52 protein-coding genes and 1 riboswitch (1 of these 53 cut by a window edge) are annotated in these 56,659 nt (G+C 69.5%); of the genes, 24 read left to right on the top strand and 28 right to left on the bottom strand.

Going from position 1 to position 56,659, the window contains the following annotated elements:
• Positions 1–169 precede the first annotated feature (169 nt).
• Positions 170–559 (top strand): PASTA domain-containing protein, encoded by a 390-nt coding sequence (locus ACLJRL_RS37720; RefSeq protein ID WP_410661180.1) that lies wholly within the window; start codon positions 170–172, stop codon positions 557–559.
• Positions 560–569: 10 nt separating this feature from the next.
• Here the strand turns inward: ACLJRL_RS37720 and ACLJRL_RS37715 are convergent, their stop codons facing one another.
• From ACLJRL_RS37715 to ACLJRL_RS37705, 3 genes are all read right to left on the bottom strand, one after another.
• The gene (locus ACLJRL_RS37715; protein ID WP_410661179.1) at positions 570–914 is read right to left on the bottom strand and encodes an ArsR/SmtB family transcription factor; all 345 of its coding nucleotides are present in this window, start codon (positions 912–914) and stop codon (positions 570–572) included.
• On the bottom strand, positions 911–1,357 hold the full coding sequence (locus ACLJRL_RS37710) for an SRPBCC domain-containing protein (protein ID WP_410661178.1): 447 nt from the start codon (positions 1,355–1,357) through the stop codon (positions 911–913). Before ACLJRL_RS37710 ends, ACLJRL_RS37715 begins: the two co-directional genes overlap by 4 nt.
• 81 nt (positions 1,358–1,438) lie before the next feature.
• Positions 1,439–1,825, bottom strand: coding sequence for a MarR family winged helix-turn-helix transcriptional regulator (locus tag ACLJRL_RS37705; RefSeq protein ID WP_410661177.1), 387 nt, complete (start codon positions 1,823–1,825; stop codon positions 1,439–1,441).
• Positions 1,826–1,911: 86 nt separating this feature from the next.
• Between ACLJRL_RS37705 and ACLJRL_RS37700 the strand changes: the two genes are divergently transcribed.
• Positions 1,912–3,369 carry an MFS transporter gene (locus tag ACLJRL_RS37700; RefSeq protein ID WP_410661176.1) on the top strand — a complete coding sequence of 486 codons (1,458 nt, stop codon included), beginning with the start codon at positions 1,912–1,914 and terminating at the stop codon, positions 3,367–3,369.
• Positions 3,370–3,402: 33 nt separating this feature from the next.
• Here the strand turns inward: ACLJRL_RS37700 and ACLJRL_RS37695 are convergent, their stop codons facing one another.
• Positions 3,403–4,695: a cytochrome P450 gene (locus tag ACLJRL_RS37695; RefSeq protein ID WP_410661175.1), complete on the bottom strand. Its 1,293-nt coding sequence runs from the start codon at positions 4,693–4,695 to the stop codon at positions 3,403–3,405.
• 49 nt (positions 4,696–4,744) lie between these two features.
• Between ACLJRL_RS37695 and ACLJRL_RS37690 the strand changes: the two genes are divergently transcribed.
• A complete protein-coding gene (locus tag ACLJRL_RS37690; protein ID WP_410661174.1) occupies positions 4,745–5,473 on the top strand; it encodes an alpha/beta fold hydrolase in 729 nt (242 codons plus the stop codon).
• A 54-nt stretch (positions 5,474–5,527) separates the two neighbouring features.
• On the opposite strand, the gene ACLJRL_RS37685 is transcribed toward ACLJRL_RS37690, so the two are convergent.
• From ACLJRL_RS37685 to ACLJRL_RS37675, 3 genes are all read right to left on the bottom strand, one after another.
• Positions 5,528–6,964, bottom strand: a complete 1,437-nt coding sequence (locus ACLJRL_RS37685) for a PLP-dependent aminotransferase family protein (protein WP_410661173.1) — start codon at positions 6,962–6,964, stop codon at positions 5,528–5,530.
• Positions 6,965–6,976: 12 nt separating this feature from the next.
• Entirely contained in the window at positions 6,977–10,585 is a 3,609-nt protein-coding gene (gene metH / locus ACLJRL_RS37680; RefSeq protein ID WP_410661172.1) for a methionine synthase, read from the bottom strand.
• A 17-nt stretch (positions 10,586–10,602) separates the two neighbouring features.
• Positions 10,603–10,681, bottom strand: a riboswitch (S-adenosyl-L-homocysteine riboswitch).
• 119 nt (positions 10,682–10,800) lie between these two features.
• Positions 10,801–11,499: a peptidylprolyl isomerase gene (locus ACLJRL_RS37675; protein WP_410661171.1), complete on the bottom strand. Its 699-nt coding sequence runs from the start codon at positions 11,497–11,499 to the stop codon at positions 10,801–10,803.
• Between the two features lie 117 nt (positions 11,500–11,616).
• Here ACLJRL_RS37675 and ACLJRL_RS37670 point away from each other — a divergent pair, with 117 nt between their 5' ends.
• The gene (locus ACLJRL_RS37670) at positions 11,617–12,207 is read left to right on the top strand and encodes a hypothetical protein (RefSeq protein ID WP_410661170.1); all 591 of its coding nucleotides are present in this window, start codon (positions 11,617–11,619) and stop codon (positions 12,205–12,207) included.
• A 13-nt stretch (positions 12,208–12,220) separates the two neighbouring features.
• On the opposite strand, the gene ACLJRL_RS37665 is transcribed toward ACLJRL_RS37670, so the two are convergent.
• The gene (locus ACLJRL_RS37665) at positions 12,221–12,490 is read right to left on the bottom strand and encodes a DUF2631 domain-containing protein (protein WP_410661169.1); all 270 of its coding nucleotides are present in this window, start codon (positions 12,488–12,490) and stop codon (positions 12,221–12,223) included.
• Between the two features lie 95 nt (positions 12,491–12,585).
• Between ACLJRL_RS37665 and dxr the strand changes: the two genes are divergently transcribed.
• The 6 genes from dxr to map all read left to right on the top strand — a co-directional run bounded on the left by dxr (position 12,586) and on the right by map (position 20,063).
• Positions 12,586–13,791 (top strand): 1-deoxy-D-xylulose-5-phosphate reductoisomerase, encoded by a 1,206-nt coding sequence (gene dxr / locus ACLJRL_RS37660; protein ID WP_410661168.1) that lies wholly within the window; start codon positions 12,586–12,588, stop codon positions 13,789–13,791.
• A 3-nt stretch (positions 13,792–13,794) separates the two neighbouring features.
• A complete protein-coding gene (locus ACLJRL_RS37655) occupies positions 13,795–15,036 on the top strand; it encodes a M50 family metallopeptidase (protein WP_410661167.1) in 1,242 nt (413 codons plus the stop codon).
• Between the two features lie 117 nt (positions 15,037–15,153).
• Positions 15,154–16,305, top strand: coding sequence for a flavodoxin-dependent (E)-4-hydroxy-3-methylbut-2-enyl-diphosphate synthase (ispG, locus tag ACLJRL_RS37650; RefSeq protein ID WP_410661166.1), 1,152 nt, complete (start codon positions 15,154–15,156; stop codon positions 16,303–16,305).
• Positions 16,306–16,459: 154 nt separating this feature from the next.
• Positions 16,460–17,314 (top strand): GNAT family N-acetyltransferase, encoded by an 855-nt coding sequence (locus ACLJRL_RS37645; protein ID WP_410661165.1) that lies wholly within the window; start codon positions 16,460–16,462, stop codon positions 17,312–17,314.
• A gap of 62 nt (positions 17,315–17,376) precedes the next feature.
• Complete coding sequence (locus ACLJRL_RS37640; protein WP_410661164.1) at positions 17,377–19,182, top strand: penicillin-binding transpeptidase domain-containing protein; 1,806 nt, start codon at positions 17,377–17,379, stop codon at positions 19,180–19,182.
• A 23-nt stretch (positions 19,183–19,205) separates the two neighbouring features.
• Positions 19,206–20,063: a type I methionyl aminopeptidase gene (gene map / locus ACLJRL_RS37635; protein ID WP_410661163.1), complete on the top strand. Its 858-nt coding sequence runs from the start codon at positions 19,206–19,208 to the stop codon at positions 20,061–20,063.
• 59 nt (positions 20,064–20,122) lie between these two features.
• On the opposite strand, the gene ACLJRL_RS37630 is transcribed toward map, so the two are convergent.
• A complete protein-coding gene (locus ACLJRL_RS37630) occupies positions 20,123–20,815 on the bottom strand; it encodes a FadR/GntR family transcriptional regulator (protein WP_410661162.1) in 693 nt (230 codons plus the stop codon).
• Between the two features lie 48 nt (positions 20,816–20,863).
• On the opposite strand from ACLJRL_RS37630, the gene ACLJRL_RS37625 reads away from it, so the two are divergent.
• Both ACLJRL_RS37625 and ACLJRL_RS37620 read left to right on the top strand, forming a co-directional pair.
• On the top strand, positions 20,864–22,111 hold the full coding sequence (locus ACLJRL_RS37625; RefSeq protein ID WP_410661221.1) for a CynX/NimT family MFS transporter: 1,248 nt from the start codon (positions 20,864–20,866) through the stop codon (positions 22,109–22,111).
• A gap of 55 nt (positions 22,112–22,166) precedes the next feature.
• Complete coding sequence (locus ACLJRL_RS37620; protein ID WP_410661161.1) at positions 22,167–22,679, top strand: hypothetical protein; 513 nt, start codon at positions 22,167–22,169, stop codon at positions 22,677–22,679.
• An 86-nt stretch (positions 22,680–22,765) separates the two neighbouring features.
• Here ACLJRL_RS37620 and ACLJRL_RS37615 read toward each other — a convergent pair whose 3' ends face one another.
• Together ACLJRL_RS37615 and ACLJRL_RS37610 are read right to left on the bottom strand one after the other, a co-directional pair.
• Positions 22,766–24,160, bottom strand: coding sequence for a mycothione reductase (locus tag ACLJRL_RS37615; RefSeq protein ID WP_410661160.1), 1,395 nt, complete (start codon positions 24,158–24,160; stop codon positions 22,766–22,768).
• Positions 24,161–24,235: 75 nt separating this feature from the next.
• Entirely contained in the window at positions 24,236–24,652 is a 417-nt protein-coding gene (locus ACLJRL_RS37610) for a M15 family metallopeptidase (RefSeq protein WP_410661159.1), read from the bottom strand.
• A gap of 15 nt (positions 24,653–24,667) precedes the next feature.
• Here ACLJRL_RS37610 and ACLJRL_RS37605 point away from each other — a divergent pair, with 15 nt between their 5' ends.
• From ACLJRL_RS37605 to ACLJRL_RS37595, 3 genes are all read left to right on the top strand, one after another.
• Positions 24,668–25,048, top strand: coding sequence for a hypothetical protein (locus ACLJRL_RS37605; RefSeq protein WP_410661158.1), 381 nt, complete (start codon positions 24,668–24,670; stop codon positions 25,046–25,048).
• Positions 25,049–25,183: 135 nt separating this feature from the next.
• Positions 25,184–26,017, top strand: coding sequence for a S1 family peptidase (locus tag ACLJRL_RS37600; RefSeq protein ID WP_410661157.1), 834 nt, complete (start codon positions 25,184–25,186; stop codon positions 26,015–26,017).
• 33 nt (positions 26,018–26,050) lie between these two features.
• Positions 26,051–26,539, top strand: a complete 489-nt coding sequence (locus tag ACLJRL_RS37595; protein ID WP_410661156.1) for a GNAT family N-acetyltransferase — start codon at positions 26,051–26,053, stop codon at positions 26,537–26,539.
• On the opposite strand, the gene ACLJRL_RS37590 is transcribed toward ACLJRL_RS37595, so the two are convergent.
• From ACLJRL_RS37590 to ACLJRL_RS37570, 5 genes are all read right to left on the bottom strand, one after another.
• Entirely contained in the window at positions 26,505–27,692 is a 1,188-nt protein-coding gene (locus tag ACLJRL_RS37590) for an 8-amino-7-oxononanoate synthase (protein WP_410661155.1), read from the bottom strand. The genes ACLJRL_RS37595 and ACLJRL_RS37590 overlap by 35 nt on opposite strands.
• A gap of 159 nt (positions 27,693–27,851) precedes the next feature.
• Entirely contained in the window at positions 27,852–29,357 is a 1,506-nt protein-coding gene (locus tag ACLJRL_RS37585) for a DEAD/DEAH box helicase (RefSeq protein ID WP_410661154.1), read from the bottom strand.
• Between the two features lie 368 nt (positions 29,358–29,725).
• A complete protein-coding gene (locus ACLJRL_RS37580; protein WP_410661153.1) occupies positions 29,726–30,784 on the bottom strand; it encodes a lytic polysaccharide monooxygenase in 1,059 nt (352 codons plus the stop codon).
• 192 nt (positions 30,785–30,976) lie between these two features.
• Positions 30,977–31,915, bottom strand: coding sequence for a serine protein kinase RIO (locus tag ACLJRL_RS37575; protein WP_410661152.1), 939 nt, complete (start codon positions 31,913–31,915; stop codon positions 30,977–30,979).
• Positions 31,916–32,110: 195 nt separating this feature from the next.
• Entirely contained in the window at positions 32,111–34,975 is a 2,865-nt protein-coding gene (locus tag ACLJRL_RS37570) for an ATP-binding protein (RefSeq protein WP_410661151.1), read from the bottom strand.
• Between the two features lie 258 nt (positions 34,976–35,233).
• On the opposite strand from ACLJRL_RS37570, the gene ACLJRL_RS37565 reads away from it, so the two are divergent.
• From ACLJRL_RS37565 to ACLJRL_RS37555, 3 genes are all read left to right on the top strand, one after another.
• Entirely contained in the window at positions 35,234–36,397 is a 1,164-nt protein-coding gene (locus tag ACLJRL_RS37565; protein WP_410661150.1) for a S8 family peptidase, read from the top strand.
• Positions 36,397–37,944: a S8 family serine peptidase gene (locus ACLJRL_RS37560; protein ID WP_410661149.1), complete on the top strand. Its 1,548-nt coding sequence runs from the start codon at positions 36,397–36,399 to the stop codon at positions 37,942–37,944. The genes ACLJRL_RS37565 and ACLJRL_RS37560 overlap by 1 nt, the downstream gene beginning before the upstream one ends.
• A gap of 71 nt (positions 37,945–38,015) precedes the next feature.
• Positions 38,016–39,551, top strand: coding sequence for a phytoene desaturase family protein (locus ACLJRL_RS37555; protein ID WP_410661148.1), 1,536 nt, complete (start codon positions 38,016–38,018; stop codon positions 39,549–39,551).
• A 59-nt stretch (positions 39,552–39,610) separates the two neighbouring features.
• Here the strand turns inward: ACLJRL_RS37555 and ACLJRL_RS37550 are convergent, their stop codons facing one another.
• The 3 genes from ACLJRL_RS37550 to yaaA form a co-directional block, all read right to left on the bottom strand.
• Entirely contained in the window at positions 39,611–41,062 is a 1,452-nt protein-coding gene (locus ACLJRL_RS37550) for a trypsin-like serine protease (RefSeq protein ID WP_410661147.1), read from the bottom strand.
• Between the two features lie 93 nt (positions 41,063–41,155).
• Entirely contained in the window at positions 41,156–41,806 is a 651-nt protein-coding gene (locus ACLJRL_RS37545) for a hypothetical protein (RefSeq protein ID WP_410661146.1), read from the bottom strand.
• 67 nt (positions 41,807–41,873) lie between these two features.
• Positions 41,874–42,620, bottom strand: a complete 747-nt coding sequence (gene yaaA / locus ACLJRL_RS37540) for a peroxide stress protein YaaA (RefSeq protein ID WP_410661145.1) — start codon at positions 42,618–42,620, stop codon at positions 41,874–41,876.
• Between the two features lie 59 nt (positions 42,621–42,679).
• Here yaaA and ACLJRL_RS37535 point away from each other — a divergent pair, with 59 nt between their 5' ends.
• Both ACLJRL_RS37535 and ACLJRL_RS37530 read left to right on the top strand, forming a co-directional pair.
• Positions 42,680–43,648 carry a GNAT family N-acetyltransferase gene (locus tag ACLJRL_RS37535; RefSeq protein WP_410661144.1) on the top strand — a complete coding sequence of 323 codons (969 nt, stop codon included), beginning with the start codon at positions 42,680–42,682 and terminating at the stop codon, positions 43,646–43,648.
• 73 nt (positions 43,649–43,721) lie between these two features.
• Positions 43,722–44,657 carry an aminoglycoside phosphotransferase gene (locus ACLJRL_RS37530; protein ID WP_410661143.1) on the top strand — a complete coding sequence of 312 codons (936 nt, stop codon included), beginning with the start codon at positions 43,722–43,724 and terminating at the stop codon, positions 44,655–44,657.
• A 40-nt stretch (positions 44,658–44,697) separates the two neighbouring features.
• On the opposite strand, the gene ACLJRL_RS37525 is transcribed toward ACLJRL_RS37530, so the two are convergent.
• Together ACLJRL_RS37525 and ACLJRL_RS37520 are read right to left on the bottom strand one after the other, a co-directional pair.
• Positions 44,698–45,612 (bottom strand): 2-hydroxyacid dehydrogenase, encoded by a 915-nt coding sequence (locus ACLJRL_RS37525; protein ID WP_410661142.1) that lies wholly within the window; start codon positions 45,610–45,612, stop codon positions 44,698–44,700.
• Between the two features lie 28 nt (positions 45,613–45,640).
• Positions 45,641–45,997: a VOC family protein gene (locus ACLJRL_RS37520; RefSeq protein ID WP_410661141.1), complete on the bottom strand. Its 357-nt coding sequence runs from the start codon at positions 45,995–45,997 to the stop codon at positions 45,641–45,643.
• Between the two features lie 126 nt (positions 45,998–46,123).
• Between ACLJRL_RS37520 and ACLJRL_RS37515 the strand changes: the two genes are divergently transcribed.
• Both ACLJRL_RS37515 and ACLJRL_RS37510 read left to right on the top strand, forming a co-directional pair.
• Positions 46,124–47,872, top strand: a complete 1,749-nt coding sequence (locus ACLJRL_RS37515; RefSeq protein ID WP_410661140.1) for a proline--tRNA ligase — start codon at positions 46,124–46,126, stop codon at positions 47,870–47,872.
• Positions 47,872–48,825, top strand: coding sequence for a hypothetical protein (locus ACLJRL_RS37510; protein WP_410661139.1), 954 nt, complete (start codon positions 47,872–47,874; stop codon positions 48,823–48,825). The genes ACLJRL_RS37515 and ACLJRL_RS37510 overlap by 1 nt, the downstream gene beginning before the upstream one ends.
• Here ACLJRL_RS37510 and ACLJRL_RS37505 read toward each other — a convergent pair.
• The 4 genes from ACLJRL_RS37505 to ACLJRL_RS37490 all read right to left on the bottom strand — a co-directional run bounded on the left by ACLJRL_RS37505 (position 48,762) and on the right by ACLJRL_RS37490 (position 53,559).
• Positions 48,762–50,981 (bottom strand): bifunctional lysylphosphatidylglycerol flippase/synthetase MprF, encoded by a 2,220-nt coding sequence (locus ACLJRL_RS37505; protein WP_410661138.1) that lies wholly within the window; start codon positions 50,979–50,981, stop codon positions 48,762–48,764. The genes ACLJRL_RS37510 and ACLJRL_RS37505 overlap by 64 nt on opposite strands.
• A 71-nt stretch (positions 50,982–51,052) precedes the next feature.
• Entirely contained in the window at positions 51,053–51,928 is an 876-nt protein-coding gene (locus tag ACLJRL_RS37500; protein ID WP_410661137.1) for a hypothetical protein, read from the bottom strand.
• Positions 51,925–52,863, bottom strand: a complete 939-nt coding sequence (locus tag ACLJRL_RS37495) for a hypothetical protein (protein WP_410661136.1) — start codon at positions 52,861–52,863, stop codon at positions 51,925–51,927. Before ACLJRL_RS37495 ends, ACLJRL_RS37500 begins: the two co-directional genes overlap by 4 nt.
• A gap of 9 nt (positions 52,864–52,872) precedes the next feature.
• Positions 52,873–53,559 carry an HAD hydrolase-like protein gene (locus ACLJRL_RS37490; protein ID WP_410661220.1) on the bottom strand — a complete coding sequence of 229 codons (687 nt, stop codon included), beginning with the start codon at positions 53,557–53,559 and terminating at the stop codon, positions 52,873–52,875.
• Between the two features lie 130 nt (positions 53,560–53,689).
• On the opposite strand from ACLJRL_RS37490, the gene ACLJRL_RS37485 reads away from it, so the two are divergent.
• On the top strand, positions 53,690–54,694 hold the full coding sequence (locus ACLJRL_RS37485; RefSeq protein ID WP_410661135.1) for an ABC transporter permease: 1,005 nt from the start codon (positions 53,690–53,692) through the stop codon (positions 54,692–54,694).
• Here ACLJRL_RS37485 and ACLJRL_RS37480 read toward each other — a convergent pair.
• Together ACLJRL_RS37480 and ACLJRL_RS37475 are read right to left on the bottom strand one after the other, a co-directional pair.
• On the bottom strand, positions 54,632–55,042 hold the full coding sequence (locus tag ACLJRL_RS37480; protein ID WP_410661134.1) for a secondary thiamine-phosphate synthase enzyme YjbQ: 411 nt from the start codon (positions 55,040–55,042) through the stop codon (positions 54,632–54,634). The two genes, ACLJRL_RS37485 and ACLJRL_RS37480, sit on opposite strands and share 63 nt — an antisense overlap.
• 18 nt (positions 55,043–55,060) lie before the next feature.
• Complete coding sequence (locus tag ACLJRL_RS37475) at positions 55,061–55,624, bottom strand: helix-turn-helix domain-containing protein (RefSeq protein ID WP_410661133.1); 564 nt, start codon at positions 55,622–55,624, stop codon at positions 55,061–55,063.
• 31 nt (positions 55,625–55,655) lie between these two features.
• Here ACLJRL_RS37475 and ACLJRL_RS37470 point away from each other — a divergent pair, with 31 nt between their 5' ends.
• Positions 55,656–56,186 carry a GNAT family N-acetyltransferase gene (locus ACLJRL_RS37470; protein ID WP_410661219.1) on the top strand — a complete coding sequence of 177 codons (531 nt, stop codon included), beginning with the start codon at positions 55,656–55,658 and terminating at the stop codon, positions 56,184–56,186.
• A gap of 85 nt (positions 56,187–56,271) precedes the next feature.
• Here the strand turns inward: ACLJRL_RS37470 and ACLJRL_RS37465 are convergent, their stop codons facing one another.
• A protein-coding gene (locus ACLJRL_RS37465; RefSeq protein ID WP_410661132.1) for an alpha/beta hydrolase crosses the window boundary here: on the bottom strand, positions 56,272–56,659 show its end. The gene runs 1,169 nt beyond the window's last position; the window shows 388 of its 1,557 coding nt (coding positions 1,170–1,557); its start codon lies beyond the right edge, outside the window; the stop codon is at positions 56,272–56,274.

Raw genomic sequence — 56,659 nt, 5'->3', positions numbered from 1 at the left:
AGCACGCGCAGAAGTCCGTGAAGGCCCCCTTGAGGGACTCAGAGTCCCTCAAGGGGGCCTTCACGGACTGGTCAACGAAGGATCCGGGTACGTCACCCGGTCGGTGGTAACGAGTCGCTGTCCGGGGGCGACCTTCTTCGGTCTCACTTCTTCAGACTGGAGCCCGGGAATGACGAAAACCGCAGGCCGGATCACCCTGCTCCTCGCTGTCGGCGCCCTCGGCTTCGCCGGATGCGGCGCCCCGAACTCGCGGCCAGGGGCGCCGGCCACCGTCACCGAGACTTCGGTGAGCGTTCAGCCGCCCGCGGCGACCAGTGCCCCCGCGGCGGCTGGTCTCGTCACCGTTCCCGACGTGTCCGGGATGAATCATCAGGACGCGCAGGACGCGATGCAGGCGGCAGGTCTGTACAACCTGCGCGAGGTCGACGGGACGGGCAAGGGTCGGATGCTCGTCATGGACCGGAACTGGGTCCAGACCGGTCAGGATCCCGCGCCGGGCAAGAAAGTGGCCGCCGACGCGGTGATCACCCTGACCGCCGTCAAGGTCGGCGAGAAGTGAGATCGGGCTTTCAGCGTGCTTCTCGTTCCGCCGCTTCGGCGAGCCGTTTGATGCGCGCCAGGCGCCGGTCCCAGTCGGCGGCGAGCCCGGCCATCCAGCGCGCCGTCGCGTCGAGGGCGGCCGGGCGGACCTCGTAGCGCATCTCGCGGCCGACTTTGCCACCGGCGACGAGGCCGGCGGCTTCGAGGACGACGAGGTGTTTGACCACCGCCTGCCGCGAAACGGGTAGCCACCCGGAGAGCGTCGTGGCGGTGGCCTCGCCCGCCTCGGCGAGGAGGTCGAGCAGCCTGCGCCGGGTCGGGTCGGACAGTGCGGTGAGGACGCCGTCGACCGTGTCTCGGGGTTGTTCCGTCACGCCGTCGATTTTTCCGCACGCGTCTTGAACGCGTCGAGCACCTCCGGCCAGCCCGCGGTGTTGTCCTCCAGAGCCTTGGTGCGGACGTCGCCGGACGCCACCAAGGCGGCGAACCCGCTTTCGACCACGCAGAGGCGGGTCTTGCCGCCTTCCGGGGTGAGGGTGAATTCGACGAGGGTGCTGTTGCGCTCGGACAGCTCTTCGCCGGGGAAGGCGCTGGCCCAGCGGTAGGCCACGTAGTTCGGCGGGTCGGCCTTCACCACGCGCACCGGGTAATCGCCCCACTCCGCGCTCTTGGCCACCACCGAATCCCCTTCCTGGCCGGGGATTCCGGTGAGGTTGACTTCGTCGGCGACCCAGAAACCGGGCTCGGCCACCAAGGGCCAGACCCGCTCCGGGGCCGCGTCGATCAGGGTTTCGCGTTCGATCCGATCCTTGTTCATGGAACTCCTCCAGGTTTGATGTGCAACTCGATAGTTGCACATCAGGCCAGGGGAGTGCAACCCAAGGGTTGCACAAGGGGATCAGGCGTCGACGACGAGGGTTTCTTCAAGTGCCGCCCGATGGGTCGGCTTCGCTTCTTCGTAGCGACGGCGGCCTTCGTCGGTCACGACGACGAAGATCCCGCGCCGGTCCGATTCGCAGAGCGCGCGCTGTACGAGCCCTTCGCGCTCAAGGCGGGCGACGAGGCGTGAGGTGGCGCTCTGGCTCAGGTGGACGACGTCGGTCAGGTCGGCCGCGCGGCACTTGCCGATCTCGCAGCCCGCCAGTCGCTCGAGCGCTTCGAACTCGGTGACGCCGAGGCCGTGACGCTCCTGGAGCCGGCATTCGAGTATGCCGAAAACGGCCGCGTGCCGGGCCGACAGGTCGTGCCACTTCTGCAGCAGGTCTTGCTCAGCGACGTCGCTCACGTCGCCCAAGGTAGCATGCACGTGAATTTAATGCAAAGTCATTAAATGCTCTTGCATTAGATGCGTGTGCATGTAATGTACCGATCATGAGTTCTTCCGTGCAGCTGTCCACCAGCTCGACAAGGTGGGACGCGCGCCTCTGGGGTGTCCTGCTCACCGTGTCCGTCGTCGTAGGCCTCGACGCGCTCGACGTGTCGATGGTCGCCGTCGCCCTCCCGTCCATCCAGGCCGAACTCGGCCTCTCCACCAGTGCCCTGCAGTGGATCATCAGCGCTTACGTTCTCGGCTACGGCGGCCTGCTGCTCCTCGGCGGACGCACCGCCGACCTGCTCGGCAGGCGCAGGGTCTTCCTCGTCGCCGTCGCGGTCTTCGCGTTCGCATCGCTGCTCGGCGGCCTCGTCGACGACGGCGCGCTGCTGATCGCCAGCCGCTTCATCAAGGGCCTCGCCGCCGCGTTCACCGCGCCCGCCGCGCTGTCCATCATCACCACGACCTTCCACGAAGGTCCCGCCCGCAACCGGGCGATCAGCATCTTCGCCGTGTTCGGTGCCAGCGGGTACTCGGCGGGCCTCGTCTTCTCCGGTCTGCTGACCGAGGTCGGCTGGCGCTGGACCTTCCTGCTGCCGGTGCCGATCGCGATCGCCGCGTTCGTGGCCGCGGTCAAGCTGATCCCGACGTACGTGCCGGAGACCGGCAAGGGATACGACTTCCCCGGCGCGATCACCGGTGCCGCGGGTTCGCTGCTCCTGGTCTTCGCCGTGGTCGAGGCACCTGAAATCGGCTGGGCCGCGCCGCGAACGCTGATCTCGTTCGCCCTCGCGCTCGCCCTGCTGGCCACCTTCGTGATCATCGAGAAGCGCAGCAAGCACCCGCTGCTCCGTCTCGGCATCCTCCGCTCGGGCCCGCTCGCCCGCGCCAACCTCGGCGGCGCGACGTTCTTCGGCGCCTACATCGGATTCCAGTTCGTCGTCATGCTGTACCTGCAGACCGTGCTGGGCTGGTCCGCGCTGCAGACCGCGCTCGGATTCCTGCCGGCCGCGGTGATCGTGGCCTTCGGTTCGCCGAGGATCGAGCCGTTGATCGACCGGCTCGGCACCCCGCGCACCATCCTCGCGGGTGTCGTCGCCCACGTCATCGGGTACGCGCTGTTCCTGCGGATCGACGAGAGCTCCAGCTACGCCGGTTCGGTGCTGCCGAGCATGATCCTGCTGGGTGTCGGCTTCATGCTGGCGTTCTCTTCGCTGAACATCCAGGCGACCAACGGGATCTCGGACAACGAGCAGGGTCTCGCCGGTGGTCTCCTGAACACCTCGATCCAGGTCGGCGGCGCGATCGGCCTCGCCGTGGTGACCGCGGTCCTGACCGGGAACGCCGGTGGCGCCACCGGCCCCGCCGCGTTGCTGAACGGACTGGTCCCCGCGCTCACGGTCGTCACCGGTATCGCCGTGATCAGCGTCCTGGTGGCGCTGTCCGGTGTGGTCGGCCTGCGCAAGGCCGAGGCACGGACCCCCGTCGCCGAACCGGAGTACGCGGCGGCCGAATAACCCGGGAGTGAATCGGCGGGCGAAGGCCCCTTCCTACCGTCGGGGGTGGGAAGGGGCCTTCGCCTGCCAGCGGATCGGCAGGGATTTCAGCCCGTTCTGGAAGTTCGACCGCAACCGCACCGGATCACCGGCGAGTTCGACCTCGCCGGGCAGGTCCAGGACGGCCTCGAACATCGCGCGCAGCTGGACCCGGGCCAGCTGCGCGCCGAGGCAGAAGTGCGGGCCGTGGCCGAAGGTCAGGTGGTCGTTGGGAGTACGGCCGATGTCGAAGCGGTCCGGATCCTCGAAGGCGCTCTCGTCGCGATTCGCCGCGGAGAACCAGACAACGACCTTGTCGCCCGCCCGGATGTCCACATCGGACAGACGAAGATCCTCGGTCGCGGTCCGGCGGAAGTGCATCACCGGTGTCCACCACCGCAGCATCTCCTCGACCGCCCCTGGCAGCAGCGAACGGTCGGCCAGCAGCCGCCGGTACTGCTCGGGATGCGAAAGCAGGGCCAGCAGGCCACCGGGGATGCCGTTGCGCAGGGTTTCGTTGCCCGCCACCGAGAACAGCCAGAAGAGATTCTCGAACTCGGCGATCGACACGCGCCCGCCGTCGTCGTCGACATGGCCCATCAGGTTGCTCATCACGTCGTCGCCGGGGTCCCGCCGTTTGACCTCGCCGAGCGCGGTGGCGTAGGCGTAGAGGTCCGGCATCCCGGCCCGCGTGCGCGGATCGGGCATCGCGCCGTCCGGGCCGGGAACGGGACGGACGGCCAGCGCCGCCCGCGCGAGATCGGTGACCTCACCGGCCTTGACGGTCGCGCTCACCGCGTAGTCGGCGTCCTGATAGCCGATCACGCGGTTGCTCCAGTCGTACATCAGCCGCCGGTCCTGCTCGGGAATCCCGAAGACCTCGGCGAGCGTCAGCAGCGGGAGGTCGGCCGCGACGGAGGCGAAGTCGCATCCGCCGTCTCCGGCGGCTCTGGTGACTTCGGTGACCAGAGCCCTCGCCCAGCCGTGGATCCGCTCGGTCAGCCTGCCGACGGCGCGGGGAGTGAACGCCTTGGTGAGCAGTCCGCGCAGCCGGGCGTGCTCGGGCGGATCCATGTTCAGCATCATCCGGCGGACGTAGCCGAGGTCCTGTTCGGTCGCCGGATCCCGGATCTGCGTCCCGCCGAGCTGCGAGGAGAACAGCTTCGGGTTGCGCAACACGTATTTGACGTCGGAATGCCCCAGAACGGCCCAGAAATCGTCCACCCGCACGACCGGTGACTCCCGGCGCAGCGCGGCGAGGTGCTCGTACGGGACACCCCGGGTGTAGGTGTCCGGATCGGTGATCACGGCTCCGAAGACTAGCCCGCGGGCAGGGCACTGGGGAAAGATCCGTCCGGTGGAAACGCTGAAGATGCGCACCGCCGGAACCGACGGCCCCGCCGTATTGCTGCTGCACGGTCTCGGCGCGACGGGCGCGGTCTGGGACGGCCTCATGGAACAGCCCGGCTACCGGTGGCTGGCGCCTGACCTGCCCGGTCACGGAGGCTCGCCCCGGCTGCCGCGCTACTCCTTCGGCGGGCTCGCCTCGGCCATCGATCACGCGCTCCCGGACCGCGGCCCGCTGCTGGTGATCGGCCATTCGCTGGGTGGCGTGGCCGGGCTCGCCCTGGCCAGTGGCTGGTTCGGGGTCGAGGTCTCCGGGCTGCTGGCGGTCGGGGTCAAGGTCGAATGGAGCGAAGACGACCTCGCGAGGGCAGCTGCCATGGCGGCCAAGCCGCCGAGGGTCTTCCCGACCCGTGAAGACGCCGAGCGTGGCTTCCTCAAGATCGCCGGGCTGGCCGGCCTGGCGGACGCCGACCCCGCCGGGGTGGTGGAGGCGGAGGGCGGGTGGCGGCTCGCTCTGGACCCGGCGGCGTTCGCCGTCGGCGCGCCCGACATGCTCGGCCTGCTCGGTGCGGCGCGTTGCCCGGTCGTCCTCGCCGCCGGCGAGAACGACCCGATGAGCCGTCCCGACCAGCTTCGCGCGCTCGACCCGGCCGCCGTCGAACTCCCCGGCCTGGGGCACAACGCCCACGTCGAGTACCCGACCGCTCTCTTGCCGCTTCTCTCGCAATTCGTCCTCTAGTTGCGGTAGTTCGCCGTCGAACCACCGCAACCAGAGGACGAAACGCGGAGGTGGCTAGCGCCGGATGCGACCCAGGACGGCGATGCCTTCGGCGATGTCGGTCGCCGGGCTGGAGCCGTAGCCGAGGACGAGTCCCGGGTTCATCGGCCGCTGGCAGTGCCACGACAGCGGCTGCACCTTTACGCCCTGCTCCAGCGCGGCGGCGGCGAAGTCGAGGTCCGAGAACTCGGCCTCGAAGGTGATCGTCAGGTGCAGCCCGGCCGCCGCGCCGTGCACGACGGCGTCCGGAAGATGGACGCGGAGCGCGTCGATCATCGCGTCACGCCGCCGTCGGTGCCGCTTGCGCACGAACCGCAGCTGCCGCTCCATCTCACCGGATTCCATCAGATGCGCCAGGACCAGCTGGGGCAGCACGGCGTTGCCCAGGTCGGCGAACCGTTTGGCCGCGACCACCTCGGCCCGGTACCTCGACGGCACCAGCATCCAGCCGACCCGCAGCGCGGGCGCGAGCCACTTTGACACACTGCCCGCGTAACAGACCTGCTCGGCGAGCATCGAACGCAGCGCGGGGACCGGCGGGCGGTCGTAGCGGTGTTCGGCGTCGTAGTCGTCCTCGATGATCAGCCCGCCGTCGGCGGCCCAGCGCATGAGTTCGCGCCGTCGTTCCCCGCCGAGGACGACACCGGTCGGGAACTGGTGCGCGGGCGTGAGCAGGACGGCGGGCGCACCGCCGCGGACCAGTTCCCCGACGTCGATCCCCTCGTCGTCGACGCGGATCGGTGGCGTGCCCAGCCGCCGGTCGTGCAGGTGCTGCCGCGCGCCCAGCGAACTCGGGTCCTCGACGGCGATCTCCGAGATCCCGTTGTCGCACAGGACTTGCGCCAGCAAGCCGAGCCCTTGCGCGACACCGGCCACGATCAGGACGTCGTCGGCGTCGACGGTGATGCCCCGCGTGCGGGCGATCCAGTGCGCGATGGCCAGCCGCAGCGCCGGGGCGCCGCGCGGGTCGCCGTAGCCGAACGACGCCGCCGAAAGGTCGTTGAGCACGATGCGTTCCGCGCGGAGCCAAGCCGTCCTCGGGAAGGCCGTCAGATCCGGGACGCCGGGGGACAGGTCGATCCTCGCCGGGATCGACCGCAACGAGTCGAAGACACCGATCCCGGGTGCCGGACGGAAGACCGTGCCGACCGGCGGCGGCCCGGGGACAGGCGGTTCTTTCGTCCGGGCGGGTGCGGCGACGACCACCGTGCCCGCGCGGCCGCGCCCGGCGACGTGGCCGTCTTCGACCAGCCGCTGGTAGGCCTCGGTGACCACGCCGCGCGAGACCTGCAGATCCGCGGCCAGGGCCCTGGTCGCGGGCAGCCTGCTGCCGACCGGCAGGCGCCCGTCGGAGATGGCGTGGCGCAACCGCGACGCCAGCCAGTCCGACCGGCGCCCCGGCGGCGCGTCCCCGATGTTCAGCTGCAGGAAATCCGAGCCCTCGGCAGTCACCTGATCATTGTGTCATTCGGGCTCGTAGGCGAGGTTCGGGCGCAGCCACTGCTCCACAGTGGACAGATCGACGCCCCGGCGGACGGCGTAGTCCTCGACCTGGTCCTTGCCCAGCCGTCCGACGGTGAAGTACTTCGCGTCGGGGTGGGCGAAGATCAGCCCGGACACGCTCGCCGCCGGCATCATCGCGTAGGACTCGGTCAGCGCCATCCCGAGCCGGTCGGCGTCGAGCAGGTCGAACAGTTCCTGCTTCTCGCTGTGGTCCGGGCTGGCCGGGTAGCCGAGCGCGGGGCGGATGCCGCGGAAGCGTTCGGCGTGCAGGTCTTCCAGCACCGGCTCGGCGTCCGGCTCGAACCAGTCGCGCCGCGCCTGGAGGTGGATGTACTCGGCGAAGGCCTCGGCGAGGCGGTCCGCGAGCGCCTTCACCATGATGGCGCGGTAGTCGTCCTGCTGCGCCTCGAACTCGGCCGAGAAGGCCTCGGCCCCGAGGATCGCGACCGCGAAGCCGCCGAGGTGATCGCCCGCACCGGCCGGCGCGATGTAGTCGGACAGGCAGCGGTTCGGCCGCTCCAGCGGTTTCTTGGTCTGCTGGCGCAGCATCGGGAAGTTCGGGCCCGACTCTAGGATGATGTCGTCGCCTTCGGAATGCGCCGGCCAGAACGCGTAGGCGCCCTTGGCCTGGAACCGCTCCTCCGCGATGATCTGGTCCATCAGGGTGTTCGCGTCGTCGAAAAGCTCGCGGGCCACCGGGTTTTCCAGGATCGCCGGGTACTTGCCCTTCACTTCCCAAGCCAGGAAGAGGAAGGTCCAGTCGATCATTTCGCGGAGCTCGGTGAGCGTCGGCGAGACATACCGGACGCCGGTGAACGCCGGGGTCGGGACGTCGTCGAACGAGACCTTCTCCGGGTTCGCCCTCGCTTGCTCGACCTTGAGAAGCGGGGTCCGCTGCTTGTTCGCGTGCTGCACGCGCAGCTTCTCCTGGTCGACACGGTTGTTCGTGTCGAGCACCTCGGCACGGTTCGGGTCGAGCAGGTCACCGACGACGCCGACGACGCGTGAGGCGTCGAGGACGTGCACGGTAGTCTTGTCGTAGGCGGGCGCGATGCGGACCGCGGTGTGCTGGCGCGACGTGGTCGCACCACCGATCAGCAGCGGCAGTTTCAGCCCGCGCCGCTGCATTTCCGTGGCGACGTTGACCATCTCGTCCAGCGACGGCGTGATCAGGCCGGAAAGCCCGACGGCGTCGGCACCTTCGGCGACGGCGGTGTCCAGGATGACCGAAGTCTGGACCATCACGCCGAGGTCGATCACCTCGTAGTTGTTGCAGCCGAGGACGACGCCGACGATGTTCTTGCCGATGTCGTGCACGTCGCCCTTGACCGTCGCCAGCACGATCTTCCCGTTGCCCTGGCGGGTTTCGACCCGGCCTTCGAGGCGCGCCTTCTCCTTCTCGGCCTCCATGTACGGCTCGAGGTAGGCGACCGAGCGCTTCATCACCCGCGCGCTCTTGACCACCTGCGGCAGGAACATCTTGCCGGAACCGAACAGGTCGCCGACGATCTTCATGCCGTCCATCAGGGGACCTTCGATGACCTCGAGCGGACGCGGCAGCTGCTGCCGTGCCTCCTCGGTGTCCTCCTCGATGAAGTCGACGATCCCGTGCACCAGCGCGTGGCTGAGCCGTTCCGCGACCGGCTTCTCCCGCCAGGAGAGGTCGATGACGCGCTGGGTTCCCCTGCCGTTGACCGTTTCCGCGAACGTGACCAGCCTGTCGGTGGCGTCTTCACGGCGGTCGAAGATGACGTCCTCGACCAGTTCCAGCAGATCCTTGGGGATGTCCTCGTAGACCGCGAGCTGCCCGGCGTTGACGATGCCCATGTCCAGCCCGGCACGCACCGCGTACAGCAGGAAGGCCGAGTGCATCGCCTCGCGCACGACGTTGTTGCCGCGGAAGGAGAACGAGAGGTTCGAGATACCGCCGCTGATACGCACGCCGGGGCAGCGTTCCTTGATCCGCGGCAGCGCTTCGAGAAACGCCTTGGCGTAGCCGTTGTGCTCGGAGATACCGGTCGCGACCGCGAGCACGTTCGGGTCGAAGATGATGTCCTCGGCGGCGAAACCGGCCTGCTGGGTGAGCAGATCGTAGGCCCGCCCGCAGATCGAGACCTTGCGGTCGGCGGTGTCGGCCTGGCCCTTCTCGTCGAAGGCCATCACGACCACGCCCGCGCCGTAGTCGCGGATGCGCCGGGCCTGCTGGAGGAACTGCTCCTCGCCTTCCTTGAGGCTGATGGAGTTGACGACGCCCTTGCCCTGCACGCATTTCAGCCCGGCCTCGAGCACCGTCCAGCGCGAGCTGTCGATCATGATCGGCAGCCGGGCGACCTCGGGTTCGGTGGCGATGAGGTTGAGGAACGTGGTCATCGCTTTTTCGCTGTCGAGCAGGTCGGCGTCCATGTTGACGTCCAGCAGGTTCGCGCCGCCGCGGACCTGCTCCAGCGCGACGTCGACGGCGGCCTGGTGGTCGTCGCCCTCGATCAGCTTCCGGAACTTCGCGGACCCGGTGACGTTGGTCCGCTCGCCGATCATGACGAACCCGGTGTCCTTGCCGATCTCGAACGGCTCGAGCCCGCTGAACCGGGTGCTCGGGCGCGGATCCGGCACGGATCGCGGCGGCATCCCGCGGACGGCGTCGGCGATTCCCTTGATATGCGCGGGAGTCGTGCCGCAGCAGCCGCCGACGACGTTGACCATCCCGGCCGTGGCGAAGTCGCCGAGCAGCCCGCCGGTCTCCTCCGGCGTCTGGTCGTAGCCGCCGAAGGCGTTGGGCAGGCCCGCGTTCGGGTGACAGGCGGTGTAGGTGCCGGCGAGGTTCGACAGTTCGGCGATATGCGGGCGCATTTCCTCGGCGCCCAGCGAACAGTTGACGCCGACCAGCAGAGGTTCCGCGTGCTCGATGGCACTCCAGAACGCCTCGACCGTCTGCCCGGACAGCGTCCGCCCGCTCAGGTCGACGATCGTGACCGAGATCCACAGCGGCAGGTGCGGCGCCACGTCGCGCGCGGCGGCGATCGCGGCCTTGCAGTTGAGGGTGTCGAAGATCGTCTCGATCAGCAGCAGATCGACGCCGCCCTCGGCGAGCGCCTTGATCTGGTCCGCGTAGGAGGCGTAGACCTCGTCGAAGGTGACGGCGCGGAACGCCGGGTCCTCGACCTTGGGCGACAGCGACAACGTGACGTTCAGCGGCCCGACGGACCCGGCGACGAACTTCCCGCCCGCCGCGTCCGCGGCCTGGCGCGCGATCTGGGCGCCGCGGAGGTTCATCTCGTACGCGAGATCCTCGAGCCCGTAGTCCGCCTGGCCGATGGTGGTGGCGGTGAACGTGTTCGTCGTCGTGATGTCCGCCCCGGCGTCGAGATACTGGCGGTGGATGTCGAGGACGACGTCCGGCCGGGTGATGTTCAGCAGGTCCGGGTCACCGGTGATGTCGCGGGGGTGATCCTGGAACCGCTCGGTGCGGTAGTCCTCGGGCTTGAGGCCGGCGTTCTGGAGCATCGACCCCCACGCGCCGTCGAGCACGACGATCCGCTCATCGAGCAGCTTTCGCAGGGCGGTCGTTTCCATTGAGCGCTCCTCCCATGTGGTGGGAGGCGCCCTTGCGGTGATGTCCGGGGTCGAGCGTGGCGGACCCCGTGGTCCGTTGCAGCGCCTCTCGACTCTGCAGATCAGCTTACCGGATCCGTACAGGGCCGCTTCGTCTGAATTGCTCTGCCTCCGCACGGTGCGGATTCGCGGCTGAGCGGCTCCCGCATTCTGGGATTCGCTGGTCAGGGGAGCACTCAGAACCCGACGGTCGCCTTCTGGATCTTCACCGGCTTCGCGGGCAGCCCGTCCTGAGGACCGTTCGGATCCGTCGGGATGATCCCGGCGGCCACGATCCGGTCCAGTACCTCCATGCCGCGCACGACCTTGCCCATCACCGAGTAGTTCGCCGGGATGTTCGCGAACGAGTGCACGATGAAGAACTCGCTGCCGTTGGTCCCAGGGCCCTGGTTGCCCATGGCGATGGTGCCGCGCCCGTAGGTCTCGGTGCCGTCGACCTCGTCGGCGAACTTGTAGCCCGGCCCGCCCTTTTCGGCTTCGTAGATGTCGCCGCACTGCAGCACGCCGAGACGCGCGGAGTTCGTCAGGCGCCAGCACTGGCTGTGGTCGTAGAACCGCTGCAGGGCCAGGCTTGCCAGGTTGTGCGCGGCGCAAGGAGCGGCGCCGGCGCGGTTCAGGCGCACGGTGACGGGGCCGTAGTTGAAGCGGAACGTGACGTCGATGGTGCCGCGGGTCAGCGCGAAGGGGAGCGGACGCAGCACCGGACGGGCCGCGGGGTTCTCCGGGGTCGGCGTGAATTCACAGCGCACGATCGGCAAGGACGCCGGAGCGGCCGGAGCAGGTGCGGCCGAGGCCACGCTGGGCACGAACACGGCGGGCAGCAGTACGACGGCGAGAGCGGAGACGGCGGCGGTGACACCCCAGCGAAGCTTCATGAGGGGGAACCTAACCCAAAAGGATGATCGTCGGGTAGCGGTTCACACGAGTCGGAGGTCGTGAGTGATTCGGGCCGTTAGAACGACCCAAATCACTCACGACCTGGAGCCGCCCCCATGCTGACCGCCGCTTACTTCGCCCTCGCCCTCGTCCTCTCGGAGATCCAGCCGGACCAGGTCGACCACGTCGCCCTGCCCTGCTCACAGGCCCCGTCGGCCGACGACGGCGGCACCGCGAGCGCGCTCAACCAGCAACTCGGCACCAAGATGCGCGGCTACATGAATCCCTACAACACCTCGTGCGCCAGAGCCGTCGTCGAATCCGTCCAGAGATCGGGCCTCAACGAGCGCGCTGCGGCCATCGCGATCGCCACGGTGATCGTCGAGTCGAGTATCGCCAACCTCGACGGCGGCCTCGGTGACTCGGTCGGGCTCTTCCAGCAGCGGGCGAGCTGGGGGAGCTTCGAGCAGCGGACCGACCCGGGCTGGGCGACCGGCAAGTTCCTCGGCGTGATGCGGCAGTTCTTCCCGAACGGCTCGTGGAACACCGCGACCATCGGGGACGTCGCCGCGGCGGTCCAGCGTCCGGCGGCGAAATACCGGCATCGCTACGGGGTCGAGGCCGCCGACGCGGTCGTCATCGTGAACGAACTTTGGCTCCAGGACGGCAACTGGCCCCCGTCCTCGAAGGAGAACGGGGGCCGGTAGAGCCGTGGAAGAACTACTTACGCCAGGCGGTGCGCTGCTTGCGGATGTCCAGCACCAGCCCGAACACGAGCGTCAGGGCCAAGCCGATCAGCCACAGGTTCTCGGTCCAGCCGTGGTGGTTGCCGTACAGCATCACCAGCAGGATGATCGCGCTCAGCCAGCCCGCGATCCGCGTCGCCTTCGGGAAGGAGCCGTGCCAGCCCCACTCGGCCGACGGCTCGTCGCGGGGGTCAACGGTGTCGACGCCCACCCGGCCGCGCTTTTCGACCGCCTTGCTCGCCACGATCAACTCCTCAAAACCCGATGGTTCGCTTGCCCGCGAATGATCCCACACCTGGCTGCACACGCCCGACGGGGCCCGCGCGACAATGACCCCCGATGACTACCTCGCGAAGTGTGCTCGTGCTCGGTTCGACCGGTTCGGTCGGCGCCCAGGCCCTCGACGTCGCGGCCCGCAACCCGGAGCTGTTCCGGGTCGCCGGGATCGCCGCGGGCGGCTCCGACCCCGCCGCGCTGGCCGCCCAGGCCCTGGCGCACGAGGTCGACGCCGTCGCCGTCAGCAGGCCGACAGCCGTGGAAGACCTGCAGCTCGCGCTGTACACCGAGGCGCAGAAACGCGGCTACTCCAGCGGCGACTTCAAGCTCCCGCGCATCTTCGCCGGAGCCGACGCGGTCCTCGCGATGATCGACGCCGTCCCGGTCGACGTCGTCCTCAACGCGCTCCCGGGGTCCCAGGGGCTCGCGCCGACCCTGCGTGCCCTGGCGACCGGCGCCACGCTCGCGCTCGCCAACAAGGAGTCGCTGATCGCGGGCGGGCCCCTGGTCCTGGCCGCGGCCAAGCCCGGCCAGATCGTCCCGGTCGACTCCGAGCACTCCGCGATCGCCCAGGCCCTGCGCGCCGGTCGAGAGTCCGAGGTCGCCAGGCTCGTCCTCACCGCGTCCGGCGGCCCCTTCCGCGGCCGCAAGCGCGCCGAACTGGCCGACGTCACCATCGAGCAGGCGATGGCGCATCCGACCTGGTCGATGGGACCGCTCATCACGATCAACTCGTCCACCCTGGTCAACAAGGGGCTGGAGCTGATCGAGGCGAAGCTCCTCTTCGACATCGAGACCGATCGCATCGACGTGGTCGTCCACCCGCAGTCGATCATTCACTCGATGGTGACTTTCGTGGACGGGTCGACGATCGCCCAGGCCAGCCCGCCGGACATGCGGCTGCCGATCGCGCTGGCCCTGCACTGGCCGGACCGCGTCCCCGGCGCCGCGGCCGCGTGCGTCTGGGACAAGCCCGCGAGCTGGACGTTCGAGCCGCTGGACAACGAGGCGTTCCCCGCCGTCGAGCTGGCCAGGCACGCCGGAACCGTCGGCGGCTGCATCCCGGCCGTCTACAACGCGGCGAACGAGGAGCTGGTGGCCGCCTTCCTGGCACAGAACACCGGCTTCACCTCGATTGTGGACACTATTGCCCAGGTGGTGGAAGCCGCCGACGAATGGCGTCGCGAACCTCGCGACGTGGATGACGTACTAGCTGCCGAGCAATGGGCTCGCGCGCGTGCCGGTGCGATGATCGCTAAGGGGAAATAGCGCGTGGTCTTCATCTTCGGGATCGTGCTGTTCGCGCTGGGCATCTGCCTGTCCGTCGCGCTGCACGAAGCCGGCCACATGTGGGCGGCCAAGGCCTTCGGCATGAAGGTCCGGCGCTACTTCGTCGGCTTCGGGCCGACCGTTTTCTCCTTCCGCCGCGGCGAGACCGAGTACGGCGTGAAGTGGATCCCGCTCGGCGGGTTCTGTGACATCGCCGGCATGACCGCGCTCGACGAGGTCACCCCGGAAGAGTCGAAGCGCGCGATGTGGCGCTTCAAGACCTGGAAGCGCACCGTCGTCATGTCGGCGGGCTCGGCGATGCACTTCATCCTCGGGTTCATCATCCTGTACCTGATGGCCGTCACCATGGGCCTGCCGAACCCCGCCGCTCAGGCCGCGCCCACCGAATCGGTGATCAGCGCCACTTCGTGTGCCCGTGCGGCCACCACCATGGAGCAGCTCAACGACACGAGCTGCCCGGCGGACGCGCCGACCCCGGCGAAGACCGCCGGGATCCTGGCCGGTGACAAGGTCCTGTCCGTCGCCGGCAAGCCGACGCCGACCTGGCGCGACATGCTCGCGGCCGTCCAGGTCGCCGGCGGGCCGACGCCGTTCGTGGTCGAGCGCAACGGACAGCAGCTGAACCTGACCGTCGATGTGCCGCGGGTGCAGCGCCTGGTCAGCGACGGTTCCAAGAACACCACGGTCAAGGACGTCGGCATGATCGGCGCCTCGCCGGTCCGGAACACCGCGCCCGGCATGCTGACCTACGGCCCGGTCGACGCGGTCGGGGCGACCTTCTCCTTCACCGGCACGATGTTCTCCGAGACGGCGCAGCGGCTGATCGAGTTCCCGTCGCGGATCCCGGCGGTGGTCTCGGCCATCTTCGGTGGCGAGCGCGATCCGAACACCCCGGTGAGTGTGGTCGGTGCCAGCGTGATCGGCGGCGAGGCGGCCGAGCGCGGGCTGTGGGAGATCTTCGTTCTCCTGCTGGCGAGCCTGAACTTCTTCATCGGTGTGTTCAACCTGCTGCCGCTGCTCCCGCTCGACGGCGGGCATATCGCGGTGGTCTGGTACGAGCGGGTGCGGGACTGGTTCCGGAAGATGCGCGGTAAGTCCGCGGGTGGTCCGGTCGACTACACGAAGCTTTCCGCGGTCACGATGGTGCTGGTCTTCCTCGGCGGCGCGGTGACACTGCTCACGGTAACCGCCGACATCGTGAATCCGGTCAAGCTGTTCCAGTGACGGGGAAGGGCGGTTACGGAGCGCAGTGTCAGCACCGTTGGGCTGCCCAGGTAATGCTGCTCACCGTGACGGCTGACGTCGTGCGTGTCCGCCGATCGGGGTAGGTACGCTGAAGACGTGACTGTCGCTCTAGGTATGCCAGCGCTTCCTCCTCCCGTCCTCTCCGAGCGTCGTAAGACCCGACAGCTGCAGGTCGGGTCGATCGGCGTCGGGAGCGAGCACCCGATTTCGGTGCAGTCGATGACCACCACCCTCACCTCCGACGTCAACGCGACGCTGCAGCAGATCGCCGAGCTGACCGCTGCGGGCTGTGACATCGTGCGCGTCGCCTGCCCGTCGGCGGACGACGCCGAGGCGCTGCCCGCCATCGCGAGGAAGTCGCAGATCCCGGTGATCGCCGACATCCACTTCCAGCCGAAGTACGTCTTCGCCGCGATCGAGGCGGGCTGCGCGGCGGTCCGGGTGAATCCGGGCAACATCCGCAAGTTCGACGACCAGGTCAAGGAGATCGCCAGGGCCGCGAAGGACCACGGCACCCCGATCCGGATCGGGGTCAACGCGGGTTCGCTGGACAAGCGGATCATGGACAAGTACGGCAAGGCGACCCCGGAGGCGCTGGCCGAGTCCGCGCTGTGGGAGGCGTCGCTGTTCGCCGAGCACGACTTCTACGATGTCAAGATCTCCGTGAAGCACAACGACCCGGTGGTCATGGTGCGCGCGTACGAGATCCTCGCCGAGCAGTGCGACTACCCGCTGCACCTCGGCGTCACCGAGGCGGGCCCCGCGTTCCAGGGCACCATCAAGTCGGCCGTGGCCTTCGGCGCGCTGCTGCGACAGGGCATCGGCGACACCATCCGCGTTTCGCTGTCCGCGCCGCCGGTGGAAGAGGTCAAGGTCGGGATCCAGATCCTGCAGTCGCTGAACCTCAAGGAGCGCAAGCTCGAGATCGTGTCCTGCCCGTCGTGCGGCCGTGCGCAGGTCGACGTCTACACGCTCGCCGAGCAGGTCACCGCCGGGCTCGAGGGCATGGAGATCCCGCTGCGCGTCGCGGTCATGGGCTGCGTCGTCAACGGCCCCGGTGAGGCTCGCGAGGCCGACCTCGGTGTCGCTTCCGGCAACGGCAAGGGCCAGATCTTCGTCAAGGGCGAGGTCATCAAGACCGTGCCCGAGCACGCGATCGTGGAGACGCTGATCGAAGAGGCGATGCGGATCGCCGAGGAATCGGGCCAGAGCATCGGCGAGGGAGAGCCCACCGTCACGGTCGGCTGAGTGGTCGAGACCATGCTAGGAACGACTCGTTCCTTGCGAATTTTGCAAGTAACGGGTCGTTCATCTCACTTGAGGGGCCTGACCAGCCGACGTTGTCTCAGCGTGTCGCGAAGCTTGCGTTCCGTTTACGACGCTCATCTGGCACCCTGGAGTGGTGTTGCGGCTTGCAGGTGCACGGCTGCTCGATGATCGGGACTATCCGGCGGTCCGTGCGGCGCTCGCCGCGGACCCGGTCGGCAGCTGCATGATCAGTGCCAGGGTGGAGACCGCGGGTCTCGACCCCTGGCGGCTCGGTGGTGAGCTCTGGGCCGCCGATTCGCGTCCCGTCCGGGCGGGCAGGCTCCAAGGGCTGTGCTTCTCCGGGCCGAATCTGATCCCCTTGCGCGGCAACGCCTCCTCGTTGCGCTCCTTCGCCGATCGCGCGCTGCGCCGTCAAAGGAGCTGCTCGTCGCTGGTCGGCCCGTCCGAACAGGTCCTCGGGCTGTGGGACGAACTCGAACCGGAATGGGGCCCCGCCCGCGAAGTCCGGCACGACCAGCCGCTGATGGCGCTGGACGGGATCCCGTCCGTGGCCGCCGATCCGCTGGTCCGCCCGGTGCGGCCGGAAGAACTCGACAGGTATCTGCCCGCCGCGATCGCCATGTTCATCGAAGAGGTCGGCGTCGACCCGCGCAGTGGTGACGGCGGGGCCGGCTATCGCGCCCGCGTCGCGGAACTGATCGCCGGCGGACGCGCGTTCGCGCGGTTCGAGGACGGTGAGGTCGTCTTCAAGGCCGAGATCGGCGCGATGTCCTCCACGGTCGGCCAGATCCAGGGTGTCTGGGTGCATCCGGAACGGCGCGGCGGCGGCCTCGGCACGGCCGGGACGGCGTCCGTGGTGACCAGGCTCGTCCGCGGTCTGGGCCGCACCGCGAGCCTGTATGTCAACGCCTACAACACCCCGGCGCTCGCCGCCTATCGCCGGATCGGCTTCCAGCAGGTCGGGCAGTACGCGACGGTTCTCTTCTAGGACACGGCCCGGTTCGGCGTTGCGTCCGGTCGGAACCCTCCCGAACTGGCAGGATCCGGTACATGCCAGCAGGTCGTCGTGTCGCCGTCGTCGTGCTCGCGGGGGTGGTGGCCCTTTCGGCCACCGGCTGCGGCCTGTTCGCCGATTCCGGGCCCGAAGACGCCGTCAACGGTTTCCTCGACGGAATGATCTCCGGGGACGCCGCCGCCGCTGCCTTCTTCACCGATTCGCCGGACGCCGCCCGGACGTCGCTGGAGCTGACGCGGAAGGCGCTTTCCCCGGAGTCGGTCAAGGTCGCCGAGAAGAAGGTCCAGCACTCGTCCGGGGCCGAGGACGGGACGGCGACCTATCAGGTCACCTGGAACCTGCCGCGCGGTCGCGCTTGGACGTACAAGGCCGACGCGCAGGTGCATTCCACCCAGAGCGGGTGGAAGGTGCGCTGGCTGCCCACCGCCATCCACCCTCAGCTGGCGACGCAGCAGACCATCGCGCTGAAATCCGAACCGCCGGACCTCGCCCCGGTGCTGGACCGCGACGGCCTGCCGTTGCTGCGCCCGCAGACCGTCGTCGGCGTGGTGCTCGACCCGGCGAAGGCCGGCGACGTGGGAAGCGTCGCCGACAAACTCGGCGCGGCGCTCAACCGGTTCGAGCCCTCGGTGACCGGCCAGTCCATCCGCGACGGGGTGAAGGCGCTCAAGCCTGGAGCCGGCTACGCGGTGGTGAGCCTGCGCTCGAGTGACTACCAACAGGTGAAACCCGAGATCTACGACCTGCCCGGCGTCCGGTTCAGTCAACAGGACAGGCTGCTGCCCGACGACAAGAACTTCGGCAAGCAGGTGCTGCCCGCCGTGCGCTCGCTCGTCGAGGGCCAGGTGGAAGGCGCGGCGGGCTGGCGCGTCGTCACGCTCGACCCGAGCGGCGGCGAGATCGCCGAACTGCACAGCGAACACCCCAAACCCGCCGCCGCCGTCGTCAGCACGCTGAGCGTGAAGGCGCAGGGCTCGGCGGAGCGGGCGCTGGCCCCGGTCCCGACGGCGTCCGCGCTGGTCGCGATCCAGCCGTCGACCGGCGAACTCCTCGCCGTCGCGCAGAACGCCCCGGCCGACGCGCAGGGCGCGCTCGCGCTCAGCGGCCGGTTCCCGCCGGGATCCACGTTCAAGATCGTCACCGCCGTCGCGGCGCTCTCGGCGGGTTCGGTGCAGGCGAGCAGCCCGGTCGACTGCCCCGGCACGGCCACCTTCGAGAACCGGACGGTGCCGAACGAGGGGAAGTTCGCGCTCGGTGTCGTCCCGCTGTCCAGGGCGTTCGCCAAGTCCTGCAACACGACGTTCGCGAAGCTCTCGACCGACCTGCCGCCCGCCGCGCTGACCGACGCCGCGCGGGACCTCGGCATCGGCGCCGACTTCGTCATCCCGGGACTCACCACGATCACCGGATCCGTGCCGCCCGCGAACTCCGTCGCACAGCGCGCGGAGAACGGTTTCGGCCAGGGGACCGTCGTGACCAGCCCGTTCGGCTTGGCGGTCGCCGCGGCGGCGGTCCAGTCGGGGAAGGTCCCGGTGCCGACGCTGGTGCGGGGGATGGCGGCGACGTCGTCCGGTCTCGGTAAGGCCGTTCGCCCGGAGGTGCTCGACGCCGTCCGCGGGATGATGCGCGAGGTCGTCACCGACGGCACGGCGACGCTGCTCGAACCCCTGCCCGACGTCCGCGGGAAGACCGGCACCGCCCAGTTCGGCGACGGGACGCATTCGCACGGCTGGTTCGTCGGCTACACCGGTGACCTGGCCTTCGCGGTGCTGCTCACCGACGCGGGCACGTCCAAGCCGGCGGTCGAAGCCGCTCAGCGCTTCCTGGCGGGGCTCGGCTAGCGGGCAGGTCGTAGGCTGGACGCATGTCCGTTCGTTCCCCCTTGAAGCCCGGCGTCCAGACGCCGAGGCGAGACGTCCCCGCCAGCATCGCCCGCCCCGAGTACGTCGACCGGCCGGCGCCGAAACGCGACACGGGCGACGGGGTCCGCACGCCCGAGGTGATCGAGGCGATGCGCGTCGCGAGCCGGATCGCCGCGCAGGCGCTCGAGGAGGGCGGCAAGGCCGTCAAACCCGGCGCGACCACGGACGACATCGACAAGGTGATCCACGAGTTCCTGCTGGACAACCACGCGTACCCGTCCACGCTGGGCTACCGCAGCTTCCCGAAGTCGTGCTGCACCTCGCTCAACGAGGTGATCTGTCACGGCATCCCGGACTCGACGGTGATCGAGGACGGCGACATCTGCAACATCGACGTCACCGCGTTCATCGGCGGCGTCCACGGCGACACCAACGCGACGTTCCTCGCGGGCGACGTCTCCGAGGAGGCGCGGCTGCTGGTCGAGCGCACGCGTGAGGCGACCCTGCGCGCCATCAAGGCCGTCCGGCCGGGCAGGCAGCTCAACGTGATCGGCCGCGTCATCGAGGCGTACGCGAAGCGGTTCGAGTACGGCGTCGTGCGCGACTTCACCGGCCACGGCGTCGGCCCGGCGTTCCACACCGCGCCGACCGTCCTGCACTACGAAGAGCCGTCGGTCGACACGATCATCGAGCAGGGCATGACCTTCACGATCGAGCCGATGATCACCCTCGGGACGATCGACTACGACATCTGGGACGACGACTGGACCGTCACCACCAAGGACAAGAAGTGGACCGCCCAGTTCGAGCACACCCTCGTGGTGACCGAGAACGGCGCCGAGATTCTTACGCTGCCCTGACGTGAGACGAAGGGGCCCTTCACCGCATGAGATGCGGTGAAGGGCCCCTTCTCTACGTCTTACGCGCTCTCGTCCTGCTCCACCCGGGCGAGCAGTTCGTCGAGGAAACCGCACGCCTCGGAAGCGGCCCTGTCCGCGTCGCCGTCGGCGATGGCCTCGGCGAGACCCTCGTGGCCGATCTCCGGCAGGTACTCCCCGCCCGGCGTCACGTTCGACGTCGCGGCCACGCTGGCCGTGATCACCTCGGTGAGTCCCCGGTACATCTCGGTCAGCAAGGTGTTGTGTCCACTTTGGACGACCGCGAAGTGGAATTCCGCGTCGAGGCGGGCGAAATCCTCCCAGCGACGTTCTCGCAGCTCGACGTTGCGGCGTTCGAGCAGCGAGCGCAGCCCGGTCACTTCGTCCTCGGTCCGCGATCTCGCCGCGAGCCGGGCACCCTCGACCTCGAGGATGCGCCGTACCTGCAGCACCTCGCGCAGTTCCGAGCCGCACAGGCGCCGGATCGCGCCCGACACCTCACTCGTCGCCCGCACGTAGGTGCCGTCGCCTTGCCGGACTTCGAGCAGCCCCGTGTGCGCGAGCGCGCGCACCGCTTCCCGGACGGTGTTGCGGCCGACTCCGAGCTGCCCGGCCAACTCGGGCTCGGTCGGAATCCGCTGCCCGATGGGCCATTCTCCCTGCGTGACGGCGTCACGCAGCTGCTCGATGACCTGATCGACCAGGCCGGCACGGCGCGTGGTGGCCAATGGCACAGCGATATCCCTTCATCCAATCATCCTATGTATGTGACACTAGCCGATGTGCGTGTCGACTCCCAGGATCCCGTGTCCCCGTTCGATGAGCGTCTTGAACTCGAAGGCTCGATCGAAACGCGGTGGCGGCCTGGAGTGATCACCGGCGGTGTCCTGCTCGGTGTCGCGGTGGTACTGGTGGCGTTCAACCTGCGCCCGGCGATCACCAGCGTCGGCCCGATCCTCGGCGAGATCCGCGACGACCTCGGTGCGTCGGCGACCTGGGCGGGCGTGCTCACCACGCTCCCGGGCCTCTGCTTCGCGGCCGCCGGACTCACCGCGCCCGCACTGGCGCGCCGGTTCGGCGTCGGCGCGGCGATCGCGTCCGCGCTGTCCGTCCTCGCCGTCGGCCTGGTGCTCCGGGTGATCGACGGCCCGCTCGTCGTGCTCGGCGGAACCCTGGTGGCCACGGCCGGTATCGCACTGGCGAACGTGCTGATCCCAGTCGTCATCAAGGACTCCTTCCCGGCGCGTGTGGGCATGATGACCGGCGTCTACACCGCGGCTCTCCAGGGCGGGGGCGCCCTGGGGTCAGCGCTCACCCCTCCCTTGGAGAGCGCGTTCGGCGGCTGGCGCCAAGGCCTCGGGGTCTGGGCGGTGCTGGCGGTGCTCGCACTGGTCGTCTGGATTCTCGCAGCCCGCGGTACGGGGCGTGCGCCCGTTCCCGAGGCAGGAAAGCAGGGTAGCGGGCGATCGCTCATGCGGAGCCCGCTTGCGTGGATGGTCACGCTTTTCTTCGGGACTCAGGCGTTTCTCGCCTACGTCGTGATGGGCTGGCTGCCGGAGGTCATGATCGACGCCGGGGTGAGCAAGGGCGACTCCGGCCTGCTGCTCGGCCTGATGTCGCTGCTCGCCGTCCCGATCAGTCTCGTGGTGGCGCCGATGGCCGCGCGGCAGCGCAGCCAGAGTCCCTGGATCGTCGGGCTGGGCGTTTTCGGCTTCACCGGAATGGTGGGCATGATGGTCGCCCCGACCGTCTCGCCGCTGCTCTGGTGCATCCTGATCGGCCTCGGGATGAGCGTCTTCTCGCTCGCGCTGACGGTGATCGCGCTGCGGGCGCGCACCGGCGAGGACACCGCCCGGCTCTCCGGGATGGCGCAGGGCATCGGCTACCTGATGGCGGCCGTCGGGCCGTTCCTGTTCGGCCTGCTCCACGACCTCACCCACGCCTGGACCGTCCCCTGGATCATGATGCTCGTGGTGTTCGTCGCGCAGATGACCTTCGGTGCGCTCGCCGGCCGCCGCCGGTTCGTCTGAACGCGTTCAAAAAACTTCTTGACCCCACGCCGGGCGGAGCCCTAGCCTGAGTGAGTTGAACCTGTTCAAAAACTCGGTTCTGGGGGTCGGCGTGGTGGAGGAACTGGCGATCGGGACGGCTTTGGCCTGCTTCGCCGCGGTGTGCATCGGAGTGGCGCCCGAGCGGGCCGCGCCGGTGTCCTCGCCGTTCGAGTTCTACCGCGCCGTGGACCGCGTCTGCGCGCAGGTCGGGACGGACAGCCAGGCGGCGATCGAGCGCTACTGGCCGGACCCGGAGGGGGACGTCGCGACGGAGCTGCGCAAGTGGCGGCACTACATCGCGACGAAGGTGGACGGCGCCAAGGAAGTCCTCAAGGGGGCGACGGGGGTCCGCACGATGCCGGGGAACGCGGCGTCGGCGCGTGAGGAGTTCCTGGCGGCCGTCCGCCGGTACGTCGAGGCGGGCGAGCGGTTCTCGGGGGAGGGAGCCGGCTCGCACGCCCTGATGGTGGTCTCGGACAACGCGATGCACGACGCGAGCGAACTCGCGGTGCGCAACGGTGCCCGCCGCTGCGAACGCGTCGTCTGAGGTACCGGAAACGCTATGAACGGCCCGTTACTGGCAAATTTTGCAAGTAACGGGCCGTTCATAGCACTCGGCCGAGGGCTGTGGAGTCAGTCCAGGGGCAGGTTCAGCAGCGCGTTCTCGACGAGTTCCGGCATCGCCGGGTGGATCCAGTACTGGCCGCGGGCCATGCTCTTCGCGTCGAGACCGAAGCTCATCGCCTGGATCAGCGGCTGGATCACCGACGACGCCTGCGGGCCGATGATGTGCGCGCCCAGCAGCTGCCCGGTGGCGGGGTCGGCGAGCAGCTTCGCGAAACCGGTGGTGTCCTCCATCGCCCAGCCGTAGGCGATACCGGCGTAGTCCTGGTGCGAAGTCACGTACGAAACGCCGCGCTCGCGAGCCTCGCGTTCGGTCAGCCCGACCGACGCGACCTGCGGCGAGGTGAACACCGCGTGCGGGACGAAGCGGTGGTCGGATTCGATCCGCTCGTCCGGGTGCAGCAGGTTGTGCTGCACGACGCGCTGCTCGTGGTTCGCCACGTGCTTCAGCTCGAAGACCGATGAGAGGTCGCCGAGCGCGTAGATCCCCTCGACCACCGTCTGCTGGTACTCGTCGACCACGACGTGCCCGCGCTCGCCCGTGGTCACCCCGGTGGCGGCGACGTCGAGGAGGTCGGAGTTCGGCGTGCGGCCGGTGGCGACCAGCAGGACCTCGGCCTCGACTGTCTCGGCGCCCTGCGGGCCCTCGAGGTCGAGCGCGACGCCGGTTTCGGTCTTGCGGGCGCGGACGGTCTTCCGCTCCAGCCGGACGTCGAAACGCTGCGAGGCCAGCTCGGTGAACCGGGCGCTGACGTCGTCGTCCTCGGACCGCAGCAGCGCGCCGGACCGGTTGACCACGGTCACCTGTACCCCGAACGAGGCGAAGACGTGCGCGAACTCGGCCGCGATGTAGCCGCCGCCGAGGATCACGATGCTCGACGGCAGTTCGTCGAGCCGCATCACGGTGTCCGAGGTGAAGTAGCCGGTCTCGGCGAGGCCGGGGACGTCCGGGACGACCGGGCGCCCGCCCGCGGCGAGCACGAAGCGGTCTGCGGTGATCGTCTCGGCCGGACGGCCGTCGGAGTAGTTGACCTGCAGTTCCTTGGTTCCGGTGAAGCGGCCTTCGCCTTCGTACACGGTGACGTTCTTGTTGTCCTCGTGCTTGACGCGGTACTCGCGCCCGCCCGCGGCGATCGGGTCGATCCGGCCGAAGATCCGGTCGCGGACGTCGCGCCAGCGGACCCCGGTCAGCTCCTCGTCGACGCCGAACTTCGCCGACGAGGAGGGGGTGGCCGCGACGTTGGCGGCGTGCACGAACATCTTCGTCGGGATGCAGCCCACGTTCAGGCAGGTGCCGCCGAACGTGCCCTTCTCCACGATCGCCGTGTTCCAGTCCGCGAAACGCGGGTCGAGGATCGAGTTACCCGATCCGGTACCGACGATCACCAGGTCGTAGTGGGGCACGCTGTTTTCCTTTACGGCAGGAGCGGGGGTGGTTCCGACTCTAGCCAACTTGTCACGGGGACCGGTTGTTCCCGGTCAATGGTCGTTCGAGCTGAAACGCATCCGGTCCTTCGGGCTCGTCCAGGTCCAGCCGATCGCGGTAAAGGCGGCCACGGCCGGGTCCCCGGCGGTGATCATCCCCGGCCGCGGGTTCGCCCGGTCGACGTACGCCGACGCGAGTTCGGGCAGGACGAGGTCACCCTTGGTATACGGATTGCAGAACGGGTCGACGTCGATCGCGAGCCCGTAGGCGTGCGCGGACCAGTTCGTCTGGCCGCGTGCGGGGCGGCAGACGAACGCGGTGGTGTTGTTGCCGTCACCCGTTGGTGGAGCGGTGAGCTCCGCGGGGGCCGTCACGCGCCCTCTTTGATCGTCCACTGCTTCGATCGGGAACTTCGCGGCGAACAGCTTCCCGAATACCCCGGCGACGGCGTCCGCCACTGACGAGTTCACGAGCATTTCGCCGGTATGCGCGCGGCCGTCGAAACCCCAGAACGACAACGTCAGATAGCGCAGATCGCCCGCTTTGACCGGACAGCCGGATTGCCACGTACTGCGCGCGAGGACGTCGGCAGGACCTGCCCGAAACCGTCACGGCGCAAGGGAAGCGGCTTCGCGCCGACCTGCCATCGCGGCGCGGGCGGCGGATCCACGGAAGTCGAAGGTGGCGGCGGCGATGTTTTCGGCGGGACACTGCCGATGGCCGATGTGGACGGTGCCGGTGCGGGGGTTTCAGCGGAACATGACAGCAGTAAGAAGGCCGTAGCCGTCAGAACCCTTGCCATCATCCGCACGGGGTCCAGCGTGACAGATACGTTCAGTGAGTACAGAGTCCACCCGTTTCAGTGACACCGCATCGGGCTTTCTCCGATTAGGGTATTCGCGATCGCTTGTGTACGCGCTGGAGTCAAACGACAGCCCTGGGTTTTGAAGGGAAGCGCAGTGCCGCGGCGCCGTACGTACGCCCCGGTGAAGGGATTGAACATGCCGAAGAAGTCACGTCGCACCCTGCTGCTCGCGGTCGGAGCGGTGCTCGCGACCGCCGTCCTGGTACCGATCGCGGTCAACACCGCGTCGGCCGACGACAGCGCGGCGAGCGGACCGGACAAGGTCGCCGAGCCGAGGATCGTGGGCGGCGGCAAGGCTTCGGTGTCGCAGTACCCCTACGCGGTCTACTTGGCCGATCGCGGCGGCAACCAGTACTGCGGAGCGGTGATCGTCAGCTCCACGACGGTCGCGACGGCGGCGCATTGCGCGGTGGCGGTCAAGCGCGGTGACGTCCGGGTGGTCGCGGGACGACAGGACAAGCGCTCGCGGGACGGCGTGGAACTGCGCGTTTCGCGGATCTGGGTGAGCCCGGACTACAGCGGCGACCCCGGCAAGGGTGACGACATCGCCGTGATGACGGTCAGCGGTCAGCTTCCGTACCGGCCGGCGAAGGTCGCTGATTCCGGCGACGCCGGCCTGTACCGCGAAGGCACGAAGGCGACAGTGCTCGGCTGGGGCCGGGTCGCCGACGGCGGCGCGCGCTCGGACTACCTGCGCAGCGCGGACGTGCCGGTGGTGAGCGATCAGACCTGCCGCGGCGCGTACTCCGGGTACGACCCGAGTGACATGGTGTGCGCCGGCTACCCCGAAGGCGGGGTCGACGCCTGCCAGGGTGACTCGGGCGGACCGCTGGTCGTGGGGGACACGCTGATCGGGATCGTCTCGTTCGGCGAAGGCTGCGCGAGGGCGGGCAAACCCGGTGTCTACACACGCGTCTCGCACTACGCGAACGAGATCGCGAAGGAAAACGACCGCAGGCTGATCGGCTGATCGGTGCCTTCACGGCGCCCGATGTGCTAACAAGTGGTCGTGACCACCGACACCCCGATCACCGAGACCACCCCTTCGTCGTTCCCGCTGTCCGTCGCCGGTGCCGAGATCACCGCCGCACAGCTGCACGACATCCTTCGCCTGCGCGTGGACGTGTTCGTCGTCGAACAGAAGGCCGCCTACCCCGAGATCGACGGGCGTGACCTGCTGCCCGGCACCCGCCACCTCTGGATCGGCGGTTCCGTCACCGTCGATTCGTACCTGCGGGTGCTGCAGGACGCCGGCGGCACCTTCCGCATCGGCCGGGTGTGCACGGCCGCGCGTTCACGCGGCAAGGGCCTGGCGGGACGGCTGATGGAGACCGCGCTCGCGGGCATCGGCGACGCGCCGTGCGTGCTGGACGCGCAGACGTACGCGAAGAACTTCTATGCCAGGTACGGATTCGTGGCCGAGGGCGACGAGTTCGAAGAGGACGGCATCCCGCACATCACGATGTGGCGCCGGGAGGCGCCGCAGCCGTGATCACCCCGACAGCGCGGTCGACGTCGGCCTCGGTGAGGTCGGCGCGAGCGGTCAGGCGCAGCCGGGAGATGCCGTCCGGCACGGACGGCGGGCGGAAGCAGCCGACGCGCACGCCCTGATCCGCGCAGGCGGCAGCCCACGCGACAGCGGCCTCCGGTGACGGCGCCTGCACGGAGATCACCGCGGCGTCCGGGACGCTCACCCGGAACCCGGCCGCTTTCAGTTGATAGGCGAGGTTTCCGGCGACTTCGGTCACCTTGGTGGCGAGCTCCGGCTCGGCCTTCAGCGCGTTGAGCGCGGCCAGCGCGGCCGCGGCACTGGCCGGGGCGAGCGCGGTGTCGAAGATGAAACTGCGCGCGGTGTCCACGAGATGCTTGATCACGCGACGCGGCCCGAGTACCGCTCCGCCTTGTGCGCCAAGGGCTTTCGACAGCGTGATCGTGGTGACGACGTCCGGCGAGGAGGACAGGCCCGCGGCGTGGACGGCACCGCGGCCGCCTTCGCCGAGGACGCCGAATCCGTGGGCGTCGTCGACGAGCAGTGCCGCGCCGTTCTTTCGGCAGACCCCGGCAAGCTCTTCGAGCGGGGCGATGTCGCCGTCCACGGAGAACACGGAATCGGTGACGACGAGCGCGCGCGGTTTGCGGCGGGTGGAGAGCGCGTGTTCGACCGCGCTCGGCGTGCTGTGCGTGACCGCGGCGATGTCCGAACGGGACAGACGGCAGCCTTCGATCAGCGAGGCGTGGATGTACTTGTCCGTGACGATCGCGGAATCCGCGCCGGACAGGGCCGTGACGGCGCCGAGGTTCGCGGCGAAACCGGAGGAGAAGACCAGCGCGGCCTGCGTGCCGCAGAAGCGCGCGAGGTCCTGTTCGAGTTCGGCGTGGACCTCGGTGGTACCGGTAACGAGCCGGGAACCGGTCGACCCGGCGCCCCAGCGCAGTGCCGCGGCGGCGGCCGCACCGGCGACGCGCTTGTCGTGGGCGAGCCCGAGGTAGTCGTTGCCCGCCAGGTCCAGCTCCGTGGACTGTGCCTGCCGGATGCGCAGCTGGCGCACCAGCCCGGCCTCGGCCCGCTTCTCAGCCTCCACGTCGAGCCAGTCGAAGACCTGGTCGGGCGGGAGGTTCTGGAAAGCGGGACCGGGAGAGTTCACGTCCCGCAGTGTCCCATCCGCCGTTCGGAAACCTGTCAGATGGGTGCCAGAACAGCGTGACTCGCGTGATTAAAGACGGAACTCGCGTGATCGGAGACGTAACTCGAGAGTTCCGCCCTCAATCACGCGAGTTCCGGTCAGGAGCACGCGATATACGTGTTAGCTGTCGTAGCTGCGACGCGGGCGTCCGGTGCCCGGACGCTGCGGGCGACCGGCGCCGCCGCCGGACTCGCTGCGACGCTGCGGGCGGCCACGGAAGCCACCGGGACGGCCACCGCCGTGACCCTCGCGGGAGCCCTGGTAACCGCCGCGCTCGCCGCCACCGTAGCCACGGCCACCGCCGCCACGACGCGGGGACTCACGACGACGCTCGATGACCGGCTCGCCGCTGGGCTGCTGGGCACCGGTGATGCGGGACAGCTCGGAGTCGCCCGGGCGGACCGTGGTCTGCTCGGCGCGGACACCGGCGCGGTCGGTCATCCGGCGCACCATGCGGCGCTGGTCGTGGGTGACCAGCGTGACCACGACACCGGACGCCCCGGCGCGCGCGGTACGGCCGGCGCGGTGCAGGTAGTCCTTGTGGTCGGCGGCCGGGTCGACGTGCAGCACCAGCGAGATGTCGTCCACGTGGATACCGCGAGCGGCGACGTCCGTGGCGACCAGCACCGGGGCGAAGCCTTCCTTGAAGTCCGAGAGGACGCGGTTGCGCTGCCCCTGGGTCTTGCCGCCGTGCAGGGCGGCCGCGTGGACGCCCTTTTCGCGCAGGCGCTCGGTGAGGCGGTCCACGTGGTGCTTGGTGCGGACGAACATGATCGTGCGGCCCTCGCGGGCACCGATCTCGGTGATGATGTCCTGCTTGTCCTGGTGCGACACCTGGAGCACGTGGTGGTCCATGGTGGTGACGCTGGCGGTCGACGGGGCGACCGAGTGCGTGACCGGGTTGGTCAGGTACGCACGGACCAGGCGGTCGACGTCACCGTCGAGGGTGGCGGAGAACAGCAGGCGCTGGCCGTCACGCGGGGTCAGGTCGAGGATCTCGCGAACCTGCGGCATGAAGCCCATGTCGGCCATCTGGTCGGCTTCGTCGAGCGCGATGAAGTTGACCTCGGACAGCGACGCGGTGCCCTGGCGGACATGGTCCGACAGCCGGCCGGGGGTGGCGATCAGCAGGTCGACGCCGCGGGAAAGCGCGTCGGCCTGGCGGGTGAAGGCCATGCCGCCGACGGCGGTGCGGCACCACAGGCCGAGGGACTTGGCCAGCGGGGTCAGCGAGTCGGCGACCTGCATGGCCAGCTCACGGGTCGGGACCAGGATCAGCGCACGGGGGTGCTTCGGGCGGGTCTTGCCGCCGTTGAGCCGGGTCAGCATCGCGAGGCCGAAGGCCAAGGTCTTGCCGGAACCGGTCTGGGCGCGGCCCAGAACGTCGCGGCCGGCGAGCGCGTCGGGGATGGTCGCCGACTGGATCGGGAAGGGGGTGGTGATTCCGCCATCGGCCAGTGCCCGCAGCAGCGGCTCGGGAAGCCCGAGCTCCGCCCAGGTCGTGGCCTTCACCGTCTCGACGGCGTCATCGTGCAGCATCGCGTCGCCCGCGGGGCGGGTACGCGGCTTGCTGCGGTGCTGACGCGCCGACGGTGAGGTATGGCCGGAGTTGAACGTGACTGTCACAAATGCCTCTCGGACGTGGCACGTCACAAGGAGGCCCGGGCTGCCCGCGCGCAGGGGGGCAAGATGGTGTGCAGTGGGCGTTCACAGGGACGAACCCGGCACACCGCGTCTGCATGACACCGCGCGCCAAATTGATTGATACGGATACCGCGAGCCATTCGGTTGGCTTTGGAGGCGACGGACACCACTCATCCACGCCGCCGGTTGCGGTCTAGCACTACTGTACCGGACCGTTATCCGGCCGCCCAACGGGAGGGACCGATTGTGGGCAGGGTCTCCACGGCGGGCCACTTCCGGGTGTCAGGAAAGGGTCTTTCAAGACGGATGGCGTCCTGAAAGACCCTTTCATGACACTGTGGACGGTCGGCTCAACTTCCTTGGCAGGTCACCGAAGGCTGCACCGGATTCGTTCCCGGCGCGTCGACGACGAGACCGAAGGTCGTCTCGCCGTCCGGCGCGATCGTGCCGTTCCAGCCGGCGTTGCGGACGTTCACCACGTTCCCCGATTGGCTCAGCGTCCCGTTCCACACGCTGCCGATCTTCTGGCCGGCGGGCAGCGTCCAGCCGGCCAGCCAGCCGCCGTAGGGGGCGGTGCTGTGGTTCATGATCGTCACCGTCGCCTGATAGCCGCCGGACCACGCGTTCGTCACCGCGAACATCGCCATGCAGGAGCCGCCGGAGGGCGGCGGCGAGGTCGGTGTGGTCGACGACGGCGGCGCGCCCGGGTCGTGGATGCCGGTCACTTCACCGTTGCCGCCGTCGAAAGCGACGTCGGAACAGCCGTAGAAGGTTTCGGCGCTGTCGGAGCGTTTCCAGACCGAGTAGACGATGTGCCGCCCGGTCTTGTTCGTGGGCAACGCGCCGCTCCACTTGTACTGGCCCTCGACCGTGCCGACCGAACCGGTCACCGGCGGGTGGTCCACGGTCAGGAACGGCTGGTCTTCGAGGTCGTCCCAGCGCAGCGGACGGCTCGGGTCCCAGCCGTCCTTGGTGACGAAGGTGTAGAACCAGCCCGGATGCGCGGCCCACGCGTTGTAGGAGAAGTCGAACGTGGCCCCGGCCGTCAGATGGGTGAGCGGCCAGTCGCCGACGCCGTCGAATCCGGCGAACCCGGTATTGCCGCCCGAGCACAGTTGCCCGTCGGGGATGAAGCCGCGGGTGCGGCCGGCGCCGTCGGAACGCAGTACGGAGAACCAGTTGTAGAGCGAGTTGGCGCCGCTCGTCCGGACGGCGGCGGCGCAGGCCGGGTTGTGCGGGACGATCTCGCCGGTCGGGGACAGCCCGTCCTTCCAGCAGAGGAATGTGCGGCTGCCCGGTTTCATCATCGCGCCGTGCGCGGCGGCGGTGCCGGTGTTCAGCACCAAGGTGAGCGCACCCGCCAGTAGCAAGGTCACGACGGCCAGGACGGTACTTCGTTGTTTCGTCACGTCGGCTTCGCCTTCTCCCATGCGGAAACGGCCGCCCGGTCATGGCGGCCTCGAGGTATGGGAGCGCTCCCAGTATTGAGGGTAGAGCACGCGGGTGACCGCCGAAAGGGCTTTCAGCGGTCTCGAAGCAAGCGCGTGAGGGCCACCCTCAGGGACTCAGAGTCCCTGAGGGTGGCCCTCACGCGTTCCCGCTCAACGGAGCCCGGCGATCTCCTGCAGTTCTTCGATCAGTTCCGGCACCGCCGTCAGGCGCTCCGGCAGCCCGCGCGAGTGGAACCACGTGGCGATGTTCCGTACGTCCCGCGTGAGGAACTCGAGCCCGCCCGGGTTGGCGACGATGTCGACGGCCTGCGGCAGATCGATCACCATCACCCGCCCGCGGTGGACGAGCAGGTTGTACGCCGAGAGGTCGCCGTGCGCGAGCCCCTGCGACGCCAGCAGTTCCAGCATCGCCGACGTCTGGAACCACAGTTCCCGCAGCTGCTCGGGCTCCGGGCGGACCTGGGCGAGCCGCGGCGCGGCGGTCTCGCCGTCGCCGAGGAACTCCATCAGTAACTCGGTGCCGTCCCGCTGCACCGGATACGGCACCGGCGCGCCGACCATCCAGAGCCGGCTCAGCGCGCTGAACTCGGCCACCGCCCACTGTTCGGCGATGAGGTTGCGGCCGAAGCTGCTGCGCGACTCCATGGCCCGCATTTCGCGCGACCGCCGCATCCGCCGTCCTTCGAGGTAGCCGGCGTCGCGATGGAACAGGCGGTGCTCGCCGCTGCGATACCGCTTGGCGGCCAGGACCGTGCCGTCGGTGTCGGGCAGGCCCCGGCGCACGAGGTGGACGTCGGCCTCCTTGCCGGTCTTGAGGATGCCGAGTTCGCTGTCCACCGCCGCCAGCTGGGTGATCACCCAGTCCGGTCGCGGGTGCGGGCCGTGTTCGGCGTCGCCCCACGTGCTCCAGCGGTCGCCGCCACCCGGGATGGCGGTTTCGGTGTAGGCATCTTCACGCAGCCGGGCGAGCCGGACGCGTTCGTCCGCGGTGAGCCGTCCGCTGCGCGTGGGTTCGGGCTCGTCGTCGAAACGAGCGCGACGGGTACGACGAGGACTTTCGTGAGATTCTTCGAGATCGTGCTTGCGCACTGGTGGGTTCTCCTAGTCAGGGGTGCCCCACCGGGCGAGCGTCGTGGCTCAGCCGCGAGGGGCGGGTGAATGGGGGCGGCCAACGCCCCGGACAGTCATCTGCACGACGCACCTCCCTGTCGCATCCACCGGCCCTCTGCCGGATCGCGCACGATCATCGCGGACTCCGCCCGCGAGCCGCAACCGATTTAAGTCCTATGCCGAACGCAGCCCCGCCAGTTCGCCGCGCGACCGGACCTTCAGCTTGCGCAACACGCTCGCGACGTGCTGTTCCACCGTGCGCCGGGACAGGAACAGGACCTCGGCGATCTCCCGGTTGGTGTGCCCGGCGGCGAGCAGGCGGGCGACGTCGCGCTCGCGGGGGGAGAGTTCGTCGCCGTATCCCCGGCGGCCGCGCCGCGAAGGGGCGACGGCGCCGGTGGACCGGAACGCGTGGCGGCAGCGAGCGGCGTCGCGGGTGGCACCGAGCCGGTCGAACGCCTCCGCGAGCGTGGCGAACGTCTCGGCGACGTCCTCGTCCCTCGCCAGCCGGCAGCGCGTGGCCCGTTCCGCGACCAGTGCCGCGTGGTACGGCGCCGGAAGCGCGTCGTAGCGCTGCCTCGCCTGCTCGAAGGCGTCGATCGCCTCGGCGTGGTCGCCCTGTGCGGCCGCGATGAGCCCGCGGTTCGTCGCGAGCGCCGCGCGGGTCGATGGGGCGTCGAGTTCGCCGATCTCGCGCTCGAACTCGTCGGTCAGCACGACGGCCTCCGCGATCCGCCCGGTGGCGCAGTACGCGTCGGCCGCCGCGGCGAGGAGGTCGGCGCCCCAGGCCCAGACTCCCTTGGCGCGCAACAGTTCCAGCCCCTTTTCGACCTGGGCGACGGAGGCTTCGCGCAGGTCCTGCGCGAGCAGCATGCCCGACAGCCCGGCGTGCGCGGCGACGGCGACCGGTGTGAACGCGTTCTCCGGCTGGTCCGCCCCGGTTTCGGCGAATCTGGCCGCCGCCTCGTCCCATTCGCCGCGGGCGGCGGCGAGCAGTCCCATGACCAGCGCCAGTTCGCTGGTCACCGGCAGGAGGTCGCGGTACTCGTCGGTCAGCGCGTCGGCCCGTTCGGCGAGGCCGTCCCAGTTCCCGGTGAGCCAGTCGGTGTGGACGGCCGTCGCGCGCGCCGTGCTGACGACGTACGGCGCGCCGCAGTCGGCGGCCAGTTGCATCCCGCTGCGCAGCAGGCTCCGGGCCCGCCGGTGATGGCCCGTCCAGGCGCAGGCGTCGGCACTGTTGCAGTGCAGCCGCGCGAGGTGCCGCTGCTCGTCGGCCGAGCCGGCGCCGGCGGGTGTCTTGGCCAGCATGTCCCAGCCCCGCGCGTCGCCGATGTGCAGCCGCGACGCGACGTTGTTGGCCATCAGGATGAGCGTCAGCCGCTGGTCCGTGGAGCCTTCGATGATCCGGTCCACCCGGTCCATCCAGCGCCGGTGCTCGTGCAGCGGGGTCGCGCCCACCCAGGGCTGGGCGAGCACGCCCATCCCGCGTCCGGCGAGGTCGGGACGGTCGGCGAGGTCGTTGACGGCGATCTCGATCTCGGTCCGGGCGGCCTCCAGCCCGCCGGCCTGGCGGATCAGCAGGAGCCCGAGACCCAGCCGGACCTCGCCGCCCAGCCGTCCGGACAGCCTGCCGTCGGTGAGCAGCCGCTCCAGCGCCGGGACGACTTCGGCCTGCGCGAGCCCGTTGCACGCGACCGCGCTGAACTTGACCGCGAGTCTGTCCACATCGGACGGTGTGAGCCCCGGTTCGTCGAGCAGCGTGCGGAGCAGATCCGTCGCCGTGGCGAGGTCGCCGACGGCCGAAGCCTGATCCGAGGCGGCTTCGCCGTACTTCAGGGCGCCCGCCCGGTCGCCGGCCTTGCGGCAGTGTTCGGCCAGCCGCACCAAGGGCTGCGGGAGTCGTTCGCGCAGCAGCTTCGCTGCCCGCCGGTGCAGTTCCTGGCGGTCCGGGCCGGGGATCGTGCGGTAGGCGGCCTGCTGGGCGAGCGCGTGCCGGAAGCCGTATTCGCCTTCGCCGGTCTCCACCAGGACGTTGCGTTCGAGCGCGAGGATCAGCGCCTGGCGGGCGCGTTCGGGGGTGAGCGCGGCCGCGGCGGTCAGCAGCTCCGAAGTGGACGGTTCGCCGAGGACGGCGGCCGCTTCGGTGATCCGCCGGGCGGCGGGCGGCAGCGCGGCGAGCCGTTCGACCGTCGCCTCGCGCAGCAGCGCCGGGACCTCGACCGTGTCGAGCAGGCGTCGCGCGGTCGCGCCGTCGGCGTGCACGGCGCCCTCGACGCCTTCGATCGCGTGCAGGGTTTCTTCGACCACGAACGGGATCCCCGCGGTCCGCTCGTGCAGCCTCGTCGCGAACTCGGCCGACACGGTCGGCTCGCCCAGCAAGGCCGAAGCCAGCGTCTGGACGCCTTCGCGGTCCAGCGGACGGAGCGTGACGAGCACGTGTTCGGTGCCGGGCGCGGGCCGGTAGGCGCTGCCGAGCGGGATACCGCCGGGCGTCTCCTCGCGCCGGTAGGTGAGCAGGAGGGTCAGCCCGGTGGGCGGATCGGTCATCAGGAACCGCAGCAGCCGTCGCGAGCCGTCGTCGGCCCAGTGCAGGTCTTCGATGAGCAGGAGGTGCGGGCCCAAGGAGGCGAGCAGTTCGCGGACGGCACGGAAGAGCCGGTGCCGTTCGGCCCGCGGGTCGCCGAGCCGGGGCGGCGGCTCGGGCAGGTGCCTGGCGAGTTCCGGCAGGTAGGGGGCCAGTACCCCGGTGACCGGGTTGAGTTCGCCGTCGGGGCGGAGGTCCTTCAGCGCGTCGAAGACCACGCCATACGGGAAGGGCTCGCGCAAGGGCTGGCAGGTGCCGGTGAGGACCGGCCGTCCGGTCAGCTCCGGGCACGCCAGCAGTTCGGTGGCGAGCCTGGTCTTACCCACGCCCGCTTCGCCCTCGAACATGATCACCGCGGGCGAACGCAACGCGGCGGCCAGGGCCTCTCGTAGTTCTGCATCACGGCCGACGAGCACAGGTGAACTCGTCCTGCGCCGGTATCCACCGATCACCATGCCGGGTCACCCCCGCTTCACGAACCACACCGTTCGAGTGAACGCAGCTTAAGCGCGGTGGAAGTGATCACGGAACCCACTCGGACGGTCACGGAACTTTCGTAGGGATGGTGAATTTCCCCATTAGATACGTAGTCCTACGGACCGATGCCTCGCTTGTTCGTGCAGGTCCCGTCAACCGACAGTGATGGGAGCGTGACCGCGCTGCGGACTTCCCGTCAGCGTGAACCACCTGTTCGAGTGAACGGAGCTCAGGAAATGCGTGCAGAACTTCGACGTCACCGGATCGCGGGTGCGGTGCTCACCGGGGCCTGTGTAGCGGCCTCGATGGCCTTCGCCGGGCCGGCCACGGCCGCCGAGGGACAGATCCGCGGCGCCGGCGCGCCCGGAGCCGTCACGGACGGGTACATCGTCGCGCTGAAGAGCGGCGACTCCGGTCTCGCCGCCCAGTACGGCGGCCAGGTGAAGGCGACCTACGGCGCCGCGCTGAACGGATTCTCGGCGAAGATGACCGAGTCGCAGGCGAAGCGCCTCGCCGCCGACCCCAACGTCGACTTCGTCCAGCAGGACGCCGTCGCGCACATGACCGGCACCCAGAACAACCCGACCTGGGGACTGGACCGGATCGACCAGAAGAAGCTGCCGCTGGACCGCAAGTACACCTACCCCAACACCGGATCCGGGGCGACGGTCTACGTCCTCGACACCGGTGTCGACTACCGGCAGTCCGAGTTCGGCGGACGGGCGAGCAGCGGTTACGACTTCATCGACAACGACAGCGACGCCCGCGACTGTCAGGGCCACGGCACGCACGTCGCCGGCACCGTCGGCAGCGCCACCTACGGCGTGGCCAAGGGTGCCAAGATCGTCTCGGTCCGGGTGCTGAACTGCCAGGGCAGCGGCCAGTACTCGCAGATCATCAGCGGTATCGACTGGGTGGTGAAGAACGCCAAGGGCCCGTCGGTGCTCACCATGAGCCTCGGTGGCCCGGCCGACTCCGGCGTGGACGCCGCCGTGCGCAAGGCCGTCGCGGCGGGCATCACGAACACGGTGGCTTCGGGGAATTCCAACACGGACGCCTGCGGCACCAGCCCGGCCCGCGTGCGTGAGGCCATCACGGTCAACGCCACCCAGAACGACGACCGCCGGTCCAGCTTCTCGAACTACGGCAGCTGCACCGACATCTTCGCGCCGGGCACCAACATCACCTCGCTGCGCAACGGCGGCGGTACCCAGCAGATGAGCGGCACCTCGATGGCGACCCCGCACGTCGCCGGCGCGGCCGCGATCTACCTCACCTCGAACCCGTCGGCCAACCCCGCCGCCGTCGCGTCCGGTCTGGCCAACGCCGCCTCCGCCGGGGTCGTGACGAACCCGGGCTCCGGTTCGACGAACAAGCTGCTGAACGTGGCGGGTCTCTGATGCGCCGCGGCGTGCGGGTCGGCCTGGTGGCGGTGGCCGCCACCGCGATGGCCGCTCTCGCGGCCGGGAACGCCGGTGCCGCGCAGGCGGAAGGCGTTGTCGTACCGGCGAACCAGCACTACGGCGACCAGTACATCGTGGTGCTCCACGACGTCGGCGCCCAGGCCGTCGAGCAGTCGTCGGCTTCTCTGACCGGCCGCTACGGCGGTGAAGTCCGGTCGGCGTACAAGAACGTGCTCCGCGGGTTCTCGGTCAAGGGCATGTCCGGGCAGCAGGCCCGGCGGCTCGCGGCCGACCCGGCGGTCAAGGCGGTCTACCAGGACGGCACCGCGCGTGCCGTCGGCACGCAGACCAACCCCACCTGGGGTCTCGACCGCATCGACCAGAAGAACCTGCCGCGGGACAAGAGCTTCACGTACCCGAACACCGGCGAGGGCGTGACCGCGTACGACATGGACACCGGCATCAACCCGGAGAACCCGGAGTACGAGGGCCGCGCGTCCATCGGCAAGGACTTCGTGGGCGGCAACGGAAAGGACTGCAACGGGCACGGCAGCCACACCGCCGGGACCATCGGCAGCAAGACCTATGGCGTGGCGAAGAAGGTCAAGATCGTCGGGCTGAAGGTGCTGGGCAACGACTGTTCGGGCAACGGTCCCGATTCCGCCATCGTGGACGCGGCGGAATGGCTGACCGCGAACGGCACCAAACCGGCGGTGGCGAACCTCAGCCTCCGGATGGACCAGGTCGGGCTCGGCGACGACGTCATCAAGAAGTCCATCGCGGCGGGCTTCGTCTACGCGGTGGCGGCGGGCAACGAGAACCAGAACGCCTGCAACGTCAGCCCGGCGAGGATCCCCGAGGCGATCACGGTCGGCTCCTCGGACGAGAACGACAACAAGTCCTCGTTCTCCAACCACAATTCGTGCGTGGACATCTTCGCCCCTGGCAGCAACATCACGTCGCTGTCCACTTCGAACGGTGGCTCGGCGAACATGAGCGGGACGTCGATGGCCACGCCGCACGTGGCGGGGGCGGCGGCGCTGTACCTGTCCGCGAACGCCGGTGCCACCGCGCAGCAGACGCGGGACGCGCTGGTGAGCAACGCCTCCGACGGTGTGCTCAAGGGACTGCCGGGCGGCACGGTCAACAAGCTGCTGAACGTGTCGTTCATCGGCGGTGGCGGCCCCGGCCCGACGTGCGGGGCCAAGTCGAACACGACACCGGTTTCCGTTCCGGACGCCGGCGACGCGGTGACCAGTTCGGTGACGCAGGACGGCTGCGACGGCAAGGCGTCGGCGACGCTGCCCGTCAAGGTCGACATCGCGCACACCTATACCGGTGACCTGGCGATCGACCTGATCGGACCGAGCGGCGCGGTGTTCGGGCTGAAGCAGGCGGGAGGGGTCGGGGAGGCGAGCGGCGTGCACACGTCGTACACGGTGAACGCCTCGTCCGAGCCGGCCAACGGGACCTGGAAACTGCGGGTCCGGGACGTGTACCGGTTCGACACCGGGACGATCGAAGGGTTCTCGATCACCTTCTGAGTCCTTGCCACCGGTGGTGCGCCGCGGTCACGATGACCGCGGCGCACTGTCGTGGGTTCAGGAGGAACTGCATGGAGTCGGTCGGCATGGTCGACACGGTGATCGTGGGTGGCGGGCACAACGGCCTGGTGGCGGCGGCCTATCTGGCGAGAGCGGGCCGGTCGGTGCTGGTGCTGGAACGCCGTGACGAGGTCGGCGGGGCCGCGGTGTCCTTCCGTGCCTTCCCCGGCGTGGACGTCCGGCTGTCGCGGTACTCGTACCTGGTGAGCCTGCTGCCGCGCAAGGTCATCGCGGACCTGGGACTCGGGCTCGACCTGCGACGGCGGCGGATGTCGTCCTATACCCCGGTCGGCGACGGCGGTCTCCTTGTCGACACGGGTGACGCCGGGCGGACCGCGGCGTCGTTCTCCGCGCTCACCGGGTCCACAAAGGACTACGAAGCCTGGCAGCGGTTCTACGCGATGACCTCCCAGGTCGCCGAGCGGACGTTCTCGACCCTCACGGAACCCTTGGTCTCCAGGGAGGATCTGCGCTCGGGCATCGAGCCGGAGGCCTGGGACGCGCTGTTCGAACGGCCGATCGCGGAAACGCTCACCGGGATGTTCGACGACGACACCGTTCGCGGGGTCGTCCTGACCGACGCGCTCATCGGCACTTTCGCCGACGCCGGCGATTTCCGGCAGAACCTTTGCCTGCTGTACCACGTGATCGGCAACGAGACCGGCGACTGGGACGTCCCGGTGGGCGGTATGGGCGCGGTGACCGGAGCGCTCGCCTCGGCCGCGCGTGCCGCCGGGGCCCGGCTGGTGACCGGCGCCGAGGTGCTGTCCATCGATCCCGACGGCTCAGTGCGTTATCGGCTCGGTGACGACGAGTTCGCCGTCCACGGCGGCCATGTGCTCGCGAACGTCGCTCCCCGGACGCTCTCGCGGCTGTTGGGGGAGGAGCCGCCGGAATCGCCGGAAGGCGCGCAGCTCAAGGTGAACATGGTGCTGTCACGGTTGCCGCGGCTGCGGGATCCGGGCGTCGACCCGCGCGAGGCGTTCGGGGGCACGTTCCACGTCAACGAGGGTTACGACCAGCTGGCGACGGCGTATGCCGAGGCGGCCGGGGGAAGGATCCCGTCGCTGCCGCCGTGCGAGATCTACTGCCATTCGCTGACCGACCCGTCGATCCTCGGTCCGGCCGAGCGCGCCGCCGGGGTGCAGACGCTGACCCTGTTCGGCCTGCACATGCCCGCGCGGCTGTTCGAAGGACGCAACGACGCCGCGCGCGAAGAGGCGCTGCGGGCGACTTTGTCCTCTTTGGACAGTGTGCTGGCCGAACCGATCGAGGACTGCGTCCTGCGCGATCCGGACGGGCGGCCCTGTATCGAAGCCAAGACCCCGTTGGACCTCGAAGCCGAATTGGGATTGCCGGCCGGGCACATCTTCCACCGCGATCTGTCGTGGCCCTACGCGGCCTCGGCGGATCAGGTGGGGCTTTGGGGTGTCGAGACGGCGCACGACCGGGTGCTGCTCTGCGGTGCCGGGGCCGTGCGGGGCGGTGGCGTCTCCGGCATCCCCGGCCACAACGCCGCGATGGCGGTGCTTTCCCGATCCGCCTAGTGTCATGAAAGGGTCTTTCAGGACAAGAAACGTCCTGAAAGACCCTTTCATGACACTCTCTACTGGACGGTCAGCGTGTAGGTCCCGGTGGCGGATTTGCCCGCCGAGTCGGTCGCGGTGACGGTGACCGGGTAGGTGCCGCGCTGGAAGGGCGCGACCACCTGCATGGTCGAGCTACCGCCGCTGGAGATCGTCTTCGGGTTGAAGAACGGCGCGAACGGCAGTCCCTGCCCGGACGCCGACAGCGTGATCGTGCCCGTACCGCCGGTCGCGGAAACGGTGACGTTGCTGAAGAAACCGGGCTGGGAGGAGCCGCTGCCCGGGGTCACGCTCACCTGGAGGTTGCCGGGCTGCGGTCCACCCGCCCCCACGGTCAGCGTCAGGTTCGCGGTCGCCGTGTCGGTGGTCCCCTTGCCCGAAATCGTGACGGCGTAGTCCTTTTCCGCCACACCGGCCGGGACCTCGATGCTCACCTTGGCCGACTCACCCGAGTTGATCGACGCGGGCTGGAACGTGGCCTTCGCGCCGTCCGGAAGGCCCGACGCGCTCAGGTCGACCTTTTCCGCGCCGTTCTTGCCGGGTTTGCTGGTCACCGTGGCCGAAACGTACTTGCCCGGCTCGACCTTCAGCGACGACGGAGTGACCGCGAGGGAGAATGTCTCCGGGTTCTGCGGCTCGCCGATCTGCTGCTTGACCCAGTCGCCCATGTCGTTGTTGAGCCGGCCGTACACGCTGTACCACTTGAAATCGCTGCGGCTCCAGGACGCGACGCCGACGACCTTGCCGTCCACGATCAGCGGCCCGCCGCTGTCGCCCGGCAGGATCGTGACGCGGCCGTCGCTGTAGCCGCTGCAGATCATCGTGGCGTCCTTGAAGCCCGCGCCGACGCCGTTGCAGTTGCTGCCCTGCACGACCGGCAGGGTGAACTTGTGCAGTTCGACGTTCTTGCTGTCGTCGTTGTGGTCCTTCTTGCCGTAACCGAGTCCGAGCCCGGACTTGCCGGGCTTGTGCAGCTCCGTGTCGGCCGACGTCGCGACCTTCGCGTACTGGCCGCCCGGCACCGGGATATCGGCGTCGGTGGTGACCACCGCGACGTCGTAACCCTGGTCGAAGTTGACGTACTTCGGGTGCTTTTCATAGCTGACGACGCCGATCCGCGTTCCGCCGCCCGCGTTGAGATCGTCCAGGCCGTAGAGGAAGGATTTCTCGCCCGCCGCGTCCTTGCAGTGCGCGGCGATCAGGATCTTGCGCGGCGCGACGACCGAACCGGTGCACGTCTGACCCTGCGGCCTGGTCCCGCCTTGGCGCAGGCCCGCGATGATGAACGGGTGGTCCTTGACCGACGCCGGGGTGCCGCCGATGGAATTCGTGTGCGGTCCGGCGGGGACGACCGCTTCGTCCGTCGGGGTGACGGCGGCGAGATTCGCGGCGGCCGCGGGCGCGGGCAGGAGGACCGAGAGGCAGCCGAGGGTGGCGGTGGCGATCCCCAGTAGCCGTTTTCTTCTGTTCACGGTGGTTCCTTTCCAGGTGGCTGGAAATCACTTTCCGCATGTGCGCCTGGAGGAACAACCGAGGAAGAAGCCCGTAGGGGTACGGAACTATTGTCAGCCGATCTTGCCGGCCACTTCGTTGGCGATGTCGAGGACGGCTTTCGTGAGCTCCTCGTCGGGCATGGGCACGGTGTCGAACAGGCCGACGTCCCAGCCCTGGTACTGGATCAGCACGAACTTCCCGTTTTCGACGAACTGCAGCTGGCCCATCCGGCTGGCGCCCCCGTAGCTCTTGATGGAGGTACAGGACTGGTCACCGATGTTCGGCGGCGCGAGCACGGTCCCTTCGCATTCGAGTTGCCGTCCCGTCCTGTCCACCGCGGCTTCGGTGACCTGGAAGGTCAGTTGGCGGCTGCCCTCGCCGTCCTTGCCCTCGGTCTGTTCCCAGACGCACGAGGTGTGCCCTTGCTGTTCCCTGCTCAGGTCGGCGTAGGGGTTCGTCGTACGCAGCCTGGCGAGGGTCTGCGGGCTCACCGCGGCACACGCCTTCCCGAGTCGGGCGCTGGATGGTGGTGAGCCGCCGTCCTTGTGCGCGTCCTGGTAGAAGAGGAACGCCGTGAGGCCCCCGCCGAGCAGCAGTACCGCGGGGACGGCGATCAAGGTGATCATCAGCCCCAGGCGCTTTTTCTTCGGCGGCGGGTGGCCCCAGCCGGGCTGGTGGCCGTACGGCTGCTGAGGTGGGCCGTTCCATCCTGGTCCCGTCATCTTTCCTCCAGAACGCCGCGAACACGCCGATCCTGCCCTACCGGCTCGCCCGATGCCCGGTGTTCGGTCAATCCCCGGTGAGAAGTTCCAGGCTGTGCTCGCCGGTCCGCTCGACGTCGAGGCCCGCCTTCGACAGCACCCGGATGAGCTGTTCCACAGTGGACGGTTCGCTGCGGGACCGCACCAGTTCCGCGGCCAGCCTCCCCTTGTAAGCCTTGTTGAAGTGGCTCACCGTGGTCCGGTTGCCCGCGGCGTCCTCGGTCACCACGCGCACGGTCACCGCGTCCGGGCGCGGTTTCGCCAGCGCCGAATAGGTTCCCGAACGCAGGTCGACGACGAGCCCGTCGATGCCCTGGAGCACCGGTTCGAGCACCGGCTTCCACACACTGCGGACGGTCCCGAGCGACGGCAGCGCGTTCCCGCCGGAGAGCCGGTACGCGGGAATCGGGTCGGTCGCGGCGACCACACCGAACAGGGCCGACGCCACGGCGAGGCGTCGCTCGGCCTTGGAGAGCGTGGCCTTGGTGAAGGATTTGACGTCGAGTGCGTCGTAGAGCACGCCCGTGTAGCGGCGCAGCCCGGGCATCGTGGGCGAGGACCACAGCTCGGCGTTGCGCGCGACCTCGTCGGCCTGCCTCGGCGTGATGCCGAGCGCGGCGATGCTGGCCGGGACGTCGCCCGCCAGCTCGGCCAGCGCGTCGGCCAGTTTCGCCCGGGCCGGGTTCAGCTCCGGGAACGACAGGGCGCCGAGGTCCAGCGGCGCGCCGGTGCCGCCGGCGGCCTTGGTCTCGGAAGGGGGGAGCAGCACGAGCACCACGGAAGCGTAACTAAAGGGAATGCGTCACATCGAGGCGCGGGCTTAGCCTCAAGCGCATGAGTCTGACCTGGCGCCCGTTGACCCTGGACGACATGCCGCGACTGGCCGAGACCTTCGCCGCGGCGGAGCGTGTCGAGCCGATCGACGAGCACTACAACGCGGAGGACCTCGCCGAGGAGATCAGTTCGCCGAACGTCGACCTCCCGACGGCGACCACCAGTGCCTGGGACGGCGAAACGCTGGTCGCGTACGGCCTGCTCAGGCGGCGTGACGCGGCGAGTCCGGCGCATATGGTGCGGGTCGAGACGGTCGTCCATCCCGAGTACCGCGACGACGCGATCGCCGCCCACCTCGTCGAGTGGTTCGAGGAGGCAGGGAAGGAGGTCCACGCGAAGTCCTTCCCGGACGCCCCGCTGGAGCTGCACGCCGCCGCCAACACCAAGCAGCGCTGGCTCACCGACGTCCTGGTGAAGGCCGGTTACGGGCACGCCCGCTGGTTCGTCGACATGCGGGCCGACCTGGCGTCGGTCCCGCCCGCCGCGCCGCTGCCCGAAGAGTTCCCGCTTGTCGGCTACGACGAGAAGTACGAGGACCTGACCCTGCAGGCCCGCAACGAGACGTTCGCGGACCACTGGGGGAGCACCGCGCAGTCCATGGAGGCCTGGCGGCACCTGGTGGTCCGTGCGAAGGACTTCCGGCCCGACCTTTCGTTCCTGCTGCTGAGCCCGGAGAAGGACAAGGTCGTCGCACTCGTGCTTTCGACGTTCTTCGCCTCCGACGCGGCGGTCACCGGCGTGAACGACCTGTATGTCAGCCACGTCGCCACCGTCTCGAGCCTCCGAGGACGAGGCATCGCGGGCGCACTCCTCGGCTACACCCTGGAGCAGGCCAAGGCGAAGGGCTTCCAGCGTTCCTCGCTCAACGTCGACCAGGACAACTCGCACCGCGCGCTCGGGGTCTACGAGCGGGTCGGTTACGCCGAGCATCAGCGCTGGGGCGGCTACGTGAAGCCTCTCCCGGCCTGACCGGTTGTCACCCGAGAGGGTGCTTTTCGGTACAGTCGATCTTCACCGCGAGATCGCTGGGGGTGAGAGGGCGTTGCCGGTTTCCGTGCGCCTCGGCTGGCACGACCTCCCGTCGGCGACGCGGGACACCGTGGAGCGTGAGCTCGGTTCCGTCGTCCGCCGTTCCCTGTGGCAGGCGCCGGAATTCGACGGCGGCGTCGCGGCGAGGCTCGAACTCGAACGCGACCGTCGCTGGGTGTTCCTCAAGGCGCTGCCCGCGGTCAGCCCGCGTGCCGGCGGCTACCGGACCGAGGCCGCCATCGCGCGACGGCTGCCCGCCGAGGCGCCGACGCCGCAGCTGCTGTCCTTTGTGGACGGCGATTGGCTGGTGCTCGCGTTCGCCGACTTCGACGGCGCCCGGCCGAACCTGCGGCCGGGGTCGCCGGATCTGTCCGCCGTCCTGGCCACCTTCGGCGCGCTGGGGCGCACGCTCACGCCGTGCCCGCTGCCCGAGGTCCCGGACGTCCTCGACGATCTCGGCCCGCTGTTGCGCGGTTGGAGCGAACTGGCAAAGGAACCGCCGGCCGACCTGGACGCCTGGGCCGTCCGCAACCTCGACAGGCTCGTCCAGCTGGAGACGTCGTGGTACCCGTGGGCGGCCGGGGACACGTTGCTGCACAACGACATCCAGCCCGAGTACCTGCTGCGGACGGGGTCCGGCCGGGTACTCGTCACCAACTGGCGCTACCCGGCGCGCGGCGCGGGCTGGCTCGACCTGGTCGCGCTCGTCCCGTACCTGCTCGACGCCGGGCACGAACCCGCCGACGTCGACCGCCTGCTGCGACGGCGTCCCGCGCTCACCGGGATCCCGGTCTGGGCGGTCACCGCGTTCGGCGTGGCACTGGCGGGGCATGCCGAACGGGCCTGCCGGTTACCCGAGCCGCCCGCGACGACCGGGGTCCGTGCGGCACAGCGTCGCCTCGCCGCGGCCATGCGCGACTGGCTCGCCTACCGGACCCACTGGCACTAGAACGCCATCAGAGGACGAAACGCATCAGTTGACCCCGCCCTTAGTTGACGATGTTGAGCGGCTCTTCCTCGGCGGCGAACCGGCGCAACTGCTCGGCGGCGAGCCGTTTCGCGCGTGGGTAGAACGACGCCGACCCGCCCGCGATATGCGGTGTGATGATCACGCCCGGTGCCGTCCACAGTGGATGATCTGCCGGGAGCGGCTCCGGGTCGACGACGTCCAGCGCGGCACGCAGGCGCCCGGCGACGGTCTCGGCCGTGAGCGCGGCGGTGTCGATCGCCGACCCGCGGCCGACGTTCACCACCAGGGCGTCGTCCGGCAGCGCGGCGAGTTCCGCGGCGCCGAGCAGGCCCTTGGTCGCGGCCGTCTCCGGCAGGATCAGCACCACGATGTCGGCCGACGGCAGCAGGCTCGCCAGCTCACCGGCCCCGTGCACCTGGTCCGCGGGCCGGGCCGTGCTCGCCACCCTGGTCACGACCGCTTCGGCCGCGACCAGTTGCCGCTCGATGGCCTGGCCGATGGAGCCGTGGCCGACCAGCAGCACCCGGCTGTCGGCCAGCGAGCGCGTGTGTTCGCGGTCCCACGAACCCGTCGCCTGCTGCGCGAACCAGCGCGGCAGGTCCCGCTGCGAGGCGTGGATCAGCGCCAGCGCGTGCTCGGCCACGCTGAGGTCGTGCAGGCCGCGGCCGTTGGCCAGCTTCACTCCCGCCGGTATCAGCGGGAGCAGCTTCTCCACTCCGGCCGAAAGCGACTGCACGAGCTTCAGCGACGGCAGCTTCGCGATCAGCTTCAGCGGCTCCGACCCGGTGTCGTACGGCAGCACGTAGAACTCGACGTCACCGAGATCCCCGCCGTGAGCGCCGTCCGGCAGCGGGCCGGTGCCGTCGTACAGCCGGGCGCTCAGGCCCTCGGGCAGCTCGATGTCGGACCAGGGCAGGATGGCGCGCTCCGTCATACCGCCATTCTGACCATCGGGACCGGCGTCAACGCTGTTGGGTCGCGACGCAGAACTCGTTGCCCTCCGGATCGGCCAGCACCGTCCAGGTCAGTCCCGGCATCCCGTGCTCATCCAGCTTCTTCGCGCCCAGTCCGGTCAGGCGCACCACCTCCTTCTCCCGGTCGTCGGTGCCGAAGTCCACGTGGACCCGGTTCTTGCCGGCGCGCGGCTCCGGGACGCGCTGGAACGCGAAGACGGGCCCGCCTTCCGCCGCGGGGTGCAGGATCAGGAACTCGCCTTCGTAGTCCTGGTCCACCTCCACCCCGAGCGCCTTCGTCCAGAACGTCGCGAGCCCGCGCGGATCCGCGCAGTCGATCGTGATCATGCCCAGCTGGATTCCCATCCCGGCAAGCTAGCGGCACCCACCGACAAAACCGGCCACGTGCGATAACCGGTTGAAGTGCCCCGGGGCGGGTTGACTACGCTGCGCAGACCGTCTACGCGCGTAATTGCAGCGAGGAGCCCAGAAGTGATCACCAGGATGTCGTCGTTGTTCCTTCGCACTCTGCGTGAGGATCCGGCGGACGCCGAGGTACCGAGCCACCGGCTCCTGGTACGCGCCGGCTACGTCCGCCGGGTCGCCCCGGGCGGCTACTCCTGGCTGCCGCTGGGCCTGCGCGTGCTGCGCCGCATCGAGAACGTCGTCCGTGAAGAGATGAACGCCTTCGGCGCGCAGGAGATCCAGTTCCCCGCGCTGCTGCCGAGGGAGCCCTACGAGGCCACCGGCCGCTGGACCGAATACGGCGACAGCCTGTTCCGTCTCAAGGACCGCAAGGGCAACGACTTCCTTCTCGGCCCGACGCACGAAGAGCTCTTCGCGCTCACCGTGAAGGGTGAATACAACTCGTACAAGGACTACCCGGTCGTCCTGTACCAAATCCAGACCAAGTACCGCGACGAGGCGCGCCCCCGCGCGGGCATCCTCCGCGGCCGCGAATTCGTCATGAAGGACTCCTACTCCTTCGACCTCGACGACGAGGGCCTCACGAAGTCGTACGAGCTGCACCGTCAGGCCTACACGAAGCTGTTCGACCGTCTCGGCATCGAGTATGTCGTCGTCAAGGCGACGTCCGGCGCGATGGGCGGCTCGGCCTCGGAGGAGTTCCTCGCCGTCGCCGAGACGGGTGAGGACACCTACGTCCGCAGCACCGAATCGGGCTACGCGGCCAACGTCGAGGCGGTCACCACGCCCGCTCCCGACGCGAAGCCGATCGAGGGTCTCCCCGAGTCGAAGGTCCACCACACGCCGAAGACCCCGACCATCGAAAGCCTGGTCGCCTTCTTGAACCAGGCCGGCCTCGGCCGCACCTTCACCGCCGCGGACACGCTCAAGAACGTCCTGGTGAAGACCCGCAAGCCGGGTGCGAAGGAGTGGGAGCTGCTGGCCATCGGCCTTCCCGGCGACCGCGAGGTCGACACGAAGCGCCTCGAAGCAGCACTCGAGCCCGCCGAATTCGAGCTGCTCGAAGAAGCGGACTTCGCGAAGAACCCGTTCCTGGTCAAGGGCTACATCGGTCCGAAGGCGCTGAAGGACAACGGCGTCCGCTACCTCCTCGACCCGCGCGTCGTCGAGGGCACCGCCTGGGTCACCGGCGCCGACGAGCGCGATCACCACGTGGTCGACCTGGTCGCGGGCCGCGACTTCACCGGTGACGGCACGATCGAGGCCGCCGAAGTCCGCGAAGGCGACGTTTCGCCCGACGGCAAGGGCACCCTGGTCGCCGCGCGCGGCATCGAGATCGGGCACATCTTCCAGCTGGGCCGCAAGTACGCCGACGCGTTCGAACTGGACGCGCTGGGCCCGGACTCCAAGCCCATCCGCATCACCATGGGTTCCTACGGTGTCGGTGTCTCGCGGCTGGTCGGCGTGCTCGCCGAGCAGAACCACGACGACCTCGGCATCGTCTGGCCGCGCGAGGTCTCGCCGTTCGACGTGCACATCGTCATCGCGGGCAAGGACGAGACGATCGCCGCCGGCGCGGAGAAGCTCGCCGCCGAACTGGACGCCGCCGGGGTCGAGGTCATCCTCGACGACCGCAAGTCCTCCCCGGGCGTGAAGTTCGCGGACGCCGAACTCGTCGGCGTTCCGACGATCCTCGTCGTCGGGCGCGGCCTGGCGAACGGCGTCGTCGAGGTCAAGGACCGTCGCACCGGCGACCGCGAAGAGATCGCCGTCGACGCGGTCGTGGAGCACCTGGTCAAGCTCGTCCGTTCCTGATGGGCCTGTTCGGCAAGAAGCGCGGGGACGAGCCGGGCTACGAGGACAAAGAGGCGCTGAGCGGGTTCGGGGGCTACCAGCCCTCGGACTCGCCCGGCTACGAGCCGGTCGCGCCCGAACTCGCACCTGCGCCGGAACGTGTCGAACCCGGGCTCGCGGAGCCGGCGAAGCAGCCGATGTCGCGAAGCGGGCGAAGGGCCATGTACGGCTTCTTCGCCACGCTCGGCGTCATCGCCGTCGCCACGCTGGTGAACAACGGCTCGGACCGGTCGTCGAGCAGCAGCCCGCCGACGAGCCGGGCCCCGGTCGTCTACACGCCATCGCCCCGCGTTGTCGCGCCGCCGGTGACCGACGGCTGGCAGTCGGTGGCCGGGGCAGACGGCCAGGTCGCCTACGACGTCCCGCCGAACTGGACGCCGAAACCCGGCACCATCCACGGCTGGGAGAAGACCCCGCTCGTCCCCGGTATCCGCATGTTCTCCAGCGCTTTCGTCGGCGACGACTACTGCCCGGGAGTCCGGGGGAGCCGGATCGGGGGCAGCGGGCTGACGACCGTGAAGGTCGCCGACGCGCCCGGTGCGGCGAACAAGGCCCTGTACGACCTCTCGGTGAGCGCGTACAACCCCGACGAAGGCCCGCTTTCAGCCAAGATCGTCGCGGATCCGCCGCAGACGACCGAGTTCACCCTGGGCACCGGCAAGAAGGTCCCCGCGAACATCCTCATCGCCGAGGTGACCCTCGGCTACACCGGGACCTGCGTCCCGAAGCGCGCGCTGGTCGGCGTGCAGGCGGTGGACATGGGAGACGCGTCCGCCGCCCTGCTCGTCTATTCGGACCAAGACCAGCAGGGCGGTGCGGATCGCGAGCAGATCCTGAAGATCCTCAAGACCTACCGGGGCGTCCCCGAAGCCGACCGCAAGACCATCACGCCGCCGCCTTCGACGCTTCGTTGATCTCCCTGGGGCTGCTCTCTCTTGGGCTGATCCCTTTTGGGCTGGGTCTTCTTGCCGGACCGGGCGAGCTTCGCCAGCCGGAGCAGACCGGTGTTCGGCAGGTAGGCCCGGCCGAGCGCGACGCCGATCCGCGGCAGATCCGCCTCGTCGCGGAACGCGAGGTACAGCGGGACATGGCGCGGCTGGAACTTCGCCTTGAACGCGTGCAGTGAACGGAATCCGTAGAACGGCTCCATCATCGTGCCGAGCGCGTCGAGGACACGTTCCACGGCGTGCGCGGGTTCGCCCGAACCAGCCAGCGGAGCACCGGACAGCGACACGAACTTGGCGCCCTCTTCACGGAAGGCCAGGCACGACGACGCGATCAGGAACTCCATCGAGGGACGGAAACCGTCGGCGCGTTTGCGCATGACGTCGAGCGTCCAGCCGCCGATGGCACCGGCGCCGGTGTGGACCGGCAGCCATGAAGTCACGCCGTGCACGACACCGTCGGCGTCCACCGCGAGACCGACCCGGGTCTCCGGGTCCATCGCCTCGTCGACCCCGCCGAGGGTGAAGCCCATCTCCGGCATGCCCTTGTCGCCGATCCACTCCTCGGAGATGGCGCGCACCTGGGAGATCAGCGCACGCGGCTGGTCGGCGAGCCGGACCAGCCGGAACTCGATGCCGTCCTTCTTGGCGCGGTTGATCGCGGTCCGCACGTCCTGCCAGCGCTTGCCGCGGAACTCGAGGGTCTCCAGTTCGATCAGGGTGTCCTCGGCGACCTGGACCTGCTGCCAGCCGAGTTCCTTCGTCATGGCGGTGGTGTCACCGGTGGCGGAGAACAGGCACGGCACGAGGCCGGTGTTCTCGCACATCGCGATGAACTCGGCGATCGTCTTCTCGCCCGCGCCGTCCGGGGCGATCGGGTCGCCGAGCGCGATGGCGACACCGGCGTGACGCCGGTAGGCCAGGTAGGACTTCCCGTCCGCGGCGACGAAATACGAGTTCTGCGGCCACGTCGTCATCCACGAGAGCGTGCTCCCGCCGTGGCGGCTGAGCAGCGTCCTGGCCAGCGCGGGGTTGCCCATCCTGCCGAGGCGGCGGCGTTTCCGGCGTGACGGCACCCGGAAGGCGCCGCGGGCGGCGATCAGCAACGCGAACTCGACCGTCCACAGGAGATTGTCCACAAAGAACAGCGGGGGATCCGAAAGGCCCGTTTCCTCACCGAGGATCTCGGCCAGCGCGAGCACTCCGCCGTAGGCCATCACCTGAAGGATGACGAACGAGGTCAGGATCATCGCGCACCACCAGGCGACCTGGCTCCCCTTGCGCAGGCCGTTCATGATCGGCACCACGATCAGGCACAGGACGCCGACTTCCCAGGTGGACAGCGAAAGTTCCTCGGACGAACCGAAGGGACCGTTGCCCGGCACGAAGGACATCACCAGTTCGGCGACGGTCAGCACCAGCAGGCCGGCGACGACGTAGAACCGCCACTCGCGCAGGCTCGGCCGTCGCTCGCGGGAGGCGTCCTTCGAACCGATGAACCGGCGGCCGAACGGAAGGGCCAGTACCAGCGCGAAAAAGTGCACGAGATCGGCGAGCGTGCCGACGAAGATGATCGCGATCCCGGCGTACACGCACAATCCGGCGCGAAGCCGCAGGCGCCACGGCGGGCGCAGGGAGGCGGTGGCGACCGCGACCGCGGCGAGCGCGCCCCCGGAGAAGCCGACGTCGAGGCTGCCCGCGACCCGTTCCGCCCATTCCCAGCCGGAATTGCGGCTCAGCGCGAGGAACTGGACCGCGACGAGCACGCTGACGAACTGTCCGCCGATCGTGACGGCCATGGTGCGGCGCGTGCCGAGGCGCCACTCCGCGAAACCGGCGAACAGCGCGAAGCTGAGCACCATCGGCAGGTAGTAGAGCGGGACGACCGCGAACAGCGGTCCGGTGAGCAAGGTCCACCACCGGCCTGCTTCGAGCGAAGGCAGCCCATACGCGATGTACGGGTACACCGCGCGATCCTCGGCGGCCGACCAGAGCGCGCCCGAGGCCAAGGCGAGCGCGAGCATCGTCAGCGTGACGAGGGTCGTGAAAGGCAGCCGTTGTCTCAGCAGCGTGGCGATCTTGCGCGTACGGCCCGGTGCGGCCGTCCCGCTTCCCCCAATTGGCATGGAAATCAAGGTAGGCGCGGGAACCGGTTCGCCACATCCGGCACGGGACCCATATTTCCCCTAGGGGAGTGCTACTCCCGACGGATGCTCCCACCCATCTTGAGGACGATGTCCCTGGCTACCGCGTCGGGGATCTCCTGGTCCGCCAGCACCAGAAGGATGTGGTAGCGACCGGATCCCGGCAGGGCGCGCAGGGGCAGCGCGACCGCGGTGATCGCGACCGACGGCGCCGCGCACGGCCCTTCGGCGGTGGGGACGACGGTCGTGGTCACCGCGGTGGCGATCGTGGCCCCGCCGAACACGGGCACCGGACCGGCCGCGCCGACGTCGGTCCGCGGGGAGCGCCCGCCGCCGATCGAGCCGTACGCGGCTTCGGCCCAGCGCAGCGTCGTCTCTTCCGCGGCCTTGCCGATGTCGGTGACTTCGCCTTCGTCGATGGTGGTGAATCCCGCGATCGCCCGCGCCGAGAGTTCGGGTCCCGGGCAGAAGCCGCGGTGGAACCGGGCGACGCCCTGCAGGCTGACGAGATCGCCGGTCGGCGTCTCGTAGCCGACGGCGACGTCGGGGTCCTCGATCGACCAGTCCGCCGGGACGTCGAAGACGAACGGGTGGTCGTCGGACAGCACCGGCTGCCAGCCCGCGATGGCCGGGGTGATCCGGGTGGGCAGCACCGGATCGGGCAGGACGAGGTCCTGCGCGGAGGGCGGCGGGGCGGCGGTCTTGGCCTGGTAGGTGGCCGTCGTGCCGACCGCGAGGACGATCGCCAGCCCGAGCACACCCAACGTCGGCAGCAGGCGGGTACGGCGCCGAGGCGGGGCGGCGTCGGCATCGTCGTCGACGACCGGCAGCTGCTGGGTCTGTTCGGCCTCGGCTTCGAGCGGTTGCCCGGTGAGCGGATCGACGAGCCACGATCGCGGTTCGTCGGAGCGCCCACCGGGGCCGGTCACGGCTGCGGCCTCAAACTGGCCAGGATCTTTTGCGCGTCCGCCTCGGGGAGGGTCTCCGGTGTGCCCTGGTCGAGGGCCATCACGAAGCAGATGGTCTGCTCACCGACCTTGAACGCCGCCGAGGTGACCTGCACGTTCGGTGCCCGGCACTCCTCGGTCGCGGGCGGGGAGAACGTCCCGGTCGAACTGGTCGCCTGGATCGAACCGCCGGCGATCGGGATCTGCTTGATCTCGGGCAGCGGGACGTCGGCGTTGCCGGTCGCGGACTGGATCCAGAGCCGGACGGCGCCGCGGGCGGCGTTCTCGACCGGGATCTGGTCCGCGGTGGCGAAGCCGACCACACCGCGGTTCGAGCCGCGAGCTTCCGGGCAGGCGCCGAGTTTGTACGTCGACGCTTCGTGGACGACCATCTTGAACTGGCCCTCGTTGTAGCCGACGATCTGACCCGGCTTGGTTTCCCAGCCCGTCGCGGGCAGGTCGTAGGCCGTCTTGTCCCGCACCGAAAGCACCCCCTGCCAGCCGGGAGTGATCGAGGGGACCTTGTTGTCCTGCGGGGCGCCACTGCTCTTGGGCGTGGACGGCGGCTTCGACGCCGACGACGAAGGTGGCGGAGCGGACGACGCCGGCGGAGCGGCCTGAGGCTGCGGATCGTCGCCGTCGCGCAGGACGAAGAAGAGGGTGGCGCCGACGGCGATCACGACGACGAGCGCGCCGAGGCCGATCCACAGCCCCTTCTTGCCCTTCTTCGGCGGTTCCGGCGCGAAGCCCTGGTAGCCCTGCTGCGGGAACTGCTGCTGGAAACCCTGGTACTGCTGCTGGGGATCCTGGGAGTACTGCGGGTATTGGGGGTTCTGCGGCGGATACCCGTGCTGGGGTTGCTGCTGGTAGGGCTGCTGCGGTCGCTCCGGCCAGCCGTTGCCGCCTGGGTATGCCATGGACCGAGTTTAGGGGGCGTCCCCGAGCACGGCGGCACGCACCGCTGCCAGATCGCTCAGATCGCCCAGCACCGTGTGCGCTCCGGCGTCGGCCAGTTCTTCGGCGCCGAACTGCCCGGTCGCCACCGCCACCGCGACGGCGCCGTTGTCGAGGGCGGCGCGGACGTCGTCCGGGGTGTCGCCGATGACGACGACCGAGGTGGGCGCGAAGTCGGTGCCGTGTTTCGCCGAAGCCTGGCCGACGGCGGCGGGCACCAGGTCGGGGCGGTGCGCGGAAAGCGAGCCGTAGCCGCCGATCTCGAAGTCCACGTGCTCGTGCAGGCCGAACGCGGTCAGCTTGTGCAGCGAGATCTCCGGCAGGTTCCCGGTGACCAGCGTCTGGACGATGCCGCCCTGCGTGGCGAAGTCATCGAGCGCGTCCTTCGCGCCCGGCAGCGCCCGCCCGTTCGAGGACAGCGTCGGGGCGTGGCTTTCGGAGACCGCGATCAGCGCGAGCCAGAGCTTCCGCACGTTCTCCTCGGAGGGCTCGACGCCGTGCGACACCAGGATGTCCGTGCTGATCGCCCGTTCGGTGCGGCCGCCGAAACTCGGCAGCTGCCGCAGTTCGAGGCCCGCGACCTCGGCGAGCGCGGCCGTGTACCAAGCGGCGCCGAGACCGCGCAGGTCGACGAGGGTCTGGTCGATGTCCCACAGCACGAGACGGTGCGGAGTAGTCACCTTGTCGACGTTACCGGGGAGCTTATTCAACGTCTGTTGACTTCTTGGGGACAGGCGCTTACCTTGAGGGCAATTAATTCAACGCCTGGCGAATAAATGGAGGACGGTCATGTCGACCCCGAGCCGGCGCCCTGCCGGGGCGCTCGCCTTACTCGCCGCGGTGGCCGGTGCGCTGGTCGCCGTCGTACTCGGTTTTCTCACCTTCGGAGCGCAGGCCACGGTCGCGCCCGACGGCCTTCCCGTCGCGGTGACGGCGGCTCCGGGACCGCTCGAAGCGGCCGCGAACCGGATCGCGACCCACGGCGGCGGGCAGCTCTCCTGGCGGGTGACCTCGCCCGAGGAGGGCCGGAAACTGTTGGAGGACAAGGAGGTCTACGGCGTGCTCGAACTCCCGTCGACCGTCGTGGTCTCCGGTGCGGTGAATCCCTCCGGGACGCAGATCGCGCAGCAGGCGCTGACCGGCGCCGCGCAGGCACTGGGCGGAACGCCGAAGCTCGAGACGCTGCACGCGGCGAGCGCCGCGGCCCGGGTCGCCCCGCTGGGGCTGAGCGCGCTGGCGTGGGTCGGCTGTCTGGCCGCGGGCGCGGTGCTGCTCCTCGCCGGGCGGCGAATGGGCCGGGACGCCGGCGTCGGCGCCCGTTTCACCCAGATCGTGGCGGCCGGAGTGCTGGTCACCGGTGTGCTGGCCGGGTTCCTGAAGCTCTGGGACTCCTCGCTCCCGCTCGGCTGGGACGTCCTCGGCTTCCTCTTCCTGACCGCGACCGGATTCGCGGCGCTGCAGACCGGACTGCTGCGACTGCTCGGCGTGCGGGCGATGGCGATCCTCGGCCCGCTGTACCTGGTGGCGCCCGCCGTCGCCGGTCAGGTCCCGGAACTGCTGAACCCCGCGTACCGCGCGGTGCTGTGGTCGTGGACGCCGTTCCGGTTCTCTGCCGAAGGCCTCCGCAGCCTGCTGCAAGGCGTGCCCGGCGCGCCGGACGTGACGACCGGGATCTGGGTGCTGACAGGGCTGCTGGCGGCAGGCCTGGTGCTCGCGCTGTGGCCGGGCCGGTCAACCCTCCAGCAGGCTGAACCGGACGCGCCGGACCGGGTTGTCCAGGTTGGTGTCCACTAGGCAGATCGACTGCCAGGTGCCGAGCGTCATCACTCCACCGAGCACCGGGATCGTCGCGAACGGCGGCAGCAGCGCGGGCAGTACGTGGTCACGGCCGTGACCGGCACTGCCGTGCTGGTGCCGCCAGCGGCCGTCACGGGGGAGCAGTTCGTCGAGCGCGGCGAGCAGATCGTCGTCGCTGCCCGCGCCCGTTTCGAGGATCGCCAGCCCGGACGTCGCGTGCGGGACGAAGACGTGCAGGATCCCGTCTTGGGCGTCCGCGTCGCGCAGGAAGGCCTCGGCGTCCCTGGTCAGGTCGTGCACCACGGCCACGCTGCCGGTGCGCACCTCGATCTCCGTGGAGTGCATGCCGTTCACGGTAGTGCGTCAGGCGTGCCGCCGGGCCAAGGCGACCAGATATCGGGTCGGGGCTTCGGTCGGGTTCACGTAGGCGCACGGCATGGGCGTACCGAGCTGGAGGCAGTCGCCCGCGTCGAGTTCGTGCTCGACGTCGCCCTCGCGGAACCGCAGATGCCCGTCGAGGACCCAGATCTGGTGGTGGGTCAGGGCGTAGGTGTGGGCGGGGAAGGCGACCTCGGCGCCCGCGGGCAGTTCGACCTCGACCAGTTCCAGTGGCCCGCCGAGCGACGGGGACACGGCGCGGCGCACGTACCCGGTGTCGGGGTCGGTCCACGTCGGCTGCTCGGCCGCGCGCACCAGCCGCCGGTCGCCGTGTTCGGCGCGCGCGACGAGCTCGGACAACGTCATCCCGAGCGCGGCCGAAAGGCGGCTGAGCAGGACGGCCGTGGGCTGCGCCTCGCCGCGCTCGATCTTGCCGATCATCGCCCTGGACACGCCGGACAGGTCGGCGAGCGCGGTGGCCGAGAGCTTCTGGTCCAGCCGGGCGGACTGGAGCGTCGCGGCGAGCGACGCGGACAAGGGATCCGACATGCTGCTCACTATAGTGGCAGTCTCGGTTACTATGGTCGCCATGGTGATCAGGGAAGCGACCGAAAGCGACGCCGAGGCCTGTGCGGAGATCTACGCGCCGTACGTCACCGACACGGTGATCTCGTTCGAGACCGAGGCTCCGAAGCCGGACGAGATGGCCGAGCGCATCGCCCAAGCGCAGCGGGCGCACGCGTGGCTCGTGCTCGAAGACGACGACGGTCGCGTCGCCGGCTACGCCTATGGCGGTCCGTTCAGCGGTCGTCCTTCCTATCGCTGGTCGTGCGAAGTCAGCATCTACCTGGAGTCGGGCCGACGGCGCACCGGTGGCGGCCGCGCGCTCTATCAAGCGTTGCTGGACCGCTTGGCTTCGCGCGGATTCCGTACTTTCGCGGCCGGGATGGTGTTGCCGAACGACGCGAGCGCGGGGCTGCATCGGGCGATGGGCTTCGAGCCGGTCGGTACCTATCGGCGGATCGGGTACAAACACGGGGCCTGGCGGGATGTCGCCTGGGTGCAGCTTTGCCTGCCGGAAGAGGACGGCCCGCCGGTTGAGCCTCGGTGACGGGCCAGGACGTGAAGGCCCCCTTCCTTGCGCCTAGGTACAGGAAGGGGGCCTTCACGTACTCCAGCCTGAGCCGCAGGCCCGGTCAGGCGGGGTCGGGCAGTGGCATGCCGGGCAGGCTCTGGTCTTGCGGGACTACGCCGTCGACTAGGTAGCCGTCGATGACCTCGTCCACGGCGGGATTGCCGTACCCGTAGATGCCGTGGTCACCCTCGCCGGTGACGGTCAGCAGCCGGGAGTTCTCGAACCCGGCGTGCGCCTTGCGGGCGACCTCGATGGGCGTGGCCGGGTCGTTCATCGACTGGACCATCACCACCGGTGGAACACCCTTACCGTCCATTGTGGGCAGCGGACGGGGCCGGCCCTCCCAGAAGATGCAGTTCTGGATGAACATCCAGTGCCCGCCGGCCAGCAGCTTGCCCTGGTCGAGGAACTCCTGCGACCTGCGGATCACCGACTCCCGGTCGCCGGGC

This window comes from Amycolatopsis sp. lyj-112, assembly GCF_046549055.1.
Lineage (GTDB): Bacteria > Actinomycetota > Actinomycetes > Mycobacteriales > Pseudonocardiaceae > Amycolatopsis.
Note: the sequence above shows the minus strand (reverse complement) of the source record. Positions and strands in the feature narration are given on the sequence as shown.

What these genes read in the sequence shown, in the direction of transcription:
- ACLJRL_RS37560 (WP_410661149.1), top strand. Translation starts at nt 36,397, where the DNA reads ATGCGCCGCGGCGTGCGGGTCGGCCTGGTGGCGGTGGCCGCCACCGCG.
- ACLJRL_RS37545 (WP_410661146.1), bottom strand. Translation starts at nt 41,806, where the DNA reads ATGACGGGACCAGGATGGAACGGCCCACCTCAGCAGCCGTACGGCCAC.
- ACLJRL_RS37555 (WP_410661148.1), top strand. Translation starts at nt 38,016, where the DNA reads ATGGAGTCGGTCGGCATGGTCGACACGGTGATCGTGGGTGGCGGGCAC.
- map (WP_410661163.1), top strand. Translation starts at nt 19,206, where the DNA reads ATGTCCGTTCGTTCCCCCTTGAAGCCCGGCGTCCAGACGCCGAGGCGA.
- ACLJRL_RS37700 (WP_410661176.1), top strand. Translation starts at nt 1,912, where the DNA reads ATGAGTTCTTCCGTGCAGCTGTCCACCAGCTCGACAAGGTGGGACGCG.
- ACLJRL_RS37470 (WP_410661219.1), top strand. Translation starts at nt 55,656, where the DNA reads ATGGTCGCCATGGTGATCAGGGAAGCGACCGAAAGCGACGCCGAGGCC.
- ACLJRL_RS37505 (WP_410661138.1), bottom strand. Translation starts at nt 50,981, where the DNA reads ATGCCAATTGGGGGAAGCGGGACGGCCGCACCGGGCCGTACGCGCAAG.
- dxr (WP_410661168.1), top strand. Translation starts at nt 12,586, where the DNA reads ATGACTACCTCGCGAAGTGTGCTCGTGCTCGGTTCGACCGGTTCGGTC.
- ACLJRL_RS37520 (WP_410661141.1), bottom strand. Translation starts at nt 45,997, where the DNA reads ATGGGAATCCAGCTGGGCATGATCACGATCGACTGCGCGGATCCGCGC.
- ACLJRL_RS37710 (WP_410661178.1), bottom strand. Translation starts at nt 1,357, where the DNA reads ATGAACAAGGATCGGATCGAACGCGAAACCCTGATCGACGCGGCCCCG.
- ACLJRL_RS37605 (WP_410661158.1), top strand. Translation starts at nt 24,668, where the DNA reads ATGCGCGCGGCCGTCGAAACCCCAGAACGACAACGTCAGATAGCGCAG.
- ACLJRL_RS37485 (WP_410661135.1), top strand. Translation starts at nt 53,690, where the DNA reads ATGTCGACCCCGAGCCGGCGCCCTGCCGGGGCGCTCGCCTTACTCGCC.
- ACLJRL_RS37565 (WP_410661150.1), top strand. Translation starts at nt 35,234, where the DNA reads ATGCGTGCAGAACTTCGACGTCACCGGATCGCGGGTGCGGTGCTCACC.
- ACLJRL_RS37535 (WP_410661144.1), top strand. Translation starts at nt 42,680, where the DNA reads ATGAGTCTGACCTGGCGCCCGTTGACCCTGGACGACATGCCGCGACTG.
- ACLJRL_RS37640 (WP_410661164.1), top strand. Translation starts at nt 17,377, where the DNA reads ATGCCAGCAGGTCGTCGTGTCGCCGTCGTCGTGCTCGCGGGGGTGGTG.
- ACLJRL_RS37675 (WP_410661171.1), bottom strand. Translation starts at nt 11,499, where the DNA reads ATGAAGCTTCGCTGGGGTGTCACCGCCGCCGTCTCCGCTCTCGCCGTC.
- ACLJRL_RS37475 (WP_410661133.1), bottom strand. Translation starts at nt 55,624, where the DNA reads ATGTCGGATCCCTTGTCCGCGTCGCTCGCCGCGACGCTCCAGTCCGCC.
- ACLJRL_RS37570 (WP_410661151.1), bottom strand. Translation starts at nt 34,975, where the DNA reads ATGGTGATCGGTGGATACCGGCGCAGGACGAGTTCACCTGTGCTCGTC.
- ACLJRL_RS37600 (WP_410661157.1), top strand. Translation starts at nt 25,184, where the DNA reads ATGCCGAAGAAGTCACGTCGCACCCTGCTGCTCGCGGTCGGAGCGGTG.
- ACLJRL_RS37480 (WP_410661134.1), bottom strand. Translation starts at nt 55,042, where the DNA reads ATGCACTCCACGGAGATCGAGGTGCGCACCGGCAGCGTGGCCGTGGTG.
- ACLJRL_RS37670 (WP_410661170.1), top strand. Translation starts at nt 11,617, where the DNA reads ATGCTGACCGCCGCTTACTTCGCCCTCGCCCTCGTCCTCTCGGAGATC.
- metH (WP_410661172.1), bottom strand. Translation starts at nt 10,585, where the DNA reads ATGGAAACGACCGCCCTGCGAAAGCTGCTCGATGAGCGGATCGTCGTG.
- ACLJRL_RS37495 (WP_410661136.1), bottom strand. Translation starts at nt 52,863, where the DNA reads ATGGCATACCCAGGCGGCAACGGCTGGCCGGAGCGACCGCAGCAGCCC.
- ACLJRL_RS37720 (WP_410661180.1), top strand. Translation starts at nt 170, where the DNA reads ATGACGAAAACCGCAGGCCGGATCACCCTGCTCCTCGCTGTCGGCGCC.
- ACLJRL_RS37510 (WP_410661139.1), top strand. Translation starts at nt 47,872, where the DNA reads ATGGGCCTGTTCGGCAAGAAGCGCGGGGACGAGCCGGGCTACGAGGAC.
- ACLJRL_RS37525 (WP_410661142.1), bottom strand. Translation starts at nt 45,612, where the DNA reads ATGACGGAGCGCGCCATCCTGCCCTGGTCCGACATCGAGCTGCCCGAG.